General features: G+C 73.8%; 44 protein-coding genes and 1 pseudogene (2 of these 45 only partly in view). 30 read left to right on the forward strand and 15 right to left on the reverse strand.

Annotation, left to right across the window (positions count from 1 at the left end):
* Positions 1–113, reverse strand: the 5' end (the start) of a protein-coding gene (locus tag ABT026_RS07740) for a winged helix DNA-binding domain-containing protein (protein ID WP_351113189.1). 994 nt of this gene lie to the left of the window's left edge; 113 of the gene's 1107 nt are visible here — the first part of the coding sequence; its start codon is at positions 111–113; the stop codon falls past the left edge of the window.
* Between the two features lie 298 nt (positions 114–411).
* Here ABT026_RS07740 and ABT026_RS07745 point away from each other — a divergent pair, with 298 nt between their 5' ends.
* From ABT026_RS07745 to ABT026_RS07795, 11 genes and pseudogenes are all read left to right on the forward strand, one after another.
* Positions 412–1512: a CaiB/BaiF CoA transferase family protein gene (locus tag ABT026_RS07745; RefSeq protein ID WP_351113191.1), complete on the forward strand. Its 1101-nt coding sequence runs from the start codon at positions 412–414 to the stop codon at positions 1510–1512.
* A 51-nt stretch (positions 1513–1563) separates the two neighbouring features.
* Positions 1564–3336: an MFS transporter gene (locus tag ABT026_RS07750; RefSeq protein WP_351113192.1), complete on the forward strand. Its 1773-nt coding sequence runs from the start codon at positions 1564–1566 to the stop codon at positions 3334–3336.
* 190 nt (positions 3337–3526) lie between these two features.
* Positions 3527–5212, forward strand: a complete 1686-nt coding sequence (cimA, locus tag ABT026_RS07755) for a citramalate synthase (RefSeq protein WP_351113193.1) — start codon at positions 3527–3529, stop codon at positions 5210–5212.
* A 36-nt stretch (positions 5213–5248) separates the two neighbouring features.
* Positions 5249–6295: a ketoacyl-ACP synthase III family protein gene (locus ABT026_RS07760; protein WP_351113194.1), complete on the forward strand. Its 1047-nt coding sequence runs from the start codon at positions 5249–5251 to the stop codon at positions 6293–6295.
* Positions 6296–6424: 129 nt separating this feature from the next.
* A complete protein-coding gene (locus ABT026_RS07765; protein WP_351113196.1) occupies positions 6425–7411 on the forward strand; it encodes an aromatase/cyclase in 987 nt (328 codons plus the stop codon).
* Positions 7398–8033, forward strand: coding sequence for an antibiotic biosynthesis monooxygenase family protein (locus ABT026_RS07770; RefSeq protein ID WP_351113197.1), 636 nt, complete (start codon positions 7398–7400; stop codon positions 8031–8033). The genes ABT026_RS07765 and ABT026_RS07770 overlap by 14 nt, the downstream gene beginning before the upstream one ends.
* A gap of 116 nt (positions 8034–8149) precedes the next feature.
* A complete protein-coding gene (locus tag ABT026_RS07775) occupies positions 8150–8341 on the forward strand; it encodes an acyl-CoA carboxylase subunit epsilon (RefSeq protein ID WP_351113198.1) in 192 nt (63 codons plus the stop codon).
* Positions 8342–8487: 146 nt separating this feature from the next.
* A complete protein-coding gene (locus ABT026_RS07780; protein WP_351113199.1) occupies positions 8488–10245 on the forward strand; it encodes a fatty acyl-AMP ligase in 1758 nt (585 codons plus the stop codon).
* Complete coding sequence (locus ABT026_RS07785; RefSeq protein WP_351113200.1) at positions 10242–11969, forward strand: acyl-CoA dehydrogenase family protein; 1728 nt, start codon at positions 10242–10244, stop codon at positions 11967–11969. Before ABT026_RS07780 ends, ABT026_RS07785 begins: the two co-directional genes overlap by 4 nt.
* Before the next feature lie 37 nt (positions 11970–12006).
* Complete coding sequence (locus tag ABT026_RS07790) at positions 12007–13263, forward strand: acyltransferase domain-containing protein (RefSeq protein WP_351113201.1); 1257 nt, start codon at positions 12007–12009, stop codon at positions 13261–13263.
* A 365-nt stretch (positions 13264–13628) separates the two neighbouring features.
* Positions 13629–13925 (forward strand): annotated as a pseudogene (locus tag ABT026_RS07795) (4'-phosphopantetheinyl transferase family protein); the annotation flags it as partial.
* A 168-nt stretch (positions 13926–14093) separates the two neighbouring features.
* Here ABT026_RS07795 and ABT026_RS07800 read toward each other — a convergent pair.
* The 4 genes from ABT026_RS07800 to ABT026_RS07815 all read right to left on the reverse strand — a co-directional run bounded on the left by ABT026_RS07800 (position 14094) and on the right by ABT026_RS07815 (position 18672).
* Positions 14094–14708, reverse strand: coding sequence for a response regulator transcription factor (locus ABT026_RS07800; protein ID WP_351113202.1), 615 nt, complete (start codon positions 14706–14708; stop codon positions 14094–14096).
* Positions 14709–14731: 23 nt separating this feature from the next.
* Positions 14732–15943, reverse strand: coding sequence for a sensor histidine kinase (locus ABT026_RS07805; protein ID WP_351113203.1), 1212 nt, complete (start codon positions 15941–15943; stop codon positions 14732–14734).
* Positions 15944–16033: 90 nt separating this feature from the next.
* Positions 16034–18316: a TOMM precursor leader peptide-binding protein gene (locus ABT026_RS07810; RefSeq protein ID WP_351113205.1), complete on the reverse strand. Its 2283-nt coding sequence runs from the start codon at positions 18314–18316 to the stop codon at positions 16034–16036.
* Positions 18313–18672: a hypothetical protein gene (locus ABT026_RS07815; RefSeq protein ID WP_351113206.1), complete on the reverse strand. Its 360-nt coding sequence runs from the start codon at positions 18670–18672 to the stop codon at positions 18313–18315. The genes ABT026_RS07810 and ABT026_RS07815 overlap by 4 nt, the downstream gene beginning before the upstream one ends.
* Before the next feature lie 248 nt (positions 18673–18920).
* On the opposite strand from ABT026_RS07815, the gene ABT026_RS07820 reads away from it, so the two are divergent.
* The 6 genes from ABT026_RS07820 to ABT026_RS07845 all read left to right on the forward strand — a co-directional run bounded on the left by ABT026_RS07820 (position 18921) and on the right by ABT026_RS07845 (position 26605).
* The gene (locus tag ABT026_RS07820; protein WP_351113207.1) at positions 18921–19715 is read left to right on the forward strand and encodes an AfsR/SARP family transcriptional regulator; all 795 of its coding nucleotides are present in this window, start codon (positions 18921–18923) and stop codon (positions 19713–19715) included.
* Positions 19716–19858: 143 nt separating this feature from the next.
* The gene (locus ABT026_RS07825; RefSeq protein WP_351113208.1) at positions 19859–21448 is read left to right on the forward strand and encodes an acyl-CoA carboxylase subunit beta; all 1590 of its coding nucleotides are present in this window, start codon (positions 19859–19861) and stop codon (positions 21446–21448) included.
* A 218-nt stretch (positions 21449–21666) separates the two neighbouring features.
* Positions 21667–22989: a beta-ketoacyl-[acyl-carrier-protein] synthase family protein gene (locus ABT026_RS07830; RefSeq protein ID WP_108952140.1), complete on the forward strand. Its 1323-nt coding sequence runs from the start codon at positions 21667–21669 to the stop codon at positions 22987–22989.
* Complete coding sequence (locus tag ABT026_RS07835) at positions 22986–24200, forward strand: ketosynthase chain-length factor (protein ID WP_351113209.1); 1215 nt, start codon at positions 22986–22988, stop codon at positions 24198–24200. The genes ABT026_RS07830 and ABT026_RS07835 overlap by 4 nt, the downstream gene beginning before the upstream one ends.
* A 181-nt stretch (positions 24201–24381) precedes the next feature.
* A complete protein-coding gene (locus tag ABT026_RS07840; protein WP_108952142.1) occupies positions 24382–24651 on the forward strand; it encodes an acyl carrier protein in 270 nt (89 codons plus the stop codon).
* A 172-nt stretch (positions 24652–24823) separates the two neighbouring features.
* Positions 24824–26605: an acyltransferase domain-containing protein gene (locus ABT026_RS07845; protein WP_351113210.1), complete on the forward strand. Its 1782-nt coding sequence runs from the start codon at positions 24824–24826 to the stop codon at positions 26603–26605.
* Between the two features lie 53 nt (positions 26606–26658).
* Here the strand turns inward: ABT026_RS07845 and ABT026_RS07850 are convergent, their stop codons facing one another.
* The gene (locus ABT026_RS07850) at positions 26659–27291 is read right to left on the reverse strand and encodes a hypothetical protein (protein ID WP_351113211.1); all 633 of its coding nucleotides are present in this window, start codon (positions 27289–27291) and stop codon (positions 26659–26661) included.
* Positions 27292–27552: 261 nt separating this feature from the next.
* On the opposite strand from ABT026_RS07850, the gene ligA reads away from it, so the two are divergent.
* A complete protein-coding gene (gene ligA, locus ABT026_RS07855) occupies positions 27553–29631 on the forward strand; it encodes an NAD-dependent DNA ligase LigA (protein WP_351113213.1) in 2079 nt (692 codons plus the stop codon).
* A gap of 1180 nt (positions 29632–30811) precedes the next feature.
* Positions 30812–32032: an SfnB family sulfur acquisition oxidoreductase gene (locus ABT026_RS07860; protein ID WP_351113214.1), complete on the forward strand. Its 1221-nt coding sequence runs from the start codon at positions 30812–30814 to the stop codon at positions 32030–32032.
* A gap of 115 nt (positions 32033–32147) precedes the next feature.
* On the opposite strand, the gene ABT026_RS07865 is transcribed toward ABT026_RS07860, so the two are convergent.
* Positions 32148–32687, reverse strand: a complete 540-nt coding sequence (locus ABT026_RS07865; protein ID WP_351113215.1) for a flavoprotein — start codon at positions 32685–32687, stop codon at positions 32148–32150.
* Between the two features lie 126 nt (positions 32688–32813).
* Here ABT026_RS07865 and ABT026_RS07870 point away from each other — a divergent pair, with 126 nt between their 5' ends.
* Complete coding sequence (locus ABT026_RS07870) at positions 32814–33986, forward strand: helix-turn-helix domain-containing protein (RefSeq protein ID WP_351113335.1); 1173 nt, start codon at positions 32814–32816, stop codon at positions 33984–33986.
* A gap of 544 nt (positions 33987–34530) precedes the next feature.
* Here the strand turns inward: ABT026_RS07870 and ABT026_RS07875 are convergent.
* On the reverse strand, positions 34531–35139 hold the full coding sequence (locus ABT026_RS07875) for a TetR/AcrR family transcriptional regulator (protein WP_351113216.1): 609 nt from the start codon (positions 35137–35139) through the stop codon (positions 34531–34533).
* 95 nt (positions 35140–35234) lie between these two features.
* Between ABT026_RS07875 and ABT026_RS07880 the strand changes: the two genes are divergently transcribed.
* The 4 genes from ABT026_RS07880 (at position 35235) to ABT026_RS07895 (ending at position 39323) form a co-directional block, all read left to right on the forward strand.
* Positions 35235–35975: an SDR family oxidoreductase gene (locus ABT026_RS07880; protein ID WP_351113217.1), complete on the forward strand. Its 741-nt coding sequence runs from the start codon at positions 35235–35237 to the stop codon at positions 35973–35975.
* A gap of 79 nt (positions 35976–36054) precedes the next feature.
* Positions 36055–37827, forward strand: a complete 1773-nt coding sequence (gene polX, locus ABT026_RS07885; RefSeq protein WP_351113218.1) for a DNA polymerase/3'-5' exonuclease PolX — start codon at positions 36055–36057, stop codon at positions 37825–37827.
* A gap of 63 nt (positions 37828–37890) precedes the next feature.
* Positions 37891–38418 carry a GNAT family N-acetyltransferase gene (locus ABT026_RS07890; RefSeq protein ID WP_351113336.1) on the forward strand — a complete coding sequence of 176 codons (528 nt, stop codon included), beginning with the start codon at positions 37891–37893 and terminating at the stop codon, positions 38416–38418.
* A 101-nt stretch (positions 38419–38519) separates the two neighbouring features.
* Positions 38520–39323 carry an SAM-dependent methyltransferase gene (locus ABT026_RS07895; RefSeq protein WP_351113219.1) on the forward strand — a complete coding sequence of 268 codons (804 nt, stop codon included), beginning with the start codon at positions 38520–38522 and terminating at the stop codon, positions 39321–39323.
* 58 nt (positions 39324–39381) lie between these two features.
* On the opposite strand, the gene ABT026_RS07900 is transcribed toward ABT026_RS07895, so the two are convergent.
* The 4 genes from ABT026_RS07900 to ABT026_RS07915 form a co-directional block, all read right to left on the reverse strand.
* Positions 39382–39858, reverse strand: coding sequence for a (2Fe-2S)-binding protein (locus ABT026_RS07900; RefSeq protein WP_351113221.1), 477 nt, complete (start codon positions 39856–39858; stop codon positions 39382–39384).
* A gap of 16 nt (positions 39859–39874) precedes the next feature.
* The gene (locus ABT026_RS07905; RefSeq protein ID WP_351113222.1) at positions 39875–42229 is read right to left on the reverse strand and encodes a molybdopterin cofactor-binding domain-containing protein; all 2355 of its coding nucleotides are present in this window, start codon (positions 42227–42229) and stop codon (positions 39875–39877) included.
* Positions 42230–42371: 142 nt separating this feature from the next.
* Positions 42372–43601, reverse strand: a complete 1230-nt coding sequence (locus ABT026_RS07910) for an oxygenase MpaB family protein (RefSeq protein WP_351113223.1) — start codon at positions 43599–43601, stop codon at positions 42372–42374.
* Positions 43602–43623: 22 nt separating this feature from the next.
* The gene (locus ABT026_RS07915) at positions 43624–44859 is read right to left on the reverse strand and encodes an oxygenase MpaB family protein (protein ID WP_351113224.1); all 1236 of its coding nucleotides are present in this window, start codon (positions 44857–44859) and stop codon (positions 43624–43626) included.
* 198 nt (positions 44860–45057) lie between these two features.
* On the opposite strand from ABT026_RS07915, the gene ABT026_RS07920 reads away from it, so the two are divergent.
* Entirely contained in the window at positions 45058–45717 is a 660-nt protein-coding gene (locus ABT026_RS07920; protein WP_351113225.1) for a TetR/AcrR family transcriptional regulator, read from the forward strand.
* Here the strand turns inward: ABT026_RS07920 and ABT026_RS07925 are convergent.
* The gene (locus ABT026_RS07925) at positions 45708–47873 is read right to left on the reverse strand and encodes a 3-hydroxyacyl-CoA dehydrogenase NAD-binding domain-containing protein (RefSeq protein ID WP_351113226.1); all 2166 of its coding nucleotides are present in this window, start codon (positions 47871–47873) and stop codon (positions 45708–45710) included. The genes ABT026_RS07920 and ABT026_RS07925 overlap by 10 nt on opposite strands.
* 97 nt (positions 47874–47970) lie before the next feature.
* Positions 47971–49179: an acetyl-CoA C-acetyltransferase gene (locus tag ABT026_RS07930; RefSeq protein ID WP_351113228.1), complete on the reverse strand. Its 1209-nt coding sequence runs from the start codon at positions 49177–49179 to the stop codon at positions 47971–47973.
* A gap of 284 nt (positions 49180–49463) precedes the next feature.
* On the opposite strand from ABT026_RS07930, the gene ABT026_RS07935 reads away from it, so the two are divergent.
* The 5 genes from ABT026_RS07935 to ABT026_RS07955 all read left to right on the forward strand — a co-directional run bounded on the left by ABT026_RS07935 (position 49464) and on the right by ABT026_RS07955 (position 56712).
* A complete protein-coding gene (locus ABT026_RS07935) occupies positions 49464–51281 on the forward strand; it encodes an AMP-dependent synthetase/ligase (protein ID WP_351113229.1) in 1818 nt (605 codons plus the stop codon).
* 81 nt (positions 51282–51362) lie between these two features.
* Entirely contained in the window at positions 51363–51953 is a 591-nt protein-coding gene (locus ABT026_RS07940; RefSeq protein WP_351113230.1) for a TetR/AcrR family transcriptional regulator, read from the forward strand.
* A gap of 31 nt (positions 51954–51984) precedes the next feature.
* Entirely contained in the window at positions 51985–53127 is a 1143-nt protein-coding gene (locus tag ABT026_RS07945) for an acyl-CoA dehydrogenase family protein (RefSeq protein ID WP_351113231.1), read from the forward strand.
* A gap of 15 nt (positions 53128–53142) precedes the next feature.
* Positions 53143–54120, forward strand: a complete 978-nt coding sequence (locus ABT026_RS07950; protein ID WP_351113232.1) for an NAD(P)H-dependent flavin oxidoreductase — start codon at positions 53143–53145, stop codon at positions 54118–54120.
* 258 nt (positions 54121–54378) lie between these two features.
* Complete coding sequence (locus ABT026_RS07955) at positions 54379–56712, forward strand: rhamnogalacturonan lyase family protein (RefSeq protein WP_351113233.1); 2334 nt, start codon at positions 54379–54381, stop codon at positions 56710–56712.
* 77 nt (positions 56713–56789) lie between these two features.
* On the opposite strand, the gene ABT026_RS07960 is transcribed toward ABT026_RS07955, so the two are convergent.
* Positions 56790–57671, reverse strand: partial view of an MFS transporter gene (locus ABT026_RS07960; RefSeq protein WP_351113234.1) — the 3' portion only. Its footprint extends 378 nt past the window's final position; the window shows 882 of its 1260 coding nt (coding positions 379–1260); its start codon lies off the right edge, out of view; the stop codon is at positions 56790–56792.

A 57671-nucleotide genomic window follows, 5' to 3' on the forward strand; every position in this document is an offset into this window, starting at 1 on the left:
TGCGCGACCGCCCCCGCGGCCGGCAGCGTCGCCCGCTCCAGCAGCAACTGCCGCGCCAGCAGCGCCCGGTTGAGGGCACGCCGGTCCAGCACCTTCATATCTGCCGTCGTCACGACAAGTTGTTCCTTCCTCGGGCCCACTCATCTCGACGAGAGTGTGCGGGAAGACGATGCGTCCCTCGGCGAGCCACGGACCGAACCGCGGGCTCCACTCCTCGATCCGGTCGGGGGTGTGCAGCGTGGCGAAGCCGCGCGGCGTCAGGTCCTTGGTTGGTCCTCGCGGGAACCGGACGGACCGACGGTTCCCGCGACACGGTGCCTGCGGCGGCTCGGGCGCAGGTGGAGCCGGGACGCGGCGGCGGCTCCAGAGGGCCCCGAGGAGGGCTCAGGCGGCCGGCCGCAGCCTTGCCGGATGGGTAGCGCAACGACGCAGGACGCGACCTGCGCGAGGGGCCCGCTGAGCGGGCTGCGGGTGGTAGAACTGTCGGCCATCGGGCCGGTCCCGTTCGCCTGCATGGTCCTCGCCGACCTGGGCGCCGAGGTGGTCCGCATCGAACGGGCCGACGGCGTGCGGTCGTTCGAACGGTGGCACCGGGAACTCGACCGGGGCCGGCAGCGGCGCGTCGCGCTCGACCTCAAGGACGCGGACGACGTGGCGCGGCTGCTGCGCCTGGTGGACGACGCCGACGTGTTCGTCGAGGGCTTCCGCCCCGGCGTCGCGGAGCGGCTCGGCATCGGCCCCGAGGTGTGCCTCGGGCGCAACCCGGCACTGGTCTACGCCCGCATGACGGGCTGGGGCCAGGACGGGCCGCTGGCCCGCACCCCCGGACACGACATCAACTACCTGGCGCTGACCGGGGCGTTGCACGCGATCGGGGAGGAGGGCGGCCCGCCCGTCGTCCCGCTCAACCTGCTGGGCGACTTCGGCGGCGGCTCGATGTTCCTGGTCGCCGGCGTGCTCGCCGCCCTGTACGGCAGGGCGGCCACCGGCGCCGGGCAGGTCGTCGACGCGGCGATCGTGGACGGGGTCGGCGCGATGCTCGGCATGCTCACCGCGATGCGGTCCGCCGGGCAGTGGCGCGACGAGCGGGGCGCGAACCTGCTGGACGGCGGCGCCCCCTTCTACACCTGCTACCCCTGCGCGGACGGCGGCCACGTCGCCGTCGGCGCCCTGGAGGAGCGCTTCTACGCGGCGCTCCTGGACGGCCTCGGCCTCGAAGCACGGGCCCTGCCCGACCGCGACGACCCCGCCAACTGGCCCGCCCTGCGCGAAGAGTTCGCCCGCCGGTTCGCCTGCCACGACCGCGACCACTGGGCGCGGCTGTTCGAGCCGACCGAGGCGTGCGTGACCCCGGTGCTGACCGCGGCCGAGGCCGCCTCACACCCCCACCACCGGGCCCGCGACAGCGGCCCGGCCGCCCCGGCGCCGCGCTTCAGCGGCGCTCGAGCGGAACTCCACCGGCAACCGGCATCCTGCACCTCCGGTGCTGTGAGGCCGTCCGGCCGTCCGTGACGTTTCTCCGAGGGCCCCACCCGGTCCCCCCAATGATCTGACAGGTACACCATGGCCATTTCCTCCGAGCAGGCCCCGCCCACGGAGAAGGAGGTACCAGCGGGCGAGAGCACCGCGCCCGTCCCCGACGGCGCGGCGACGCCCGACCCGAAGCGGTGGACGGCCCTCCTGGTGCTGCTCGTCGCGGCATTCATGGACATGCTCGACGGCACCATCGCCAACGTGGCCGCCCCGTCCATCCAGCAGGGCATCGGCGGCGGCTACTCCGTCATCCAGTGGGTGCTGGTCGGCTACCAGCTCAGCTTCGCCCTGATGCTGATCCTCGGCGGACGCCTCGGCGACATCCACGGCCGCCGGAAGATGTTCCTGTTCGGCGTGGCGGGCTTCACCCTCGCCTCGCTGGGCGCCGGCCTTGCCCAGGAGCCGTGGCAGCTGGTCGTCTCCCGCATGGTCCAGGGCGCCTTCGCGGGCGTCATGGTGCCGCAGATCCTCGCCATCCTGCACGTCACCTTCTCGGGCAAGGAGCGGGCCGGCGCGTTCGCCATGTACGGAGGCGTGGCCGGTCTGGCCGCCGCCGTCGGCATGGCCGCGGGCGGACCGCTCGCCGACTGGGACCTCTTCGGCCTCGGCTGGCGGCTGATCTTCCTGATCAACATCCCGGTCGGCGTCCTCGGCATGATCTACGCCCCGCGCGTGCTGCGCGAGTCGCGTGCCCCGCACGCCCTCAAGCTCGACGTCCGCGGCGTCGTCCTGGCCACCGTCGGCCTCCTGCTGCTGCTCTTCCCCCTGCTGCAGGGCCGTGAGCTGGGCTGGCCGCTGTGGGGCTTCGTGTCGATGGCGGCCTCGGTGCCGGTCCTCGCCGCGTTCGTCATGTGGCAGCGGCGCCGCACGGTGCTGGACGGCTCGCCGCTGATGGAGCTCGCGCTGTTCCGCATCCGCAGCTTCTCCTCCGGCCTCGGCGTCAACCTCGCCTTCTACGTCGGCATCGGCATGTTCAACATCGGCTGGACCGTCTACATGCAGGTCGGCCTCGGCTGGTCCCCGATGCGGGCCGGCATGACCAGCCTGTCCTTCTGCATCGGCGCGTTCCTGACCTCCTCGGCGGCCATGGTCGTCCTGGTGCCCAAGTTCGGCCGCAAGGTGCTTCAGGCCGGCGCGGTCGTCACGGTGACCGGCGCGCTGTACTTCCTGTGGGCGTCGAGCCACTACGGCAGCTCCATCAGCTCCTGGGCCCTGGTGGCGCCGATGCTGCTGGTGGGCCTCGGCTTCGGCCTGATCGCCGCCCCGCTGCCGCAGATCGTCATCTCCGAGGTGCCGCAGAAGGACGCCGGCTCCGCCTCCGGCATCGTGCACACCAACGCCCAGCTCGGCTTCGCGGTCGGCGGCGCGCTGGTCGGCGTGGTCTTCTTCGCGGGCCTCGGCGGCAACACCGGCTCCACGATCGACGACCAGGCCGCGAACCTGCGACGCGACCTGGTCGCCACCGCCCACCTCACCCCCGGCGAGGCCGACACCACCGTGGCCGCCCACCGCGCGTGCGCGGTCGACCGGGTCGAGGAGAAGGACCCGTCGGTGGCGCCCGCGAGCTGCGCCGCGGCCCCGCTGCGGGACGAGCGGTCGGCCCCGGTGGTCGCCGAGTACGCCAAGGACGCGCAGGGCGAGTCCTTCGCCCTCAGCCTGGGGACCACCCTGTGGGTGTTCGCCGGCGTGGTCGCCCTCGCCTTCGCGCTGATGTTCGCGATCCCGCGGCAGATGCGCCTGGAGGCGCCCGAGGAGGAGGAGAACGAGGGGGGCAAGGAGCCGGAGACCGCCACGGCCTCCTGAGCCACGCCGCACGCCTCGCACCACCTCCCGCGCGGCGGGACCGGACGGGACACGCGTCCCCCGGTCCCGCCGCGTCGTCCTGCGCCCGGTCCATCCACGCTCCAGCGGTCCTCCGGCCCGTCGCCGGACGGTGGGGGACAGCATCCGAGAGCGGCCGGAGAAGCCGGCACGCGAGAACTAGGGAGGGGCGATGGCCGAGCGGGGCTTCCAGCTCTACGACACGACCCTGCGCGACGGCGCCCAGCAGGAAGGCATGGCGCTGACGGTCGAGGACAAGCTCGCCGTCGCCCGCCTGCTCGACGGACTCGGCATCGGGTTCATCGAGGGAGGCTGGCCCGGCGCGGTCCCCAGGGACACCGAGTTCTTCCGCCGGGCCCGCACCGAACTGCGCCTCGAACACGCCGAACTGGCCGCCTTCGGAGCCACCCGCAGGCCCGGCGTCCGGGCCGCCGACGACCCGCAGGTGCAGGCGCTGCTGGACTCCGGGGCGCCCGTGGTGACCCTGGTCGCCAAGAGCCACACCGGACACGTCCTGAACGCGCTGCGCACCACCCTGGCGGAGAACCTCGCCATGGTCGACGACACCGTGCGTCACCTGGTGCGCGCCGGCCGCCGCGTCTTCGTCGACGCCGAGCACTACTTCGACGGGCACCAGCTGGACCGCGACTACGCCCTCAGCGTGGTGCGCACCGCCGCGGAGGCGGGCGCGGAGACCGTCGTGCTGTGCGACACCAACGGCGGCTCGCTGCCCGACGAGGTGGCCGCCGTGGTCACCGACACGCTGGCGGCCACCGGCGCCCGGATCGGCATCCACTGCCACGACGACACCGGCTGCGCCGTCGCCAACACCATGGCGGCCGTCGACGCCGGCGCCGACCACGCCCAGGGCACCGCCCACGGCTACGGTGAACGCTGCGGCAACGCCGACCTGTTCACCGTAGTCGCCAACCTGGTGCTCAAGCGGGGACGGGAGATCGTGCCGCTGGAGCGGCTGGCCGCGCTCGCCGAGACCGGCCGCGCGGTGGCCGAGCTGACCCAGCTGCCCGGCGCGGTCGCCGCCCCCTACATCGGCGCCTCCGCCTTCACCCACAAGGCGGGGCTGCACGCCTCCGCGCTGCGCGTGGACCCCGACCTCTACCAGCACACCCGCCCGGCCCTGGTCGGCAACGCCATGCGCACCCTGGTCTCCGACATGGGCGGACGCTCCTCCATCGAGCTCAAGGCCCGCGAACTCGGCTACGACGTGGCCGCGGGCTCCCAGGAGGTGGCCCGCGCCGCGCGGCGCGTGAAGGAACTCGAGAACGTCGGCTACAGCTTCGAGTCGGCCGACGCCTCCTTCGAACTCCTGTTGCGCGAGGAGCTGTCGGGCTCCCCGCGGCCGCGCCCGTTCGCGGTGGAGTCGTGGTCGGTGGGCGTCCTGGGCGTCGGCGACGACGAGGTCCGCACCGAGGCCAGCGTGTCCCTGACGGTCGACGGCCGGTCCGTGACCGCCACCGGCCAGGGCAACGGCCCGGTCAACGCCCTGGACACCGCGCTGCACGCCGCGCTCGACCCGTGCTTCCCCGCCCTCGCCCGGCTGCGGCTCGTCGACTACCGGGTGCGGGTCCTGGGCGGTGAGAGGGGCAGCGGCGCGGCCGCCCGCGTCCTCATCTCCTACGAGGACGGCGGCCGCCGCTGGAACACCGTCGGCGTGGACGCCAACACGACCGCGGCGAGCTGGCACGCCCTGCTCGACGCCGTCCACTACGTCCTGCTCGACACCGCACCCGCCCAGGCGGCCCTGACGGCCGGGCGCCGCACCGCCGTCGCGTCCGCCGCGCCCGGCACGGCCGGCGCCCCCGTCGCGGCGGACGGGTCCGAGCCGCTCCGCCCCTGACCGACGAGCCCCCCGACAAGCAGAGCTGGAGAGACAGTGCGTCCCGAAGACGTCTACATACGGGGGACCTCCACCCGGCTCCCCTCCCGCCTCACGCTCGCCGACGCCGTCGCCTCCGGCGCGTGCCCGCCGGGGACGGCCGCCGCCACCGGCATGGAGTCGGTGGCGTACTCGCCCGGGGAGTCGGCCGCCGAGATGGCCGCCGCCGCGGCCCGCACCGCGCTCGGCCGGGCCGACAGCGGCGGCGACGACGTGGACCTGCTGCTGCACGCCGACACCTACCACCAGGGCCAGGACCTGTGGCCGGTCGCCTCGTACATCCAGCGCGAGGCGCTGCGCAACAGCTGCCCGGCCGTCGAGATCCGCCAGATGTCCAACGGCGGACTGGCCGCCCTGGACCTTGCCACCGCCTACCTCACGGCCGGCCACGGCCGCGGTGACGCCCTGCTGACCACCGCCGACCGCTTCTGCGCGCCCGGCATCGACCGCTGGACCACCGACCCGGGCACCCCCTACGCCGACGGCGCCACCGCGCTGGTGCTCTCCCGGCGCGGCGGCTACGCCCGCCTGGTCTCCCTCGCGCTGCACGCCGACCCCGAACTGGAGCCGCTGCACCGCGGCGACGACCCGTTCACCACGGCGCCCTTCGGCCACCGCATGCCCGTCGACTTCGAGGCGGCCAAGAAGGCCTTCGTCGGCCGCACCGGCCTGTCCTACGCCATCACCCGCGCCCACAACGGCCAGCAGACCGTCATCAAGCAGGCCCTCGCGGACGCGGGCTCCGACCTGGCCGAGGCCGACTGGGTGGTGCTGCCGCACTTCGGCCGCCGCCGGCTGACCGCCATCTACTACAAGCCGTTCGGCATCGACCCCGCCCGCACCACCTGGGACTTCAGCCGCACCGTCGGCCACCTCGGGGCGGGCGACCAGTTCGCCGGCCTGGACCACCTCGTCTCCACCGGCCGCGCGGCGCCCGGCGACCGGGTGGTCCTGGTGAGCGTCGGCGCCGGCTACAGCTGGGGCTGCGCCGTCGTCGACGTCCTCGAGCGGCCCTCCTGGGCCGGGGAGGGTCCCGCCGCCTGACCTGCCGACCGACCTCCGCGACCGCCCCGGCCCCACCGGCGGTCCACCGCGGCTCCAGTTCCGCTCCAGCCGTTCATGCCAGCCTCGAGTTCCGCCCTTCCGGCGGACCGTTTTGAAGGGAGTTTCGCCGTGGCACCGACCGCTGCGTCCGAGACCGAAGCTCTGCACGTCACCGAGCACTCCATCACCGTGGCCGCGCCGGCCGACACCGTCTACGCGCTGGTGGCCGACGTCGCCGGGTGGCCGCAGGTCTTCGGGCCCACGGTGCACGTCGAGGTGCTGGAGGAGGCCCCCGCCGAGGGCGGCGAGCAGCTCCTGCGCATCTGGGCGGTGGCCGGCGACCGGGTCCGCACCTGGACCTCGCGCCGCGAACTGGACCCGGCCGCCCGCACCATCACCTTCCGCCAGGTCGTCACCGCCGCGCCCGTCGCCTCCATGGGCGGCGAGTGGCGCCTGCGGGAACTGGAGGACGGCACCACCCACGTCACGCTGCTGCACGACTACCGCGCCGTGGACGGCGACCCGGCCGCCGAGGAACTCATCGAGCGCGCCGTGGACGGCAACAGCCGCGCCGAACTCCTCGCCCTGAAGAACACCGCCGAACTCGGCGACGCACGCGAGGAACTGCACTTCACCTTCAGCGACTCCGAGACCGTCTTCGGCGCGGCCGGCGACGTCTTCGCCTTCCTGGACCGCGCCGACCTGTGGCCCGAGCGCCTCCCGCACGTGGCCCGCCTCGACCTCACCGAGGACGGCACCGGCATCCAGCACATGGACATGGACACCGCGAGCCCGGACGGATCCACCCACAACACCACGTCGGTGCGCGTGGTCTTCGAGGACCGCAACGTGATCGTCTACAAGCAGCTCAAGGTGCCGGTCGCGATGAGCGGCCACACCGGGCGCTGGGTGATCGAGACCCTCGGCGACGGCAACGTGCGGGCCACCTCCTGGCACACCGTCACCCTCGACCCGGAGGGCGTGCGCACCGCGCTCGGCCCCGAGGCCACCCTCGCCGAGGCCCGCGCGCTGGTACGCAAGGCGCTGGGCACCAACAGCTCGACCACCCTGAAGCACGCCAAGCGGTTCGCGGAGGAAGCGCGTGCCCGGGCGTAGGCAGGAGACCCCGCTCACCGTGATCAACCGGTTCACGGTCCGGGGCGACACCGGACGCTTCGAGCGGGCGTTCCGCGAGCACTCCCAGTACCTGCGGGGCCGGCCCGACTTCGCCTTCCTGGTCACCGTCCGGCTCGTCGAGCGTCCCGACGTGTACGTGCACCTGGGGCACTGGCGGACCACCCGCGGCTTCCTGGACACCGTGCACGAGGACGACTTCCACGGCTACGTCAGGAAGCTCGGTCCCATGGTCGACGCCGAGGCGGACCAGGCCGTCAGCGAGGGCCGGGTGCTGCGCGGGGAGGCCCTGGTGGGTGCGGAGAACGTCGTCCTGACCCGGGCCAGGACCTTCGGCGGCAGCGACTCCTCCGCCTTCCGGCGCCTGTTCGCCGAGACCACGGAGTACTTCGCCGGGCTCGACGGCTTCGGCGGCAGCGACCTGCTGCGCTCCACGCTGCACCCGGGCACCTGGACGGGCGTGCACTGGTGGCGCGACACCGGGGACTGCGAGCGGGCGCTGGCCGGCCGCGGCCACGTCTCGCTGCTCGCCCGGATGCGCAACACCGCCGACGTCGAGGTGGAACGCACCCGGCACGTCGCCTACGAACGCGTCATGTCCTGAGGAGCGCACCTCGCCGGAGCCGAGGACCCGACCGTGCCGGACACGGCCCGGGGGCCTCGGCTCCGGCGCGTCCGGGACGCGAGCCCGCTTCGAGCGGCCGGGCGCAGGCTGTCGGCATGGCGAATCCGATGCGTATCGAGGTGGTCCGGGGCCGGCCCGACGCGGCCGAGCTGGCGGCGGTCACGGCCGTGCTGCTCGCCCTGTCGCGCCGCGCCGGCGAACCCGGCGCGCCGGCCCGGCCGGCGTACGCCGGCTGGACCGTGCGGAGCGACGGCCACCGGCCGGTGCCCGCGGGGAGCACGCCGTGACCGGGAGCCCGCGGCGAGGCCGCACATCCACGCGCGGCGGAGCCCTCCTCGACGAGAGCGCCGAGGGACAGGCACTCCGCCCGCCGACAGCAGAGCCGGCCGCCGCCCGTCCCGGAGGACGGGCGCACGGCGGGGAAGGGGGAGACGTGACCGTTCACCGGACGTTGACGGAGCACATCCGCGCCCAGGCGGTCAGGACGCCGGACCGGGAGGCGCTGATCCTCCTCACCGAGCATCGCGGCGGCCTGCGGCCCAGGACGATCACCTACGCCGCCCTCGACCGCTCGGTGCGCGGCCTGGCCGCCGTACTGGCCCGGCACGTCCGCCCGGGCGAGAGGGTGCTGGTCGCCCACCGCTCGCGCGAGCTGTTCGTCACCGCGTTCCTCGCCTGCCTCCACGCGGGCGCGATCGCCGTCCCCGTGGCCCCGCCCGACGGGCGCGGCCACCACGACCAGCGGGTCGCCGGGATCGTCCGGGAGACGGCCGCGGTCTGCGTGCTCACCTCCACCGACGAGGCCGGCGAGGTGTCGCGGCTGCTCGCCCGCACCGATCACGGCGACGTCGTCTGCCTGCCCACCGACGGTCCGGCCGCGGACGCCCCGACCACCGACGGCCCCGGCTCCGACGAGCCGTCCGCGCCGGACGCCGACGCGGTCGCCTACCTCCAGTACACCTCCGGCTCGACCCGCGACCCGCGCGGCGTGGTCGTCACCCACCGCAGCCTGCTCGCCAACCAGCGGGCCATCCGGCAGGCGCTGGGCACCCGCGAGGGCGTCCGGGTCGGCGGCTGGCTGCCGCTGTACCACGACATGGGCCTGGTGGGGCAGCTGCTGCACCCGCTGTGGCTCGGCGGCACCGCCGTCCTGCTGACCCCGGCCGCCTTCGTCCGGCGCCCCGCCAACTGGCTGGAGACCATCTCCCGTCACCGGATCGCCGTGAGCGCCGCCCCGGACTTCGCGTACGAGATGTGCGTGCGCCGCGTCAACGACTCCCAGCTCGCCGGCCTCGACCTGTCCTGCTGGCGGACCGCCGTCGACGGCGGCGAACCCGTCGACACCACCACCCTGGCCGCGTTCGCCGAGCGGTTCGCCCCGGCCGGGCTCGACCCGCGGGCACTGACGCCCTGCTACGGCCTGGCCGAGGCCACCCTGATGGTCTCCGGCTCCCGCGAGGACGGCGCCGCCGCACCGCTCCCCGTCGACGCCGCGGCCCTGGAGAGCGGCCGGCTCGAAGAGCCCGCCGGCCAGGTGCGCCTCCTCGCGCACTGCGGGCCGCCCGCCTCCGCCGACGTGCGGATCGTCGACCCCGACAGCCACGCCGAGGTCCCCGACGGCCACGTCGGCGAGATCTGGGTCAGAGGCGCCGGCGTCGGCCCCGGCTACTGGGGCCGCCCCGCCGAGACGACCGCCGCGTTCGGCTGCCGGATCGCCGGACAGGGCGGCGGGTACCTGCGCACCGGAGACCTCGGCGCCTTCCACGACGGCCTGCTGTACGTCACCGGCCGCCTCAAGGACATGATCGTGGTCGCCGGGCGCAACCTCTACCCGCAGGACCTGGAACGCACCGTCCAGCAGGTCAGCGGGGTGTTCGGCGCGGCCACCGCCTTCGCCGTGCCCGGCGCCCGCGAGAGGATCGTCGTCATCCAGGAGCTGCGCGCCGGCAGCCGCTACGACGTCGACCTGGCCGCTCTGGCGGCCGCCGTGCAGCAGCGCATCACCGAGGAGTACGACGTGCGGGCCGCCGCCGTCCTGCTGGTGCGGCCGGGCACGGTCCGCCGGACCACGAGCGGCAAGGTGGAGCGGGCCGCGATGCGCCGCCTGTTCCTGCGCGGCGAACTCGCCCCGCTGCACCAGTGCGTGGAGCCCGAGGTCGAGCGGCTGCTGGTGGCCGGGGGCGGGCGGTGACCGGCGCACCCGAACGCGCGGCGGCCCTGGAGTTGGCGTTCGGCGACCTCGACGACCCGGACAACCCGCTGGGCGCCGCGGCCCTGCTGGCCGCCGACGCGGCCGGCGAGATGCTGCCCGAGGCCGAGCGGGTGCTCGACGACTTCGGGCTCAACGCCGAGTTCGTCCCCGCCGACGTCGGCGGCCGGCTCGAGCGGATGGACCACCTGGGCAGACTGCTGCGCCCGGTGTTCCGCCGCGACGCCTCCCTGGGCTTCGGCTACGGCCTCAACTGCTTCTTCGCCGCCGCCCCGGTGTGGACCGCCGGCGACGAGGAGCAGCGCCGGCACGCCGCCCGGCTCCTGCTGACCGGCCGGCGCATCGCCGTCGCCCGGCACGAGGTCGCCCACGGCAACGACTTCGTCCGCGACGAGTTCACCGCCCGGACCGTCCCCGGCGGCCTGGTGCTGGACGGCAGCAAGTCGGCGATCGCCAACGCCTCCCGCGCCACCGGCCTGGTCGTCTTCGCCCGCACGGGCACGGCCGCCCGCGGCCGCAGCCACAGCGTCCTGCTGCTCGACCGCGACGAGCTGCCCGCCGACCGGGTCACCGACCTGGCCCGCCGCACCACCACCGGCATGCGCAGCGCCGAGTTCGGCGGACTGGCGATCACCGACTGCCCGGTGCCCGCCGACGCGGTGCTCGGGGAGATCGGCGACGGCTACGAACTGTCGCTGCGTTCCTCCCTGCTGATCCGCGGCCTCATCCCGTCGATCGTCCTCGCGGGCGCCGACACCGCGCTGCGCACCGTGGTCCGCTTCGCCGTCCGCCCCCGCGCCGACGGCCGCTCCTCCCTGGACGTGCGGCACGTGCGGGACGTCCTCACCGGCGGCTTCCTCGACCTGCTGGTCATCGACTGCCTCGCCCTGGTCGCCACCCGGGCGCTGCACCTGCTGCCCGGGCAGATGAGCGCGTACGCGGCGGCCGCCGCCTACCTGGCCCCCAAGCTGGTCGCGGAGAGCATGGACGAGATGTCCTCCGTGCTGGGCGAGGAGACCTTCGCGCAGGACGGCGCGTACGGGATGTTCCAGAAGCAGCGCCGCGACCTGCCGGTCACCTCCCTCGGGCACGCCGGCAGCGCCGGCCGGCAGGTCAGCATCCTGCCGCAGCTGCCCTACTTCGCCCGGCACGCCTGGTTCGCCGACCCCGAACCGCCGCCCTCCCTGTTCCGGCACGACGAGGCGATCCCCCCACTCGACCTCTCGCAGCTGGTGCTCCTCGGCGACGGCGACCCGCTCGCCGCGACGCTGGTCGCCTGTACCGACCTCCTGGAGGCGGCCCGGCCGCCGTGCGACGACGGCGGCCCCGTCCTGCGGTTCCTGGTGCGGGTCCTCACGGGCGAACTCGCCGAGCTGAAGAAGGCGTTCGAGGACGTCGCCGAGGGGGACCGCGAGGCGCTGTCCAGCCCCCGCAGCTTCGGACTCGCGGACCGCTACACCCTCGTCCTCGCCGCGGCGGCCTGCCTCGGGGTGTGGCGGGAGGAGCGCAGGGCCCCCACCGGCCCCGCGAGCGCCTTCCTCGCCACGCCCGCCTGGATCACCGCGGCGCTCTACCGCCTCGTCGAACGCCTCGGGCTGCCGCTGCCCGACCGTCCGGAAGGGCAGGAACGGCTGGTGCTCGACGAGGTCGTCGCGCGGCTGCACAACCGCCGCAGCTACGACCTCTACGCCTCCCGGCTCGCCTGACCCCCGTCCCCCCGCCGAGTACGTCAGGGAGCACCCCATGAAGGACCAACCACACGGAGAACAGGACGACTTCGCCGTCGCGCACCGGGAATGGCTGAGCGAACGCGTCGCCCACTACATCGGACACCCCGTCGACGACAGCGTGCCGCTGGTCGAGGAGGGCTTCGACTCGGTGGCGGCGCTCAGCCTGTACGGCGACATCGAGGAGGAGTTCGGAGAGCTCATCGAACCCGACGACGTCCAGGCGTACCCCACCGTGCGCCGGCTCGCCGAGCTGCTCGCCATGCGCGGCGCGGGCCGGGACGGCCGCCGGGTGCGGACCGCGTTCGTCTTCACCGGGCAGGGGTCCCAGCACCCCGGCATGACCACCGGCCTCTACCGCCACTCCACCGGCTACCGGACCTTCCTGGACGAGGCGGACGCCGCCGTCCGCCCCTGGACGGGACGGTCCGTGGTCGAGCTGATCCTCTCCGGCGACCAGGCCGTCCACCGCACCGCGCTGACCCAGCCCGCCCTGTTCGCCGTCGGCTACGCCCTGGCGCGCACCCTGGAGGAGGCCGGGGTGCGCCCGGTCGCCGTCCTGGGCCACGGCATCGGCGAGTTCGCGGCCGCCGCCGTCGCCGGCGCGCTGACCCTCCCGGACGCCGCCCGCCTGGCCTGCGCGCGCGGCGCCCTCATGCAGGAACTGCCGCCCGGCGGCGGCATGATGGCCGTCTGCGTCACCCCGCACGAGGCGGCCGAACTCGTCGCCGAGGAGCCCGCCGCCGGCATCGGCGCCGTCAACGCGGCCAAGTCCGTGGTGCTGTCCGGCGACCGGGCCGCCCTGGCCCGCATCGAGGGCCGGCTGGCGGAGCGCTCCGTCCGCTGCCGTCACCTGGCCGTCTCGCACGCCTTCCACTCGCCGCTGATGGCCCCGGTGGTCGCCCCGTTCGAGGCCGAACTGCGCCGGATCCGCGCGGCGGCCGCCCGGATGCCGTTCTACTCGACGGTCCACGGACGGCTGACCACCGAGCCGCTCTACACCTCCTACTGGAGCGAGCAGATCACCGCGCCCGTCCGCTTCGCCGACGCGGCCCGCGGCATGCTCGCCCAGCAGACGCCGACCCACGTCGTCGAGATCGGCCCGCGCGCGGTGCTCACCCCCTACCTGCGGCGGATGGGCGGAGGCCCGCGCGGACCCGTCTGCCTGCCGGTGTGCCAGGGACCGGAGAGCGACGCCGTCGACCTGGCAGGGGTGATCTCCGCCCTCGACGCCGGTCCGCTGGCCGCGGCCCTGCCGGGAGGCACCCGGTGAGGGGGCGGACCGGACGCCCGCTGGAGGCCGCGGACCCGGACGGCCCCTGGGACGAGGCGCGCGCCGAACTGCTGCGCACCGGCACCGTCGTGCTGTACGCCCGGATGGGCCCGTGGCTGCCCGACGACGGCTCGGAGGCCGACCTGCGGCGCCGGCTGGGACGCGACTGGCGGCGCTACGAGAGCATGGGCCGGGCCCGCTCGCGGGAGCGGTTCGCGGCCTCGCGGCTCATGCTGCGCTGCTCGGCGGCCGCGGTCCTCGGCACCGCGCCCGAACTGGTCGACCTCGCCTACCAGCCGGGCGGCCGCCCCTACGTGCGCGGCTGCGACCAGATCGACGTCAGCCTCAGCCACACCGAGGACGTCATGGTCGTCGGCATCACCCGCCGGGGCCGGATCGGGGTGGACGTCGAGCGCGCCGACCGGCGTCTGGCCCACACCGGCTCCGAACGGCAGGCGTGCACCCCCTACGAGAAGGCACGGCTGGACGCGGGCGGCGAAGAGACGCGCAACGCCACCATGGTGCGGCTGTGGACCTTGAAGGAGGCCTACAGCAAGGCGCTCGGTCAGGGACTGCGCTTCCGGTTCACCGAGTTCGGCTTCGCCCTGGACGACGCCGCGCCGCGCCTGGTGCGGCCCGACGGCACGCCGGTGCCCGGCGGCGAGTGGCAGTTCGGCACCTACCCGGCGGGCGCCGGATTCGTGCTGAGCGTCGCCGTCTGGGACGCCGGGTTCGGCGACCTGGCGGACCTGTCGGTGGGCACCATGCTGGACGACGGCATGCTCGACGCGCTGCTCGGCGCCGGCGGCCCGGCGCGCGGCCCGGCCCGGTCAGGGCAGCCAGCCGGCCTCCTCGGCGATGCGGATGGCGTCGATGCGGTTGCGGGCCCCCAGCTTGCCGACGATGGCCGTCAGGTAGTTGCGGACGGTGCCCTTCGACAGGTACAGGCAGCCGGCGATCTCGGCGGCGTCGGCGCCCCGGGCGGCGAGGCGTAGGACCTCCAGCTCGCGCGGCGACAGCGGGTTCTCCGGCGAGTCCCACGCGGTCAGCGCGAGCTGCGGGTCCACCACCCGGCGGCCGGACGCCACCGACCGCACGGCCAGCGCCAGCTGGTCGGGCGGCGAGTCCTTGAGCAGGAAGCCGGAGACCTGCGCCGACAGGGCACGGCGGAGCGTGCCCGGGCGCCCGAGCGTGGTAAGGATCAGCGTGCGGCAGCTCGGCAGCCGCTCGTGCAGCTCGGCGGCCGCGGTCAGTCCGTCGATGCCCGGCAGGTCGACGTCTATCACCGCCACGTCCGGCCTGCAGGCCAGCGCGGCCTCGACGATGGTGTCCCCACGGTCGACGGTGGACACCACGTGCAGGTCCGGCTCCAGCTGGAGCAGCGCGACGAGCGCGCCCCGGACCATGTGAACATCCTCGGCCAGGAGGATTCTCACCGACAACATCCTTACCCCCGGTCAGCTGGACGTCATGCCACAGCGGTTCTTTCCATACGGGCCGGCTCGAACATCAGCGGCTCCGTCTCCTCGATGCTCTGGGGCCGCAGCGGCGCCCACACCTCCAGCTGGAATCCGCCGTCGTCCTGGAGGCCCGCGGAGAGTCCGCCGCCGATGGCGGCCAGCCGGCACCGCAGATTGTCCAGTCCGCTGCCGCCCGAGTGGTCGGAGAAGATCCGGCCGTGCTCGTGCGGCTGGTCGTTGGTCAGACGCAGGTGGACCGTTTCGTCGTCAGTCTCCGCCTCGATGGAACACACCCGCACCCGGCTGTGCCGGAGGATGTTGGTCACGCCCTCGCGCAGCGCGGTCGCCAGGACGGTGTCGACGACCGGGTGCAGCCGACCGCACTCCACGTCCACCCGCGCCCGCACGTCGGCGGCGGCCAGCACCGTCCCGGCGGACTCGGCCTCCTCGGCGAGCGACATGTCGCGGTAGCCGCTGGAGACCAGCCGCACGTCGGCCAGCGCCTGCCGCGCCACCTGCAGCACGGAGGTGATCTCCTTGCGCGCCGTCTCGGGCCGCGTCGTGATGAGCCGCTGGATGAGCTCCCCCTTCAGCGTGATGGCCGAGAGGCTGTAGCCCAGCAGGTCGTGCAGGTCGCGGGCGAACCGCAGCCGCTCCTGCGCGACGGCCATGCGGGCCAGCTCCTCGCGCGTGTCGTGCACCTCGCGGACCAGGTCCGTCAGGCGGGTCAGGCCGTAGATGACCAGACCGGTCAGCGTGCCGGCAAGGGTGTAGTAGACCACCAGGTCCACCGGCGCCCCCGCCAGCAGGTTGTACACCGGGATGAACGCGATCAGCGCCCCGTAGCTCGGCCAGGCGTAGCGGGCCGGCAGCGTCAACAGCAGCGAGGCCGCCAGCGGCCCTTCCATGCTGCCCCAGCTGACGCCGAACCAGGCCAGCGGCGCGAAGGTGAGCACCGCCTGGAGGGCGAGCATCAGCGCCTTGCGGGCCGGGGGCCACTGCCGGGCCCCCGGCGAGGACACCGCCAACTGCACGCCGAACAGCGCGAGCACCAGCCCGACGCAGACGATCAGTTCGCCCACCGGGGGGCTGGTGCGCAGGACGTTCAGCACCGTCATGGTGCCGTAGAGGACCAGCGCCACCACGATGATCGCCTGCGCGAGCCGTGGAGCCGGTGCCTGCGTCCGGGGTGAGACCCGAAGGACGTTCCTCGTCGGCATCGCCGCCTCCTAGCGAGGGATCCGTGATGGCGGACGCATGGTAAGCCGTGACGCCGGACACAGGCCAACGGTTCGCGGTCACCGGAGAACTCAGACAAACAGGGGGATCGGGTTGATTTCCTCGTATGGCGTGGGACATGACAGCCTGCCCAGCTCGACCGGGATGTCGAACAGGCGGCCAGGGGCGAAACGCGCCCAGAAGTGACGCATCCCCGGGATGACGACCTTTACCACGGGAAGTCCCACGTCGGGACGGGTCTGGTCGAGCACCAGCATCTCCATGCCCCGGTCGCGGACGAGCTTCTCGGCGAACTCGACGTCCTCGCGCAGGTCCTCACGGTGCGAGAAGGCGTAGGACGCGGGGGTGCGCGGGGCTTCGACCGGATCTTGGCGAAGGTATGGCTGATTCTCAACCGTCGCCCCGTGCCACCAGCGGGTCAGGTCCACGTCGTCGGACACGAGATCGGCCGATTCCGCTTGTGAAGGCAGCAATTGGGCGGCCTCGGTGACCGCCCGGCGCAGCGCGAGCCGCGGATCGAAGTGGGCGCCGAAGCCGAAGGAGATGCCCTGGACCGGTCCCGAGGAGCGGCGGGTCACCGCCGCCATGACCGGTATGCCGAGGTCGGCGGTGAGGTCGAGCACCCACAGCTCGCGGCCGAGCCGCTCGTAGGCGAGGCGGGTGCGGGCGAGCCACGGCTCGTCGAAGGCGTCGAGGTCCACGGCCGGCTGACGGGTGCGGTTGTACCACCACAGGGCCACCGCGTCGCGTTCCACGAGCTCCAGGAACCCCTGGACGACGGCGTCCTCCGGGCTGCTGCCCGCCGCGTTGCCGTTGGAGTCCGCCCACGGCGCCGCGGCGACGCCGCCGGGCGGCGGGCCGAAGTAGAGCATCGAGGTGGGCAGCAGCCGGTGGGTGTTCGCGGTCAGCGACCACACCGGCGTCCAGTCGACCGGCGCGTGCGGGTCGAACGGCGGGGGGACCTGCTGGAACTGCGCGTGCACCGGGTTCCAGAGGTGCCGCTCCTCGAACTGGCGGTCGGCGTACAGCTGGCAGGAGTTGGGGTGCAGGGCCGCCTCGCCGAGCCCGGCGAGGGAGTCGCGCACCACGGGCTCGTCGCCCTGCCGCGCTCCGCAGTAACGTTCCAGCGCCTCGCACAGCGCGCCGACCTCGGCCTCCTCGGGCGTGGTCCCCTTGCCGCCACTGCGTCCGCGCAGTCCGCCCCGCAGACCGGCCAGCGAACGGCTGTCGCCCAGGGCCAGGTTGCGGCCGGCCAGGTAGCGGTTCAGGCCCTCCGGCGAACCGGGGGCGGGTCTCAGCTCCGAGACGATCCCGGTGACCGGGTCGGCCAGGTGCCGGTAGCGCGCCAGCACCGCCGCCGCGCTCAGCGAGCGGTGGTTGCCGCCCACCACGCCCGCCTTGGGGCTGGAGGCCGGCACGAAGGGCCGCCGCACCTGCCGGGCGACCAGCCGCGGGTCCCCGCAGACGGGGCACTGCGGACGGCGCGACACCGGGTGCCGCTCGGTGGCCAGGGTGCGGGTGTCCAGGGTGCACACCGCGCGCTGCCCCTCGTACCGCATCCCCGCCACCCACTTCGCCGCCTCCAGCACCGCGGTGTGCAGGCCCAGCGCCCGCACGGTGGCGAAGGAGACCTCAGGGACCGGAACCGTCCCGTCCAGCCCCAGGGCGTGCAGCACCGGCGCGGACGAGGTGCGGTGCTGGCGCAGCCGGTGCGCCAGACACGCCCAGCATGCGGCCCCGTCCTCGCCGAACACCGGGCCCACCCAGGTCTCCGCGCCGGACGGCTTGGCCGGCAGCCAGACCCGGCCGGCCGCCCGGTGCCAGGCGTCCACCTCGGCGAGACGGGGGTCCAGGTAGTCGTCGCACAGGACGAGGGTGAGGGCGGCCTCCTCGCCGGGCTCACCGGCGCCGACCACCCGCAGTCCGGCCGCCCGGCACTCGGCCTCCGCGGCGGCGGGGTCCCGGCGGCCGCCCAGGTCCACGACCCGCACCGCGTTGAGGCGGAACGAGGCCGACGCGCTCCGGGGGTTCAGTCCCGCGAACTCCCAGTACGCCTCGGCCGCCGCGTCCGAGGCGGGGTCGTGGTAGCCGACCAGGTCGGCCCGCGCCAGTTCGGCGATGACGCGCGCCGCGGTGGCCGGCGGCACCGTGGCCGCCGCCTCCCGCAGCACGTCCGACAGGGTGCGGGTGCCGTCCAGCAGCGCCGCGAGTTCCTGGACCTCACGGCCCTGCAGCGCCGTCGTCCCCCGCTCCGAGAGGAGGTAGACGGCGTCGCCGTCGATGGCCTCCACCCGCAGATGTCTTTTGAACCCCACCGGCAGCTCCGTGCCGGTTCCCCCGTCGGCGATGGTCATGCAAGCGCCGCCCCGGCCTCACCGGGAAGCGGCGCCATGATGGTGGCGCAGCCGTAGCAGCCGCCGGCCGCGCCGGAGCCCGGCCGGTCCAGGTGGTCGATGACCAGGGTCCGGCCGATGCCGCCGTCGGCGAGGGAGGCGCCGAACGCCTCCGCGAAGTCGTCCCCGTACACCGGCTCCGACGCGGCGAACCCGAACTCGGCGAGGACCGCGACCGGGTCGCTCGTGTAACGCTGCGCCAGCTCGGGCTCGAGGCCGGCGCGGGCGGTCAGCAGGGCGAAGCGGTGATCGCCGGTCAGCGGGAGCGTGCCGGCCCCGGAGACGGCCGGCGCGGAGAGGTGCGTGACGGTGTTCATGGTGATCCCCCTGTGTTGGGTTCGGACTCACGAAGCTGCGTTCACTTCCCGATGGCCAGGATTCTGGTGGGCGCCGTGCCGGACGGCACAGTGCCGACGTCACTTGCGGGGCATGACATTTTCACGCCCGCCCACGTGACGCGCTCACTGGGACTCGAACGCCGCAGGTGCGAGGCTCGCCGCAGACTCCGCAGCCCGCGCAGGGCCCACCCAGGGACTTGCCGTACGCACCGAAGGAGGGCGTGAACATGGAGATCCAGGTCCTGGGACCACTGGCGGCCCGTGAGAACGGGGTGTCCGTCGTCCCCACCGCGGCCAAGCCCCGGCAGATCCTGTCGCTGCTCGCCCTGCAGGCCGACCGGGTGGTGACGGTGGCGACCCTCATGGAGGAGATATGGGGGGAGGACATCCCGCGCAGCGCGGCCACCACCCTGCAGACGTACATCCTCCAGCTGCGCCGCAAGATCGCCGCCGCGCTCGACGGCGACCCGACCCGCCGGCCCAAGGACGTCCTGGTCACCCAGCACGGGGGATACCTCCTGCAGGTCCAGCCCGGCCAGGTCGACGCCCACGAGTTCGCCCGCGTCGCCGCCGCCGGACGCGCCGCCCACGAGGCGGGCGACCACCGCACCGCCTCCGAACTGCTCGGCAGGGCGCTGAGGATGTGGCAGGGCTCCGCCCTCGTCGACGTCCGCGTCGGCACCGTCCTCGAGCTGGAGGTGCTGCGCCTGGAGGAGGACCGGATGGCCGCGCTGGAGCGGCGGATCGACGCCGACCTGCGGATGGGCCGGCACGCCGAGATCGTGCCCGAACTGCGTGTGCTGGTCGCCCGGCACCCCATGCACGAGAACTTCTGCGCCCAGCTGATGACCGCGCTGCACCGGGCCGGCGGGGCCTGGCGCGCCCTGGAGGCCTACCAGCGGCTGCGCGGCACCCTCGTCGACGAGCTCGGCCTCGAGCCCTCGGCCCGACTGAAGCGGCTGCACCAGGCGGTTCTCTCCGCCGACCCGGCCCTCGACCTCCCGGTGTCCGCCAAGCGCTGACCCCGCGGGGGCCGGGCGCCCGGCGCCCCGCCCACCCGGGGCGCGAGGGACGCCGGGGGCGCACGGGGCGCCGGCGGGACGCGGGGGAGACGTTCGGAGGGCTCCTCCAGCACGTCTCAAGGCCGCGTTCCTACGTTCGGCCGATGACGATCCTCGAAGAAATCACCCTCGGCCGTGCCGCCCCCGACCTGCGCCGCGCCACCGCGGAACTGCGGCGCCTCAAGGAGGAGGTGAGCCGCGGCCCCGATCCGGCGGCCACCGAGCGGCAGCACGCCAAGAACAAGCTCACCGCCCACGAGAGGCTCGAACTCCTCTTCGACGAGGGCACGTTCACCGAGATCGAGCCGCTGCGCCGGCACCGCGCCCACGGCTTCGGCCTGGAGGAGCGCAAGCCGCACGGCGACGGCGTCGTGATCGGCTGGGGCCTGGTCCACGGCCGCACCGTCTTCGCCTACGCGCACGACTTCCGGGTCTTCGCCGGGGCCCTCGGCGAGGCGCACGCCGCCAAGGTGCACAAGGTGATGGACCTCGCCGCCGACGCCGGAGCGCCGCTGGTCAGCCTCAACGACGGCGCGGGCGCGCGCATCCAGGAGGGCGTCACCGCCCTCGCCGGCTACGGCGGCATCTTCCGCCGCAACGTCGCCTCCTCCGGCGTCGTCCCGCAGATCAGCGTGATGCTCGGCCCCTGCGCCGGAGGCGCCGCCTACTCGCCCGCCCTCACCGACTACGTGTTCATGGTCCGCGAGACGGCGCAGATGTTCATCACCGGCCCCGACGTCGTCCAGGCCGTCACCGGCGAGCGCATCACCCACAACGGGCTCGGCGGCGCCGACGTGCACGCCGGCACCTCCGGCGTGTGCCACTTCGCCTACGACAACGAGGCCGACTGCCTGGAGGACGTGCGGTTCCTGCTCGCGCTGCTGCCCTCCAACAACCGCGAACTGCCGCCCGCCGTGCCCTGCGAGGACCCCGCGGACCGGCGCACCGACGCCCTCACCGACCTGGTGCCGGCCGACCCGGGCCGCAGCTACGACATCCGCGCGGTCATCGAGGAGATCGTCGACGACGGCGAGACCTTCGAGGTGCACGAGGCCTGGGCGCCCAACGTGGTGTGCGCGCTCGCCCGGCTCGACGGCCACCCGGTCGGCATCGTCGCCAACCAGCCCTCGGCGCTGGCCGGCGTGCTGGACATCCACGCCAGCGAGAAGGCCGCCCGGTTCGTGTCGACCTGCGACTCCTTCAACATCCCGCTGGTCACCCTCGTCGACGTGCCCGGCTTCCTGCCCGGCGTCGACCAGGAACACAACGGCATCATCCGGCACGGCGCCAAGCTGCTGTACGCCTACTGCAACGCGACCGTGCCGCGGATCTCCCTCGTCCTGCGCAAGGCGTACGGCGGCGCGTACATCGTCATGGACTCGCGTTCCATCGGCGCCGACCTGTCCTTCGCCTGGCCCACCAACGAGATCGCGGTGATGGGCGCCGAGGGCGCGGCCAACGTCATCTTCCGGCGCGAGATCGCCGCGGCCGACGACCCGGAGGCGGTGCGCGCCCGCCGCGTCGAGGAGTACCGCACCGAGCTGATGCACCCCTACTTCGCCGCCGAGCGCGGCCTGGTGGACGACGTCATCGACCCCGGCGAGACCCGTGCCGTGCTGATCCGCTCACTGGCCATGCTGCGCGCCAAGCGGGCCGAGACGCCCTCGCGCAAGCACGGGAACGTCCCCACCTGAGCGGGCCGCGGACCCATCCACGCGAACACGAGTCCGGTTCTAGGGGCCGGACGTTCCATGGCTCCACCGGACACCGGCGGCCCGTCACGAACGGGCCGCCGCCGGCAGGCCGGCCGAGGGGGTTCACACCCCCGGACCCCCTCCGGCCCGCCGAACAGCACCACGACAACCCCGACAGCCCGACAGCACGGACGAAGGGATCGACAGTGACCCCCACAGTGCCAGCCGGCCGGAGCGCGGCCGCGCACCCGGCTTCGTCGAAGGCCAGGCAGACCACGCGCAGAGTCGTCATCACCGGCCTGGGCGTCGTCGCGCCGGGCGGGGTCGGTGTCAAGGCGTACTGGGACCTGCTCACCGCGGGCCGCACGGCCACCCGCAGGATCTCCTTCTACGACCCCTCACCGTTCCGCTCCCAGGTCGCCGCCGAGGCGGACTTCGACCCGCTCCTGGCGGGCCTGTCCCAGCAGGAGACCCGCAGACTCGACCGGGCCGCGCAGTTCGCGGTCGTCTCCACCCGCGAGGCGCTCGCCGACAGCGGACTGGAGATCGCCTCCCTCGACCCGGGCCGCGTCGGCACCGCGGTGGGCAGCGCGGTCGGCTGCACCACCAGCCTGGAGCGCGAGTACGCCGTCGTCAGCGACAGCGGCCGCAAGTGGAACGTCGACCACGAGTACGCGGTGCCCGAGCTGTACCGGCACTTCGTGCCCAGCTCCATCGCCGCCGAGGTCGGCAGGGCCGCCGGGGCGGAGGGACCGGCCGCGGTCGTCTCCACCGGCTGCACCTCCGGACTCGACTCGCTCGGCCACGCGGTGGAACTCATCCGCGAGGGATCGGCCGACGTGATGATCGCCGGCGCGACCGAGGCCCCGATCTCCCCGATCACCTCGGCCTGCTTCGACGCCATCCTGGCCACCACCCCGCGCAACGACACCCCGGAGAGCGCCTGCCGGCCCTTCGACCGCACCCGCAGCGGCCTCGTCCTGGGCGAGGGCGCCGCCATCCTGGTCCTGGAGGAGCTGGAGAGCGCCAAGCGGCGCGGCGCGCACATCTACGCCGAGATCGCCGGCTTCGCCTCCCGCTGCAACGCCTACCACATGACCGGACTCAAGCCCGAGGGCATCGAGATGGCCGAGGCCATCGACGCCGCCCTCGCCGAGTCCCGCCTCGCGCCGGACACCGTCGACTACGTCAACGCGCACGGCTCGGGCACCAAGATGAACGACCGGCACGAGACCGGCGCCTTCAAGCGCAGCCTCGGGGAGCACGCGTACCGCACCCCGGTCAGCTCCATCAAATCGATGATCGGCCACTCGCTCGGCGCCATCGGCTCCCTGGAGATCGCCGCCTGCGCCCTGGCGATGGAGCACGGCGTCCTGCCGCCCACCGCCAACCTGCACGAGCCCGACCCGGACCTCGACCTCGACTACATCCCGCTCACCGCCCGCGAGAAGAGGGCCGACGTGGTGCTCAGCGTGGGCAGCGGCTTCGGCGGGTTCCAGAGCGCCATGGTGCTGGCCCGTCCGGACAGGAGGACCGCATGACCACCGCAGTGGTGACCGGCCTGGGGATCACCGCCCCCAACGGCCTGGGTACCGAGGACTACTGGAAGGCCACCCTGGCCGGCGAGTCGGGCCTCGGGCCCGTCACCCGCTTCGACGCCGCCCAGTACCCCTCGACCGTCGCGGGGGAGGTTCCCGGCTTCGTCGCCGAGGAGCACATCCCCAGCCGGCTGATGCCGCAGACCGACCACATGACCCGGCTCGCGCTCGCCGCGGCCGACTGGGCCCTCACCGACGCGGGCCTGGACGTCGGGGAGTTCCCCGAGTACGGCATCGGCGTGGTCACCTCCGCGTCCGGCGGCGCCGTCGAGTTCGGCCAGCGCGAGCTCCAGAACCTGTGGAGCAAGGGCAAGGAGTACGTCAGCGCCTACCAGTCCTTCGCCTGGTTCTACGCGGTCAACACCGGCCAGATCTCCATCCGGCACAAGCTCCGCGGCCCCAGCGGCGTCCTCCTCACCGAGCAGGCCGGCGGCATCGACGCCATCGGCCACGCCCGTCGCCACATCCGCAAGGGCTTCTCCGCCGTCGTCGCCGGCGGGGTCGACGCCGCCCTGTGCCCCTGGGGCTGGGTGCCGCAGATCGCCTCCGGCCTGATGAGCACGGTCGGCGACCCGGCCCGCGCCTTCCTCCCGTTCTCCGCCGACGCCGCCGGATACGTGCCCGGCGAGGGCGGCGCGATCCTGGTCGTCGAGGACGCCGGCTCGGCAGGCGCCCGCGACGCGGGGAACGTCTACGGCGAGGTCGCCGGCTACGCCGCAACCCTCGACCCGGCGCCCGGCACCGGACGCCCGCCCGGCCTGCGCCGGGCCGCCGAGAACGCCCTCGCCGACGCGGGCATCACCGCCGCCGACGTCGACGTCGTCTTCGCGGACGCCTCCGGCGTCCCGGAGCTCGACCGGGCCGAGGCCCAGGCGCTGACCGAACTGTTCGGCCCGCGCGGCGTCCCGGTCACCGCCCCCAAGACCATGACGGGCCGACTGCTCGCCGGGGGCGCCGCCCTCGACGCGGCGACCGCCCTCCTCGCCCTGCGCGACGGCGTCGTCCCGCCCACCGTCAACGTGGCGGGACCGGCTCCCGAGCACACCATCGACCTGGTCACCGAGGCGCGTGAGGCCGACCTGCGCACCGCGCTCGTCCTCGCCCGGGGCCACGGCGGCTTCAACGCCGCGCTCGTCCTGCGCCGCGCCGGCTGACCCGGAGCGTCCAGGACCCCGCCCGCGGCAGACCGCCGCGGTCCGGAACCGGCGCCCCGGGCGCCGGGGGCACGCACGGCCCGCCTGTGGCCGCGCGTGCCCGGGGCGGCTCCGTGCTCCTCGCGCCCGCCCTTTTCGTCCCGCACCACCACCGCGCCCAACCGAGAGGACGGCACCAGCCATGACCACCACCACCGCCACCGTGACCCTGGCCGACCTGACCCGCATGCTCCGCGAGAGCGCCGGCGAGGAGGAGGGCGTCGACCTCGACGGCGACGTCATCGACACGCCCTTCATGGACCTCGGCTACGACTCCCTGGCCCTGCTCCAGGTCATCGGCGAGATCCAGCGCGACTACGGGATCAGCATCCCCGACGACGCGGTGGTCGACGCGGAGACCCCGCGCGCGCTCCTCGCCCTCATCAACGCCGGCTCGGCCACCGCCGCCTGAGCCGGACACCGCGCGGCCGCCCCGCCCCCGTACTCCCCCGGCGGGGGCGGGGCGGCCGCTTTTCCGCACGACGTTGCGTCGCACGAGTTCTCCGCACGACTTCGCGCACGAGCTTTCCGCACCGCGACCACGGGCACACGCGGCCGGATCCGCGCTCCACTAGGAGGCACCCATGTCACTCACGTCCCAGAGCGCCGTCGTGCGCCGACTGATCGTCAGGCCCGGCCCGGCCCCGCGGGGGACAGCCCCCGTGACGGCGTCCGCCACCGCCGTCTCCGCCGTGCTGCGCGCCTTCGGCCGTTCCCCCGAGGACCTGCCGGCCCGCACCGTGGTCGTCGTCGGCGCCGCCACGGTCGACCCCGCGCTGGGCGCCGAGCACGAGGGCTTCGCCGTGCGGACCACCACCGCGCCCGGCGCCGCCCTGCGCCGCGCGCACCACGAACTCCACGAGGGCTCCGCCGACCTCGTCCTGGTCGCCGGCTTCGGTGAACCCGACGCCCAGACCATCACCGTGTACGCCGTCAAGCGCGCCGCCGAGGCGGTGGCCGACGCGGACTCCGTGCTTGGCGTCCTGGACGTGCGCGCCCCGCGCGGCGCCGACACGGCCCCGCCGCTGCGCCCGCTGCCGCCCGAGCCGCGCGGCTCCGACCCCGACCGCCACCGGCTGGTCCTGTGGTCCGGCCGCACCGCCGACGAGGAGGCCCGAGTACGCGGCGAACTGCTGACCGCGCTCGAGCACATGGACCGCCGGGCCTTCCCCGCCCTCCCCGCGGCGCTGCCCTGCGGCGCCCCGGCCGGAGCGGTGCGCGGCGCCGCCGTCGCGGTGTCCGCGCTCGCCGCCCCCACCGTCCGGCGGGCCCGCGCCGCCGACGCCGCCCGGCCCCGCCCCGTCGCCCTGCTCTTCCCCGGCCAGGGCTCCCAGCACGCCGGCATGGCCGCCGGCCTCTACCGCCGCGAGCCCGTCTTCACCGCGGCCGTCGACGCCGCCCTGTCCCACATGGGGGAGGAGGGCGCCCGGATCCGCGCCGACTGGCTCGACCCGAGGAACGCGGCGATCGACATCGACGACGTGCGCCGCGCCCAGCCGCTGCTGTTCGCGGTCGACTACGCGCTCGGCCGCATGATCCTCGGCTGGGGCGTGAAGCCCGTCGCCTTCCTCGGCCACAGCGCCGGCGAGCTGGTGGCCGCGACCTTCGCCGGGGTGGTCGGTCTGCCCGACGCGGTCGCGATGGTCATGGCGCGGGTCAGGGAGGCCGTGAAGATCCCGGCGGGCGGCATGCTCGCCGTCGCCGCGAGCGAGGAGCGGCTGCGGCCCTACCTGGTCGACGGGGTGGCGATCGCCGCGGTCAACGCCAACCAGCAGGTCATGCTGGCCGGCGCGAGCGAGCCGCTGGCCGGCGTCGCGGCCCGCCTGAAGGCCGACGGCCTCACCGCCGTGACCGTCCCCGCCACCAGCCCCTTCCACTCCCCGGCGATGGCGCCCGCCTCCGACGCCGTCGAGGCCGACTACCGCTCGCTGCCACTGCGCGAGCCGCGGGCGGCGCTGTACTCCGGCTACACCGGCGGCCCGATGAGCCCCGACGACGCCCGCGACCCGCGGTTCTGGGCCCGCCAGATCACCGACACCGTCCACTTCCGCGACGCGCTGGACGACCTGCTCGCCGCCGACGACGTCCTGCTGGTCGAGGCCGGCCCCCGCCAGACCCTCACCGCCTTCGCCCGCCGCCACCGCTCGGTGCGGCTCGGCGCCGGGGCGGTCACCCCGCTGCTGCCGTCCCGCGCCGGCACGGCGGAGGCCGACCGCCAGTCGGTGCTGGGGGCGGCGGCCCGGATCTGGACCGAGGGACACGACCTCGACCTCGACGCCGTGTCCCGCCTGTGGACCTGGAACGAGGGGACCCCGCCGGCCGCCCCCGCCCCTTCACCGGCCCGTGCGGAGGCCCTGAGCGCGTGAGGGTCATGAGGGCGTGAGGGCGTGAGCGTTCGGTCCCGGGCGCTCACGGCAGGTCACCCGGGCGGCCGGGAGCCGTCCGGGTCCGGCCGCGTGCCGAAAGGCGCCGCGTACAGGAGGATCTGCCAGGCGAGCACGAGCGTGCTCAGCGCCTCGACGGCTGAGACGGCCAGCAGCGCGGCCTCCCGGTCACCGTCCACCCAGAACAGCACGAGGCCGCCCAGCGGGACGAGGCAGAAGGCGCTCAGGTCGACCACGCACTGGATCAGCTTCCGGGACCCCCGGCGGGCGTCCGTGCGGTGGGCGCTCTCCCAGCCGAAGAGCTCCGTCCCGGCCGCCGCCGTCACGTGCGGGCCGCCCGCCGCCGGCGGCGCTCCGAGGGCCGCCGCCAGGCGCGGGCCCAGGTCGGTGCGGATGTACCGGCCGATCGCGGAGATCTTCTCGTCGTTGACGAGGTAGGTCCACCCGAGGATCACGCACACCGGCGGCAGCGAGAGCAGCAGGACCACCGACTTCGCCTGTGCCGCGGCGGCGATGACGGCGGTGACCGCGGCCAGCGTCACGTACAGCAGGTTGTCCCGGAACCCGATCCTCGCCTTCTGCTCCTCCTTGATCACCTGGTACTCCGTGACCAGAAGGTGTGCCGGCCCCAGCCCGCCACCTGCCTGATCCTCTCGCCCCGATTCCATCGCGCCCCCCAGCCAACGGCAACAACTACGGTTTTTCACCGCCCAGTTCGCCCCACACTAGGCGAACGCCGGACGCCCTGAGGCTCGGCGCGATCGGGGCGCTCGTCGACCACGCCACCCAGGAGCCGGGGGAGGAGCGCACCCCCGTCCTGCTCATGGCGGACGACGTCGTGGCCGTGCCGTCCGTCGCTCCCGTCCGTCGCTCCCGGAAGCTGAACGGCGCGTTCCGGATTGTCGGACCCCTACGGAAGAGTGATCCCCATGACGACTTCTCCCGCCGTCGAGGCGCTGACCACCCCTGCCCAGTACGAGGCCGCGATCGCCCGCGTCCGCGCCGCCGCGCAGGCGTACTACGGCGGCGACGGCGACATCGCCGCCGAGAGTGTCATGGACGACGCGACGTACGACCGCGAGCTGCTGGCCGTCGCCGCCTACGAGGAGGCCCACCCCGGTCAGGCGGCCGCCGACTCGCCCACCCACCAGGTCGCGGCGGGGGCCGCCCCGGTCGGCGACGTCGCGCACACGGTGCCGATGCTCTCCCTGGACAACGCCTTCTCCGCCGAGCAGCTGACCGCCTGGGGCGAGAGCCTCCAGCGCAGACTGGGTCGCCCGGTCGAGGGCGGCTACACCGTGGAGCCCAAGCTCGACGGCGCGGCGATCGCCGCCCGCTACCGCGACGGGCGGCTGGTCCAGGTCGTCACCCGCGGCGACGGACGCTTCGGCGAGGACGTCAGCCACGTCATCGGCACCGTCGACGGGCTCCCGGAGCGGCTGGAGACCCCGGCCACCGTCGAGGTGCGCGGCGAAGTCCTCTTCACCCAGGCCCAGTTCGAGGAAGCCAATCGCATCCGCACGGAGCACGGCGCGAAGGTGTTCTCCAACCCGCGCAACGGCGCGGCCGGCACCCTGCGCGCCAAGGACCGGCCCTACCGGCTGTCCCTGACCTTCTGGGCGTACGGCGCCGTCGACCTGGACGGCGGAGCGTTCCTGCCCGCGGCGGCCCCGCACAGCGAGGTGCTGGCGCTGCTGTCGGCGGCGGGCGTGCGGACCACCCGCGACAACCCGGCCGCGCTGCGGTGCGTGCGCACGATCGAGGAGGCGCAGGCGCGCGTCGAGGAGATCCAGGCGATGCGGCCGACCCTGCCGTTCGGCATCGACGGCGTCGTGGTCAAGGCCGACGACGTCGCCGAGCAGCGCGCGGCGGGCTTCGGCTCCCGCTTCCCCTACTGGGCGATCGCCTACAAGCTCCCGGCGGTCGAGCGGACCACCCGGCTGCTGGACGTCGAGTGGAACGTGGGCCGCACCGGGGTGCTCGCCCCGCGGGCGCGGCTGGAGCCGGTGGAGCTCGACGGCACCACCGTCGAGTACGCCACGCTGCACAACCCGGCCGACATACGGCGGCGCGACCTGCACATCGGGGACACCGTCACCGTGTACAAGGCCGGCGACATCATTCCGCGCGTCCAGGCCGCCGTCGTCGGGCTGCGCCCGGCGGACGCCGTGGAGGTGCCGCTGCCCGAGGCGTGCCCGCACTGCGGCGGCGACATCGACCGGAGCCAGGAGCGGTGGCGGTGCGTGAAGGGCGCCGCCTGCCGCCTGCCCGCGCTGATCGCCTACGCGGCGCAGCGCGACTGCCTGGACATCGACGGCCTGGGCACCACGTACGTGAACGCGCTGGTCGCCTCCGGCGCGGTCGCCGACATCGCCGACCTGTACACGTTGGACCTGGAGACGCTTTCGGTCGCGGCCGGCAGCGAGAAGCGGGGCGCGAACCTGGTCGCGCAGCTCGAGGCCGCCCGGCTGAAGCCGCTCAGCCGCCAGGTGTGCGCGCTCGGCATCCGTAACACCGGGCGCCGCCTCTCGCAGCGGATCGCCGCCCACTTCCGCACCATGGACGCGATCCGCGCGGCGGACGCGGAGGCGATGCGTGAGGTCGAGGGCATCGGCCCGGAGAAGGCGCCGGGCATCGTCGCCGCCTTCGCCGAACTCGCGCCGGTGATCGACAAGATGATCGCCGCGGGAGCCACCATGACCGAACCGGTCGGCGAGGGCGCGGGCGAGGGCCCGCTCGTCGGCGAGGACGGCCGCCCGATGAAGGTGGTCGTCACCGGGAAGATGACCGGCCCGCTCGCGGAGCTCGGCCGCACCGCGATGAAGGACCTGATCGAGCGCGCGGGCGGAAAGTCCGGCGACGGCGTCACCGCGCAGACGGCGTACCTGGTGGCGGCGCCCACGGCGGGAGGCAAGCCGAGCAGCAAGGCCGTCAAGGCGGAGCAGCTGGGGGTGCGGGTCCTCACCCCCGAGGAGTTCGCCGAGCTCCTGGGCGACCTGCTGAGCTGAACCTCCGCCCGGGCAGGGGCCGGGGCTCCGGCTCCGGTTCGGCCCCGATCGGCCGGCCCTGGCCCTCGGCTCGGCCTCGGTCGGGCCGGCTCGGACCCCGCTTCCGGTTCGAGGCCCGGCTCGGGCCCCGGCTCCGGCTCGGGCCCCGGCTCCGGCTCCGGCTCGGGCCCCGGCTCCGGCTCGGGCTCCGGCTCGGGCTCGGGCTCGGGCCCCGGCCCCGGCTCCGGTTCAGCCCCGGTCGGGGGCCGGCCCGTTCCGGCTGAGGCCCGGCCCGATCGGCCCCAGCCCTCCGCTCCCACGACCCGCACCGCGTCCCGGCGTCCCCGCCGGCGCGGCGCGGGCCGTCGCGCGTCCACACCCGACCCGCTCCCAGCGCCGTCCCGCGCCGGTGACCGCCTGTTCCGGTCGGGCCCCGCCCCCGTGCCCGTCTCGCTCTGACGGGCCCGCGCGGTGACCGACGGGGTTGCCGGCCGGCCCTGCCTCCGCCCGCCGGACGGGTCGCCCCGCACCACCGCTCCCGCCCTCACTCCCGCTCTCGCTTCCGTCCCCGGACCGTTCCACCCCACCGCGGGGGAGTGCCGCCCACCCTCCGCAGCCCGATGGCGGCGTCAATTCCGCATGCTGGAGCAGTCGTTGACGGTGTGCGGGCTTCGTGCTTGCATCGGTGCATGCTGCGCCGGACGCTCACCTCCCGCCGCTGTGTCGACCTGGTCAGGGTCGCCGCGGCACTCTGTCGCACGTCCTGACGCAGCCGGCGCCCCGGCCTTTCCGCGCACCTGCGCACCCGGCCTCCACCGCGCCGCCAGGTCGCCCGGCCCGCGCGCTCCCCACCCTGTTCCTCGTCCTCCCCGGTAGGGCTCCCGTGTCCCGGTCGTAGCCGAGGACGTTCGGCCGGCATCCCCCCGTCGCCCGGCAGGAACGGGTGAACCGGATGGGGCCCTTCGTCGCACGGCCCGCCGACCGACGCGGGCAACTGCGGCCGTAGCGGCCGTCACCGCCCCCGCCGCCCGGCGGAGGGGACCTGGGACAGGAGCCGCGCACCGGCCGTGAGCGGTCTGCCGGGGATCGCCCCACACGTCCGTGCTCGACCCGGCACCCCCGCACCGCACCCCCCGCACCGCACCCCCCGCACCGCACCCCCACCCACGCCACCCGGCGTTCCCGACGGAAAGCAGAGACCATGACAGCCACCGTCCCGTACCTGTCCCCGCCCGCCCACGTGATCGCCGACGACGCGGAGGCCCTCGCCGTCGCGGCGGAGCTGGCCGAGCGGTTCCGGCCCGAGGCCGCCTACCGGGACGCCGAACGGCGACTGCCGGAGCAGGAGTTGGGCGAGCTCTCGGCGTCCGGCCTGCTGGGGGTGACCGTGCCGGCCGAGTACGGCGGCGCGGACGTGCGCCAGGAGACCCTCACCGAGGTCTTCCGCCTGCTCGCCTCCGCGGACGCCAGCCTGGCGCAGATCCCGCAGAGCCACTTCGTGTACGTCAACGTGCTGCGCCGGCACGGCACCGACGAGCAGCGGAAGTTCTTCTTCGGCGAGATCCTGGCCGGAGCCCGCCTGGGCAACGCCCAGTCCGAGGCGGGCACCCGGCACGTCCAGGACATCCGCACCCGGCTCGAACCCCTGGGTGACGGCTCCTTCCTCCTCACCGGGACCAAGGACTACTGCACGGGCGCCCTGTTCGCCGACTGGATCCCCGTGCTGGCCCGGGCCGAGGACGGCGAACCGCACGTCGCCTACGTGCCGCGGGACGCCGAAGGGGTGACCGTCGTCGACGACTGGGACGGCATGGGCCAGCGCACCACGGCCAGCGGCACCGTCCGGCTCGCGGCGGTGCGGGTGCCCGCCGACCGGATCCTGCCCCACCACCTCACCTTCCGCGGCCCGCAACTGCACGGTGCCGTAGCCCAGTTGCTGCACGCGGCGATCGACGCCGGGATCGCGGACGGCGCCCTCGGCGAGGCGGTGGCGTTCGTGCGGACCAAGTCCCGCCCGTGGTTCGAGGGCGTGGAGGCCGGCTACCCCGAGGCCTTCGACGACCCGCTGCTGATCCAGCGCTTCGGCGAGCTCGCCGTCCAGGTGAGAGCGGCCGAGGCGCTGCTGAGCTCGGCGTCCCGCGCCGTCGACGCGGCCCGCGCGGACCTGACCGACGACACCGCGGCCGAGGCGTCCATCGCCGTGGCCGCCGCGAAGGTGACCGCCGGGAAGGCGGCCGTGGAGGTGGCCGACGCCCTCTTCGAGGTCTCCGGCACCCGCTCCGCCCTCGCCTCCCACCGCCTCGACCGCTACTGGCGCGACGCCCGCACCCACACCCTGCACGACCCCGCCCGCTGGAAGATCCAGCACATCGGCCGCCACACCCTCCACGGCACCCGCCCACCCCGCCACGGCCTGCTCTGACCGGGCGCCAACCGTCCCCCGGGGGCCGTCCGGCCGCTCCTGCATGTGCGTCGCGGGCTCCGGCGGCACACTCTCACCCCTGCTCGACCTCGCTCGAGCAGGGGCCCCTCATCAACTAGGGCGAGTCGGGGCAGGACACCCGCTCGGCTGCCGAGAGCGCGACGTGCCACGGGTACGGGCGGCGTTCGCCCGGGGGGTTCGGCCGGAAGCCGCCGTCGCCGTACAGCACCGTCACACCCATGCCTCGCAGCTCGGCGACGCTGCGGTCCAGGGCCCGGTGCCGGGCGTACGCCGCGTTCACGCACGGCATGGTGACGAGCGGGACTCCCTTGCCGATGCCTTCGGCGCAGAACCCCACCACGAAGGCGGCCGTGAGGCCCAGCGCCCAGCTGTTCAAGCTGTTGAAGGTGGCCGGTGCGAACAGGACGACGTCCGCCCGCGGCCACACGTCGGGAGCCCCCGGCGCCTTGTACTCGGAACGCACCGGATGCCCCGTCAGTAGCTCCAGCTCGCCGATCTGCGGCTCCAGCCAGCGCGCGGCCGCAGGCGTCAGGCCAAGGCACACGTCGAACCCTCGTCGCTGCGCCTCCTGGATGACCGGGACGATGTCCAGGACAGGCGGGGCAGCGGACCCGAACAGGTAGAGAGTCTTCACGCCGTCATCCCACCGCGCCCGGCGCCGGACACGCAACCGCTAACGAACAGCCGAAGATCAGGGGAGTTCACGCTCCGGCGCGGCGCAGGTAAGTTCCGGATGACGAGACAGGAACTGGAGACCTGTATGCCCTCTCTGGACGACGACCACACGGGTGCCCGCATCCGGCGGTACCGGAAGCTGGCCCGACTCACCCAGCGGGAGCTGGCCGCCCGCATCCCCTACTCCTACAGCCTGATCAACCAGGTCGAGTGCGGTGCCCGCCCGGCGTCGGCCGACCTGGTGACCGCCGTGGCCGCGGCCCTGCGCGTCGACGTCTCCACGCTCACAGGGGCCGCCGCGGCCGAACTTCTGCTGTCCCGCCGGGCAGCGCTCCTGCGTCCGGTCCGCGAGGCGCTTGCACTGTTCGACATCGCCCCGGATCCGGTCCAGCCGGTCCGGCCTGTCCTCGCCCTGTCGGCCGACGCCGACCACGTGTGCTGGCAGGTGCGCGCCACCCGCCTCCGGGCTGCCGCTCAGGTCCTGCCCGAGCTGATCGCGGACCTGACCCATCTCGTCCTCACCGCCCCCACGACCGAGGCGTGGCGGGCCCTGGCCTCCACCTACCGGACCGCGCACGACATCGCACTGAAGTGGCGATACAGGGACCTGGCCGCCCTCGCACTGGACCGGATGGGCTGGGCCGCAGATCGGGCCAACGACCCCTGCCTGGCCGCAATCCGGAACTACAAGCGGGCTCTCGGCTGGCAGGGCTCCCCACTCGGCCTCCGGCTCGTCGAGGCGGGGCACCAGATCCTGAAGGGCCACTCCTCACGGGAGGCCCTGGCCGTGGCGGGACAGGTACATCTCGGCGGGTCCGCGGTCGCCGCCCGAGCAGGTGACGCGGCCGGGGTCGAACGACACATCGGAGCAGCCCACGAGCTCGCCGCCCGGGTAGGGGGCGAGGCCCGCGAGATCCACTGGCTGTCCTTCGGGCACCTCAACGTGCAGCTGCACGCACTTGGCGCCGCCATCACCATGTGCCAGTGGGACGATGCGCTGCAGCAGGCCCGCACCGTGAAGCTGCCCCCGTCCACCCTCACCTCGCGCCGCGCCCGCTACCTCGTCGACCGTGCCCTGGTCGAGATGGAGACCGGCCTGGGCGAGACCTCGCTCCGCCACCTCGCCGAAGCCAGGCACGTAGCCCCCGAACAGACCCGCTACCACCCGCGAACCCGGGAGACGGTAAGGGGTCTGCTGCACACCACGCGACGGCCGACCGAAGAACTGAGCCGTATGGCCGCGTGGGTGGTGGTGTGACGCTCACAGGTCTGTGAGCGTTCCGACGGTGCTGCCGCGCCATGCTGCTGATCCCGATCAGCAGCGACGGAGGGCCCGTCATGACGCATTCTGCGCAGCCCCGCGCATCCCACGCCCATGTTCCCTGGACGGTGGAGGAGGAGGGCACCTACCTGGCGCTCGCGGAGCACTGCCAGGGCACGGAGACGGAGCCGCCGTGCGACGTGTGCCGGGCGCCGGAGCCGGGCGAGTGTGAGGTGGGCGCCCGTCTGCGGCGGGCCGTCAGCCGCGCCACCTTCCGCCGCACGCCGCACGCCGCAGGGAGCCTGATGCTCTGCGCGCGGTGCGACGAGCCGATCCGTCCTGGCGAGCCGTACATCACGGGAACAGTCGATCAGGCAACGGGGCCCGGGGGTACGGTCCATCTGCACACGCGGCTGTGCAGGCGGACGCCCGCTCCGGGCGGGCCGGGCGGAGCGACGGGAACGCTCGGCAGGTACGTGCGACGGTACGGCTGGACTTGAGGGCGCGGGGACCTCGCCGCAGCCCTCCATGTCCGCCCGACCTACCGCGGCGCCGCCCCGTGGAGGGCGTGGTCGACCAGGCGGGGGACGACCGACGCGTCGAACGGGGCCTTGAGGACCAGCATCCGGTGGTAGAGGGCGCCCCACAGCTGGTCGACCACGATGTCGAGGTCGGCGTCCTCGCGGAGCACCCCCTGCCGCTGGGCGGTGCGCAGCCGGGCGCGGGCCAGCTCGCGGCGGGGGCGCCCGTACTCCTCGGCGAAGGCGTGGCCCAGGCCGGGGTCGAGCTGGGCGGCGCCGACCAGCTCGGAGACGGGCCGCTCCGCGCCCTCCTCCTTCAGCCAGCGGACGAAGGCGCCGAGCTGGGTGATGAGGTCGGCGCGCAGGTCGCCGGTGTCGGGGAAGTCGAGCACCGGACGGCTGCGGGCGAAGTACGCCTCCGCGGCGAGCGCGCCGGGGGAGGGCCACCACTTGTGGAGGGTCGTCCGGCTGGCCCCCGCCTCCCGGGCCACCCGGTCGAAGGTGAGCGCCTGAAGGCCCTCGTCCAGCAGGATCCGGCCCGCCGCGGCGAGCACGGCCGCCCGCACCTCGGCCGCCGGCCGCCGGCCGCGGCCAGGCCGCCCGCCCGTGTCGGTCTCGTTCTCGGGCATCGTCACGTCACCCCGCTCGTCTTGTGGACAGTCTGTTCATTTCGCCGTAGCCTTTCATATGAACAGTACGTCCATATTCTATGAGGAGTGCAGCCATGACCGACAGCACCGCAGGACGGGTGGCCCTGGTGACCGGCGGCTCCGGCGGCATCGGGCGGGCCGTCGTGGAGCGGCTGGCCGCCGACGGGTACGCCGTGGCCGTGCACTACGCGGGCAACGCGGCGCGGGCCGAGGAGGCCCGTGACCAGGTCACCGCCTCCGGGGGCCGGGCGATCGCGGTGGGCGGGGACGTCGCCGACGAGGAGGCGATGGCCCGGGCGTTCGACGCCACCGAGGAGGCGTTCGGGGGGATCGACGTCGTCGTGAACACCGCCGGGATCATGCTCCTGTCGCCCGTCGCGACGCTGGACCTCGCCGACCTGGACCGGATGCACCGGACCAACATCCGCGGCGCCTTCGTGGTGTCCCAGCTGGCGGCGCTCCGGCTCCGGCCGGGCGGGGCGATCGTCAACTTCTCCACGTCGGTGACCCGCACCCAGTTCCCCGCCTACGCGGCGTACGTCGCCTCCAAGGCGGCCGTGGAGGGGATGACCCTGATCCTGGCGCGGGAACTGCGGGGCAAGGACATCACCGTCAACGCCGTCGCCCCCGGCCCCACCGCGACGCCGCTCTTCGTGGACGGCAAGAGCGAGGAGCAGATCAACGCGATCGCCGCCATGAACCCGGCGGAGCGGCTCGGCACCCCCGAGGACATCGCCGGGACCGTCGCCTTCCTCGCCGGCCCCGGCCGCTGGGTCAACGGCCAGGTGCTCTTCGCCAACGGCGGCCTGGCCTGAGCGCCCCCCGCGCCCGCGCGGCGATGCCCGGTCCGCCCCCGCCGTGCATGAAGGCGCCGATCCTGCACACTCGTCCCCCATGGCCAGGTCCAACGACGAGGTCGCCGAGCTCCTGCGGGAGTACGCGGACCTGATCGCGATCACCGGGGGCGACGTCTTCAAGGCGCGGGTGTACGAGAAGGCGGCGCGCGCGATCGGCGGGCACCACGCCGACGTCCGCACGCTCGACGCCAAGGGGCTGCGGGAGATCCCGGGGGTCGGCCGGTCGATCGCCGACAAGGTCACCGAGTACCTCTCCACCGGCGACTTCGCCGCGCTGGAGAAGCTGCGGGCGAAGATCCCGGAGGGCGTGCGGCGCCTGACGGCCATCCCGGGGCTCGGCCCCAGGAAGGCCCACACCCTGCATCAGGAACTGGGGGTCTCCTCCGTCGACGAACTCGTCGAGGCGATCCACGCCGAGCGGCTGCGCGACCTCAAGGGCTTCGGCCCCAGGACCGAGGAGAACATCCTCCACGGCGTGGAGCTCATGAGGTCCGCCGGCGACCGGGTGCTGATCGACGCGGCCCTCGACCTCGCCGAGGAGGTGGTCGCCACGCTGTCACGGATCGACGGCTGCCTGCGGTGCGAGTACGCCGGGTCGCTGCGCCGGGGCCGGGAGACCATCGGGGACGTCGACGTGCTGGTCGCGGCCGAGGACTCCGAGTCGTTCATGGAGGCCTTCGCCGCCCTGCCGTACGTCTCCGAGGTGACCGCCCGCGGCCGCTCCAAGACCTCGGTCCGCACGGACCGGGGCCTCGCCGTCGACCTGCGCGTCGTGCCGCCCGACTCCTGGGGCGCGGCGATGCTGTACTTCACCGGCTCCAAGGCGCACAACATCCGCGTCCGGGAGATCGCCGTGCGCGAGAAGCTCAAGCTGTCCGAGTACGGGCTGTTCGACGCGGAGAGCAGGGAGAAGATCGTCTCCGAGACCGAGGAGGAGGTCTACGCCCGCCTGGACCTGCCCTGGATCCCGCCCGAGCTGCGGGAGGACCGCGGCGAGATCGAGGCCGCCCGGGAGGAGAGGGCCGGGCGGGGTGACGGGCTGCCCGAGCTGATCGAGGAGTCCGACCTCCGCGGCGACCTGCACACCCACACCGACCTCACCGACGGCCTCGCCCCGCTGGAGCAGATGGTCGCCGAGGCCGCGAAGCTCGGGCACGCCTACTACGCGGTCACCGACCACGCGCCCGACCTGTCCATGCAGCAGATGACCGAGGAGCGGATCCTCGCCCAGCGCGAGCAGGTCCGCGCCCTCGACGGGGCCTACGGCAAACGCGGCCGCACCGACCGCGGCGGCGGCATGCGGCTGCTGCACGGGGTGGAGCTGAACATCGACCCGGACGGCGAGGTGGACTGGCCGGCGGACTTCCTGGCCGGGTTCGACGTGTGCGTGGCCTCCATCCACTCGCACTTCCGCCAGAGCCGCGAGGAACTCACCCGGCGACTGGTCCGCGCCTGTGAGAACCCGCACGTCAACATCATCGGTCACCCCACGACCCGCATCCTCGGCAAGCGGCCCGGGATCGAGTTCGACCTCGACGAGGTGTTCGCCGCGTGCGCCCGCACCGGCACCGCCATGGAGATCAACGCGCACCCCAACCGCCTCGACCTGCGCGACGAGGACATCCTGCGGGCCCGGCGGCACGGCGTGCGGTTCGCCGTCGACAGCGACGCGCACTCCGTCCCCGACCTGCGCCACCTGCGCTTCGGCGTGGCCACCGCGCGACGGGGCTGGCTCACCGCGGACGAGGTGATCACCACCTGGCCGCTCACCCGCCTGCGCCGCTTCCTGCGCAAGGGCCGCCGCGGCTGACCGGAAAGCCTCCCGGGAATGGATGCCTCCGGCCGCGGTGTGCCAGGGTGACGCGCCACGACGATCACACGGGGGGCCCGGATGCAGCCGGACACAGGGGAGTTGACGGTGTCGGAGGCGACGCCGGACGACCTCGAGGGCGTACTGAAGCTCCAGTACCTCGCCTACCAGGGCGAGGCGGCGCGGTACGACGACCACACCCTCCCGCCGCTCACCCAGGACCTGGCGGGCGTGCGCGCGGACCACGAGGCCGGCGTGCTGCTCGTGGTGCGGCTCGGCAGCGAGGTGGTCGGCTCGGTCCGCGGCCGCAGGCAGGGCGACGCCTTCCACATCGGCCGGCTCGTGGTCCACCCACGCCTCCAGCGGCGCGGCCTCGGCCGCCGGCTGCTGGCGGCGGCCGAGGAACGGGCGGGCGACGCGGCATGGCTGGAGCTGTTCACGGGCGACCGCAGCACCGAGCAGATCGCCCTGTACACCGCCGCCGGGTACCGCCCCTACCGCACCGAACGGGTCGCCCCGCACCTGGGCATGGTCCACCTGCGCAAGGAGGCCCCGGTGGCCGCACCGTCCGCCGGACAGGGAGCCCTCTGACGAGCCGTCCACGAGCCGTCCGGCAACGAGGCTCAGGCGAACGCCTGTTGGATTCCCGCAAGCTATGGCGAAGATCGCCCGGCTCGTGTGAGGCTGCGCGCATGGGTCTCTTCGAACAGGAAAAGCCGGACCGGCTGCGCTCCGACCGCCCCCACTCCGCGCGGGTGTGGAACTACCTCCTCGGCGGCAAGGACAACTACCCTCCCGACCGCGAGGTCGGTGAGGCGATCCTCACCACCTTCCCCGACTTCGCGGCGGTCGCCCGGCAGCAGCGCGTCTTCCTCGGCAGGGCCGTGCGGTTCCTGGCCGGGGAGGCGGGCGTGCGGCAGTTCCTCGACATTGGGACCGGTCTGCCCACCGCGGACAACACCCACGAGGTGGCCCAGCGGATCGCCCCGGAGAGCCGGATCGTCTACGTGGACCACGACCCGCTGGTCCTGGTGCACGCGCAGGCGCTGCTCACCAGCGGTCCGGAAGGCGCCTGCGACTACGTCGAGGCCGACGTGAAGGACCCGCACCGGATCCTCGAGGAGGCGGCGCGCACCCTCGACTTCAGCCGGCCGGTCGGCCTGACGCTGCTGGGGATCATGGGCCAGCTGCCCGACGAGGACGACCCCTGGGGCGTGGTGCGCACGCTGGTGGAGGCCCTGCCGTCCGGCAGCTACCTGGCCCTCTCGGACGGCACGGACACCAGCGAGGCGCTGAACACGGCGGTGGCCGCGTACAACGCGCAGTCCGCGCACAACTACCACCTGCGCCCCGCCGAGGACATCGCCCGCTTCTTCGACGGCCTGGAGCTGGTGGAGCCGGGCGTGGTCCGGTCCGCCGACTGGCGGCCGCACCTGTCCGGTCCGATGCCGGAGGCCCCGGCCCACGCGGTGTGCGGCGTCGCCCGCAAGCCCTGACGCCCGCAAGCCCTGACGGCCGCAAGCCCTGACGACCCGCCGCCCGCGGGGCCTCCCGTCACATCCCGGCCGCCGCCGCCTTGATGGCGGCCCGGATGCGCGGGTAGGTCCCGCAGCGGCAGATGTTGCGGATGGTGTCGAGGTCGGCCTCGGTGATGCCGCGGCCCTCCTCGGCGACGCGGCGGACCAGGGCGACGGCGGCCATGATCTGGCCCGGCTGGCAGTAGCCGCACTGGGCGACGTCCTGGTCCAGCCACGCCTGCTGCATGGGGTGCAGCTCCGCGTCCACCGTGTCCGCCAGGCCCTCGATGGTGGTGACCTCGTCGCCGGCGGACAGGTCCTTCACCGGGACCGAACAGGGGTTCATGGCGCGGCCGTTGAGGTGGCTGGTGCAGGCCTTGCAGACGTTGATGCCGCACCCGTACTTGGGTCCGGTCACGCCCAGCAGGTCGCGCAGGACCCACAGCAGCCGCTCGTCGTCGTCGGCCTCCACGGTGACCTGCTCGCCGTTGAGCCGGAAAGTGTGCACGGGCACGGATCGCTCCCAGAAGTCAGCGGACGTGGTCGAGGCCGTCGGTGGGCGAGGCCGGGACGGGCGGGACGGTCGGCTTGGGCTCGAAGGAGAGCGTGCCGTGGTTGACCGGGAAACTGGTCGGCATGGTGCCGGTGGCGCGCCCGTAGGCGCAGGCGACCGCGGCCATCGACGCGGCCACGCCCAGCTCCCCGGCGCCGCCCGGCTTGCCGGTGGTGTCCGGCATGACGATCACCTCCACCTCCGGCGGGGCGTTCCACTGCCGGGTGTAGAAGTAGTTGTCCCAGCTCGCCTCCAGGAAGTACCCGTCGCGCAGGTGCAGGCTCGAGGTCAGCGTCAGGGCGATGCCGTCCATCAGGCAGCCCAGCATCTGCGCCTCCAGGCCGCGCGGGTTGACGGTCAGCCCCACGTCCACGGCGACGACCGCCCGGGTGACGCGCGGCCCCGCCACCCCGTCGCGGACCGGGCGGTTCACCGTCTGGGGGCGGCAGTCGATCTCCACCAGGACCGCGTTGGCGGAGTGGTACTCGGTGTGCAGCGCGATGCCCTGGGCCGTGCCGGCCGGCATGGAGCGCCCCCACTTCCCGGCCTCGGCGACCGCCCCCAGCACCGCCCGCGCGCGGTCGTCCTGGAGGACGTCGCGCCGGAACTCGTAGGGGTCCCGGCCCAGCTTCGCGGCGAGCTTGTCCACCATCAGCTCCCGCGCGCAGGTGACGTCGGGGGAGTAGACGTTGCGCATGCTGCCGGTGTTGAAGCCCTTGTCGACCTCGTTCAGCAGGCGGCTGTTGGCGCCGAAGCGGTACGGCATCGACTGCGAGAGCTGGAAGAAGGTCTGGGCGAAGGTGGCGTCGCCGAAGGGCAGTTGGGCGGCCACCGAGGTGAGGAGTTCGCCGAGCCCGTGGCCGAGGTCGGTGGCCACGCCGGTGTGCCGCTGCCGGTAACCGAGCACGGTGGAGCCGAGGTGGTCGATGCGCACCCGTGAACGGGCCATCGGGTGCGTGCGGCCCTGCCGCGAGTCGTCGGCGCGGTGCCACATCAGCCGGACCGGCTTGCCGATCCTCTTCGAGACCTCGGCGGCCTCCAGCGCGGCGTCGAAGAAGAGCTTGCGGCCGAACGAGCCGCCGCCCTCGGTGACATGGACGCGCACCGAGCCCACCGGCAGACCCAGCTTGACGGCAAGGGTCTCCTGGGCGACGACCGGCGACTTCAGCGACGCCCAGATCTCCGCGCGGTCGGACCGCACGTCGGCGATCGCACAGTTGGTCTCCAGCGCGCTGTTGCTGCGGAAGTGGAAGGTGAACTCGCCCTCCACGCTCGGCGTCAACGGCGGCAGCCCGAGCGAGGGTTCGGCGGCGCGGAGCGCGCGCAGCACGGTCGCGTCGGACTTCCCCTCCGCGGTGCCCGGCCGCCACGACACCCGCAGGGCGCGCACGGCGTCGATGCACCGCCCGAAGGTCCGCGCCCGCACGGCGACGCCCGTGGAGACCGTCACCACGTCGGTGACGCCGGGCATCGCGCGGACCTCCGCGAGGTTGGCGACCTCGCCGGGTCTGCCGTTGATCGTCGGGGGGCGGCACACCATGGTCGGCAGGGCGTCGGGGACGTCGAGGTCCATGGTGAACCTCTTGCGGCCGGTGACCGCGGCGAGCGCGTCGACACGGTTGTGTGGGCGGCCGACGACGGTGAACTCGTCGGCCGCCTTGAGTTCCACGGACACCCGCTCGGTGCGCAGGGCCGCGGCCGGCGCGGACAGGTCCCCGATGCCGACGCGGCGCCCGCCGGGTCCGGTGACGACGCCGGCCTTCAGCGTCAGGTCGCCCACCGGCGCGCCGAGCCGCGCGGCGGCGGCCAGCAGCAGCCGCTGCCGGGCGACGGCGGCGGCCACCCGGATCGGCGTGTACGTCGAGATGGTGGTGTTGGAGGCGCCGGTGAGCTGGTTGAAGAGCAGCTCGGGGCGCGCGTCGGCCAGGGTGACCCGGACCCGGTCCACCGGCACGTCCAGCTCCTCGGCGATCAGCATCGCCGTCGAGGTGGTGATGCCCTGGCCGACCTCGGCGCGCGGCAGGGCGAAGGACACCGTGCCGTCCTGGTGCACCTCGACGGTGATCAGGGCCGAGGTGGGCAGTGCCGCCAGGGTCATCACGTCGTTGAGGTCGACCAGTTCGGTGATCTCGGGGGAGGGGATCTCCACGGCCGCGCCCTCGGAGGGCGGCGTGGCCGCACCGGCGGGCGCGGCCGCCACGATCTCGGCGGCGGTCACCAGGGTGGGCGCGGCCAGCACGTAGCCGAGGAAGCGGCGCCGGCCCAGGGCCCGCCCGCCGCCCGGCGGACCCGGCCGCGCGGCGGACCCGGTCTCCCGCTCGTCACTGCGCATGTTCGTGGACGTCCCGTCGTGGAAGGGGGTTCGGCGCGCACCTTTCCGTGGGCGCGCCCTGACGGCAAGGGCGAAGGCGAGGGGGTCCCGTGAAGGAACCGGGCCCCCTCGCTCCCGTGGGCGGATCAGCGTGCGGGGCGGGTCACAGGGGGCGGTTGGCGTCGGGGATCTCCAGGTGGATGGGGCGCCCCTCGGCCATGAAGAGCAGGACGAACTTGCGCAGCGCCTCCTCCAGCACCCAGGCGATGGAGGGCACGCCCGGGAACGGGATGAGGGCCTCGCGGAAGGCCACCACCAGCGGCCAGGCGCCGCTGACGATCGGCTGGAGGAGCGGCTCGCGGTCCAGGCCGATGAGGTCGCCGACCCGGTCGCCGACGATGTACCGGGAGAACGCGTTGATCAGCGGCTCGGTGAGGCCGGCGTCCACCTCGGCGATGATGCCGAGCAGCGCGTCGGTGAGCGCCGCGCCCTCGGGCGTGTGGGCCACGATCGGGTCGAGGACCTGTGCGGACTGGGCGTTGGCGTCGGCCCAGGTGGCGGGGATGTACTCGTCCTTGATGCCGAGCATGTGGGCGGTCACCTGCCACACGTGCAGGAAGCCCTCCGACTCGGCGGCCGAGATCGGCACCCTCCACTGTTTCAGCCTGCTCATGACATACGTAGGGAGGCTGTGCCAGGTGACCATCATGTCGGCCTGGCTGATGGGGATGGTCTGGCCGCCGCTGGTCCGCGCCCAGCCCGGGGACTGCGGCAGCAGGTGCCGCACCGCCGCGTGCACCAGGCGGGTGCGCACGGCGGTCGCGATCATGCCGCCCTGCGGCTTGTAGGCGTACACGTCGCCGACGTCGTAGCCGAGCTGGGCGGTCTTGGCCACCCGGTCCTTCATGTCGGCGCCGCCCTTGGAGTAGTACACGGCGCGCGCCTCGCGGGGGATGGCGGTGGACAACAGGCCGCTGCCCAGGCCGTACAGGGCGCCGGTGTAGAGCCCCTTCTTCTTCGTGAAGTCGACGGCCGCCTGGAGCTTGGTCGTGTTCGCCCAGGGAGGCAGCTTGCGGGCCTCCTCCATCCAGGCCCGCAGCTCCCCGGGGAGACCGGCCGGCAGCGGCTGGTCGTTGCGCACCCAGTCGCGCAGCAGGTCGTTGACGAGGGGTACCTGCCCGCGGTCGATCAGGTTCGCGACGACCGCGTCGACCTCCTCGTCCCACACCCACTCGGGGTCGACGCCCGCTCCCGTGCCGGCCACGGACCCGGCCGGCGACCAGGTCCACAGGGACCTGGCCCGGGCCGGCGAGGCCAGGCTCAGCGCCCCGAAGGCGCCCAGCGCGCCGCCCGCGCCCGCGAGCAGTAATCTCCGCCTGTCGATGTCTGCCATGGTGTGAACTCCTCCTGGAATGTCACGCGTCGGTGGGACGGTTGGTGTCAGGGATCTCGATGTGCGCGCCCTGCCCCTTGGTGAGGTAGAAGAGGATGTACTGGCGGACGGCCTCGTCGATCGTCCAGGCGAGCGGCGGCACCAGAGGGAGCGGGATCAGCTTCTCCCGGAAGGCCACCAGGGCCGGCCAGGCGGTGCGGATCGCCGCCTCCCAGAACGGCTCGCGCCCGATGCCGTCCATGTCGGCGATCTCGTCGCCGACCAGGTACCGGGCCAGCGCGTCGCACAGCGGCCGGTCGATGCCGCCGGGGCTGGTCTGCTCGGCGAGCTGGCCCAGCAGGATGTCGGTCAGCTCCACGCCCTCGCGCGTGGAGGTCAGGACCGGCTCGAGCACCTGCCGGTACTGGGCGTTCGCGTCGTCCCAGGTGGCCGGGATGTACTCGTCCCTGATGCCGAGCATGTGCGCGCTCACCTGCCACAGGTGCAGGTACGCCTCCTTGTCGGCGGCGGGCATCGGCACCTTCCACTGCGACATGGTGCGCATCGCGTAGGTGGGCAGGCTGTGCCAGGTGACCATCATGTCGGCCTGACTGATGGGGATGGTCTGGCCGCCGCTGGTCCGCGCCCAGTCCGGGGACCGCGGCAGCAGGTGCCGCACGGCCGCGTGCACCATCCGCGTCTTGACCGACTCCACGATCACCTTGCCGTCGGGGCGGTAGGCGTTCAGGTCGCCGACGGCGAAGCCCAGCAGGCTGGTCTTGGCGACCCGGTCCTCCATGTCGGCGCCGCCCTTGGACCAGTACACGGCGCGCGCCTCGCGGGGGATGGCGGTGCTGAGCATCCCGCCGCCCACCCCGTTGAGCAGGTTGAGGTAGATGCCCCGGCGCTTGTTGAAGTCCGCCGCGAGCTCCAGCTTCGAGCGGTCCGCCCAGGTGGGCAGCCGGCGGGCCTCCTCCGCCCAGTCCCGTACGTCGGCGGGCAGGCCGGTGGGCACCGGCTGGTCGTTGCGGGTCCATCCGCGCAGCGCCTCGTTGACCCGGGCGACGTCGCCCCGGTCGAGCACGGAGGCCATCAGATGGTCGACCTCCTCGTCCCACACCCACTCGGGGTCGACGCCCGCACCGGCGCCCGCCACCGATCCGGCCGGCGACCAGGTCCACAGGGACCTGGCCCGGGCCGGGGACGCCAGGCCCAGCGCCCCGAACACCCCCAGCGTGCCGCCGGTGAGCAGCATCCTGCGCCTGCTGAGTTGGTCCATGACGTCCGACTCCTCCTCGGGTCCCGTGCCGCGCCCGTCCCGTTTGGTATCGTGAAACACGAACCGTTTCTTTGTATCTCCAGAGGAGCACAAGCGGGTCATGAACGCCAGAGGTTCGGCGGCATCAGGGAGGAACCCGTGGCAGTGGCACAACCGGAAGGGGCGGGAGCCCGCGCGCAGCCTGTACGGTCGGTGCTCATGACCTCCTCGGACGTCCCGTCGCTGATCGAGATAGCGTTCACCGAGGCCGTCGAGGGCGCGGATCCGGACGACGACATCGCCGCGCGCCTGCTCGACGCCGCCTACGAGCAGTTCTGCCGGATCGGCATCAAGCGGTCCACCATGGCGGACGTGGCCAAGCTGGCCGGCGTCTCCCGCATCACCGTCTACCGCCGCTTCGCCACCAAGGACGTGCTGGTCGAGCAGGTCGTCCGGCGGGAGTTCCGGCGCTACTTCGACCGGTTCGTGCACGACGTCCAGGGCGCCGCGACGGTCGCCGACCGGGTCGAGCTGGGCTTCGTCAGCTCGCTGCGCGCCATCCGCCGCAACGCCCTCATCGGCGGCCTGATGGCCGTCGAGCCGGACGCGGTGGTGCCGTCCATGACCAGCGACGGCGGCCGCACCCTGGCCGCCGTCCGCCAGTTCCTGGCCGGCGGGCTGCGCCGGGAGCAGCAGGCCGGCAACGTCTCCGAGGACGTCGACGTCGACCTGGTGGCCGAGATGATGGTGCGGATCTCCGCGTCCTTCCTGGTCATCCCGAGCCATGTCGTCGACATCGAGGACGACGAACAGATGCGCGCGGTGGCCCGGCGGTTCCTGGTGCCGATGCTCGAGCCACCGCGCCCGGCTCACTCGTAGAGCTCCCCGCTCTCCGCCCGCGCCACCAGGGAGGCGGGCGGCTCGAACCGCTCCCCGTACCGGTCGGCCAACTCCCTGGCCCGGGCGACGAAGCCGGGCAGGCCGCCCGGATAGCCGTTGGCGTACTGCAGCACCCCGCCGGTCCAGGCGGGGAAGCCGATGCCCAGGATCGAGCCGACGTTGGCGTCCGCCACCGAGCGCAGGACGCCCTCGTCGAGGCAGCGCACGGCGTCCAGGCTCTCGGCGAACAGCATCCGCTCCTTCATGTCCTCGAACGGGATCTCCCGCCCCGGCCTGGTGAAGTGCTCGTACAGGCCCGGCCACAGACCTGTGCGGCGTCCGTCCTCGTAGGCGTGGAAGCCGGCGCCCGAGGAGCGCCCGCCGCGCCCGAACTCGTCGATCATCCGGTCCACCACCGCCTCCGAGCCGTGCGGACGCCACTGCCCGCCCTCGGCGAGCACCGCCGCCCTGGTCTCCTCCCGAATCCGGCGGGGCAGCGTCAGCGTCAGCTCGTCCATCAGCCGCAACGGCGGCGCCGGGTAACCGGCCTGGGAGCCGGCCTGCTCCACCGAGGCGGGGTGCAGGCCCTCGCCGACCATCGCCACCGCCTCGTCCAGGAACCGGGCGATGACACGGCTGGTGAAGAAGCCCCGGCTGTCGTTGACCACGATGGGTGTCTTGCCGATCTGCGCCGCGAGGTCGAGTGCCCTGGCCACCGTCCGCCCGTCGGTCTTCGCGCCGGTGACGATCTCCAGCAGCGGCATCCGGTCGACCGGCGAGAAGAAGTGCAGGCCGATGAAGTCCTCCGGCCGGCCCACCCCCTCGGCGAGCTGGGTGATGGGCAGCGTGGAGGTGTTGGAGCCCAGCAGCGCGTCCGGTGCGACCACGTGCTCGATCTCGGCGAACACCCGGTGCTTGAGGGCGGGGTCCTCGAAGACCGCCTCGATCACCAGGTCGCAGCCGGCCAGGTCCGCGGCCTCCGCGGTCGGGGTGATCCGGGCGAGGACGGCGTCCGCCTCCGCCCGGCTCGTCCGGCCGCGCGCGACGGCCTGGGCGAGCAGCTTCTCGGAGTACCGCCGGCCCCGCTCGGCGGCCTCGGGCGAAACGTCCTTCAGGACCACCTCCAGGCCGCCTCGGGCGCAGGAGTACGCGATGCCCGCGCCCATCATGCCCGCGCCCAGCACCGCCACCCGGCGCGCGGTGTGCGGCGGGTGCCCGGCCGGGCGGCTGCCGCCGGACGCGATGCGCCGGGTGTCGTAGAAGAACGCCCGCATCATGTTCTTCGCGACCTGGCCGGTCATCAGCTCGACCAGGTAGGCGGTCTCGATCCGCTCGCCGGCCGCGAAGTCGGTCTGCGCGCTCTCGACCGCCGCGGCCAGGATGTTGCGGGGCGCCGGCATCGGCGCCCCCTTGAGCTGCTTGCGCAGGTTCGCCGCGAAGGCCGGCAGGGCCGCCGCGAGCTCCGGGTGCGAGGGGTCCCCGCCGGGGATCCGGAAGCCGGGACGGTCCCAGGGCTGGGCGGCGTCCGGGTGCTCCAGCACCCACTGCCGGGCCTTCGCCAGCAACTCCTGTGACGTCGCGGCGAGTTCGTGGACCAGGCCCTTGGCCAGCGCCTCGGCCGGCCGGTAGCGCTGCCCCTGCAGCAGGACCTCCGTGAGCGCCGTCCGCACACCCAGCAGCCGCACGGTCCGGCTGACCCCGCCGCAGCCGGGCAGCAGCCCGAGCATCACCTCCGGCAGCCCGATGCGGCTGTCCGGGACGTCCAGCGCGACGCGGTGGTGGCAGGCGAGCGCGACCTCCAGCCCGCCGCCCAGCGCCGTGCCGTTGACGGCCGCGGCGACCGGCCGGCCCAGCGTCTCCAGGCGGCGCAGCTGCGACTTCAGCAGGGCACAGTTCTCGGCCAGTTCGGCGGCGTTCTCCGGGCGGGCCCGGCTCATGAAGTCGACGTCGCCGCCCGCGAAGAAGCTCTTCTTCGCGGAGGTGAGGACGACACCGGTGACGCCGTCGCGTTCGGCCTCGAGCCGGTCGAGGACGGCGCCCATCGAGTCGGTCCAGGTGCGGTTCATCGTGTTGACCGGCCGGCCGGGGTCGTCCATCGTCAGCACGACGACGCCGTCGGCGTCCTGCTCCCAGCCGATCATGTTCGTGTGCGGCATCGGTACGGCGTTCCTCTCCAGGTGGGCACGGACCGCAGCGGGTCCGGCGGGTCCGGCGTGTCCAGCGGCTCCGACAGGTCCTGCGGGTCCGGCGGGGTCACAGGCGTTCGACGACGGTGGCGATGCCCATGCCGCCGCCGACGCAGAGGCTGACCACCGCGCGCCGCGCCGAGCGGCGTTCCAGCTCGTCCACGACGGTGCCGACGAGCATCGCCCCGGTGGCCCCGAGCGGGTGCCCCATGGCGATCGCGCCGCCGTTGACGTTGACCTTCTCCCAGGGCAGGGCGAGGTCCTTGACGTAGCGGAGCGCCACCGAGGCGAACGCCTCGTTGATCTCGAACAGGTCGATGTCGTCCACCGTCAGCCCGGCGAGCTCCAGCGCCTTGCGGGTCGCCGGGGCCGGGCCGACGAGCATGATCGTCGGGTCGGCGCCGCTGACCGCGGTGGCGACCACCCGGGCACGCGGGGTCAGACCGAGCTCCGCCCCGGCCCGCTCCGAGCCGACCAGGACCAGCGCCGAACCGTCCACGATGCCCGAGGAGTTGCCCGGGGTGTGGACGTGCTCGATCCGCTCGACCCAGTGGTACTTCTGCAGCGCCACCGCGTCGAAGCCGCCCAGGTCGCCGACGGCGGCGAACGAGGGCTTCAGCGCGGCCAGCGTCTCCACCGTCGTCCCCGGACGCGGGTGCTCGTCCTCGGCGAGCACCGTGATCCCGTTGCGGTCGCGCACCGGCACCACGGACCTGGCGAAGTGCCCGCCGGACCAGGCCTTCGCGGCCAGGTCCTGGGAGCGCACCGCGTAGCGGTCGACGTCCTCGCGGGTGAACCCCTCGATCGTCGCGATCAGGTCCGCGCCGACGCCCTGCGGCACGAAGTACGTGTCGTAGGCCGTCTCCGGGTCCGCGGCCATCGCCCCGCCGTCGCTGCCCATCGGCACCCGCGACATGGACTCCACGCCGCCGGCCAGCACCAGCTGCTCCCAGCCCGAACGGACCTTCTGGGCGGCCACGTTGACGGCCTCCAGGCCGGAGGCGCAGAAGCGGTTGAGCTGCACCCCGGCCACGTGGTCCGGCAGCCCGGCCACCAGGGCCGCGGTCTTGGCGACGTCCATGCCCTGGTCGCCCACCGGCGAGACGACGCCGAGCACGATGTCGTCGATCCGGGCGGGGTCGAGCCGCGGGTGGCGGCGGCGGAGCTCGTCGATCAGCCCGGTCACCAGCGACACCGGTTTGACGTGGTGCAGTGCGCCGCCGCGGCCCTTGCCGCGTGGGGTGCGGATCGCGTCGTAGATGAATGCCTCGGTCACTGTCCTCGCACTTCCTCTGGTCGGTGCGACGTGCTCCCGGAGCCGGCCGCAGAAGCGGTGCGACGGCCCGCGGGAGCATCCGGCGAACAACAGGTAAGGGCAGTTGTTGGCGCTGTGTCAATAGCTCGGGTTTCCACACAGGCCCTTTGGCGCACGGTGGTTGTGGGTCCGGCCAGGAGGTCGCGCTGTCCGTTGCGCGATCTATTGACACTCGGCCAGTACCCGGTCCACTGTGGGCCCCGCTCGAGGAGTCCGCTCACGGTTCGCGATGGAGGGAGCCCGCCGTGGCCACAGCAGAGCAACTGCAGGAGACCGTCGAAGGGTCGACGATTCCCAGGCTGCTACGGCGCAACGCCGAGCAGTTCCCCGCACTTCCCGCACTCACCACCGGCGTCGGCCCCGACGAGGGCACGCTGACCTGGTTCCAGCTGCGCGCCGAGGTCGCCGCCCTGACCCGCGGGCTCGCCGCGCTCGGCCTGCGCGAGGGCGAGCGCATGCTGATCGCGATGTCCAAGCGCGCCGAGCACTGGGTCGCCGACCTGGCCGCCGTCCACCTCGGGGCGCTGTCCTGCTCGACCTACGACACCCTGAGCACCGAGCAGATCCGCTTCGTCGCCCGGCACAGCGCGGCCACCGTCCTCGTCCTGGAGGGCGAGGAGCAGATGCGCCGCTGGGGCCCCGTCCTCGACGACCTCCCCGGCCTGCGGGCCGTCGTCGTCCTCGACTGGTCCGTCGCCCCCGAGGGCGACGAGCGGTTCGTCAGCTACCAGGCCGTGCGCGGCGGCGTGAAGCCCGACGAGGCGGCCTTCGAGGCGCTCACCGACGCCGTCACCACCGACCAGCCGCTGACCGTCGTCTACACCTCGGGCACCACCGGCGACCCCAAGGGCGTGGTGCTCACCCACCGCAACGTCATCTACGAGTCGCTCATGCAGGACGAACTGGTCGCCGTGCCCGAGCATCCGCGGACGCTGGCCTACCTGCCGATGGCGCACATCGCCGAACGGGTGCTCGGCATCTACATGCCGATCTGTAACGCCGGCCACGTCACGATCTGCCCGGACCCGGCCCAGCTGCTGCCCGGACTGCTCCAGGTGCGCCCGCACGGCTTCTTCGGCGTCCCCCGGGTCTGGGAGAAACTCGCCGCCGGGCTGCGCGCGAAGCTCTCCACGCTCACCGGGGAACGCGCCGCCGCGGTGGCGCAGGCGCAGAAGCTCGCCCTGGAGGCGTTCCGGCTGCGCTCCGAGGGCCAGGAGGTGCCCGAGGACGTCGCCGACTCGCTGCGGCAGGCCGACGAACAGGTGCTGCTGCCCATCCGCGCCGCCGTCGGCTTCGACGAGTGCCGCCGCGCCTTCAGCGGCGCCGCCCCCATCCCCACCGCCGTCCTGGAGTTCCTCGCGAGCGTCGGACTCGCGGTGTACGAGGTGTGGGGCCTGAGCGAGACCACCGGCGCGGCGACCGTGAGCATCCCCGGCGCGTTCGCCCTCGGCGCGGTCGGCAGGCCCGGCCCCGGCATCGAGGTGAAGGCCGCCGAGGACGGCGAACTCCTCGTCCGCGGCCCGGTCGTGGTCCCCGGCTACCTGCGGGCCGAGGGCGGCATCGAGCCGGCCACCGACGCCGACGGCTGGCTGGCCACCGGCGACGTCGGCACGATCGACGACCGGGGCATCGTCACCGTCACCGACCGCAAGAAGGAGATCATCATCACCGACGGGGGCAAGAACATCGCCCCCACCAAGGTGGAGTCCCTGCTGCGCGCCCACCCGCTGGTCGCCCAGGCCGTCGCGATCGGCGACCGGCGCCCGTACATCACGGCCCTGCTGGTGCTCGACGAGGAGATGGCGCCCCTGTGGGCGAAGGCCAACGGCATCGACGCCGGCGGCCTGGAGGAACTGGCCCGCCACCCCGAGGTGCTGGCCGCCCTCGACGCCGCGGTCGCCGAGGCCAACGCGCGGCTGGCCCGGCCCGAGCAGGTGAAGCGGCACCGGGTGCTGCCCGGCCCGTGGACCGCGGAGTCCGGCGAGCTGACCCCGAAGCTGAGCCTGCGCCGCAGGGACGTCGACCGGCTGCACGCCACGACGATCGAGTCGATGTACACATAGGTCGGCCGTCGACACGACGACGGCGGACCGACGAGAGGGATGGACGCCATGGGCGGTCAGCGCCAGGTACAACGACGCAGGATGGATCCGGACGCCCGCAGGGCGGAGATCCTCGCCGTCGCCCGCAGGCTCTTCGGGGCCAGCAGCTACGCCACGGTGTCCACCTCGGACATCGCGGCCGAGGCCGGGGTGGCACGGGCGCTGATCAACCACTACTTCGGCGGGAAGCGGCAGCTGTACCTGGAGGTGGTGCGCCAGATGATGGTGATCCCCGCCTCCGTCTCCGAGCGGCTGCCGCCCACCACCGCCGAGGAGCGGGTCTCCATCTGCGTGGACCGGTGGCTCGAGGTCGTCGAGCGCAACCGGGACATGTGGCTCTCCGCGATCGGCCTGGAGGCCCTCGGCAACGACCCCGAGATCGACCAGATCATGCTCGAGGCCGACGAGATCGCCACCGACCGGGTCCTCGAGGCCGCCATGATGACCGACGTCGTCGAGGGACGGCAGAAGCTCCGGGCGATGATCCGCGCCCACGGCGGCATGCTCAAGGCCGCCTCCCGCGAGTGGCTGGTGCGCTCCACGCTCAGCCGCAGCGACCTGCACGTGATGCTGACCCGCACCGTGCTGCATCTCGTGAACACGGTCTTCCCGGCCGTGCGGGACGACGAGTGACCGAACCGCCTCTCAAGGAGGAAGCACCCCCATGCCCCGAGTCCTGACTGACGAGCGCCGCGACCTGGTCAAGGCGATAGGCGACTTCTGCCGCCGCGAGTGCGGCACCAAGGAGCAGCGCGACAAGCTCACCGCGAACGGCCAGGAACCGCACAACCAGCGGCTGTACGAGAAGATGGCCGGCCTCGGCTGGCTCGGCATCGCCCTCCCCGAGGAGTACGGCGGCGCCGGCCAGGGCATGGTCGACCTCTGTCTCTTCCTGGAGGAGACCGCCTACGGGCGCGCCCCCATCAGCGGCTTCGGCACCACCGTCATCACCGCGGCCGCCTACGAGAAGTTCGGAACCGAGGAGCAGAAGCGCGTCATCCTCGAAGGGGTGGTGCGCGGCCGGGTCGAGGCCGTCTCGATGTCCGAGCCCGGCGCCGGCTCCGACGTGGGCGCGCTCACCTGCCGCGCCGAGCGCGTCGACGGCGGCTACCTGGTCAACGGCCAGAAGACCTGGTGCTCCAACGCCCACTTCGCCGACCACATCCTGCTCATCGCCCGCACCTCGCAGGAGGACTCCAAGCACCAGGGCCTCACCCAGTTCATGGTGCCCACCGACGCCGAGGGCCTGCGGATCAGCGGCATCGAGACGATGGGCGGCAAGGAGGTCAACGACCTCTGGTTCACCGACTGCTTCCTCCCCGACTCCGCCGTCGTCGGCACGGTCGGCCAGGCCTGGGGCCAGCTGATGGCCGGCCTCAACCTGGAACGGATGATCCTCGCCGCGATGATGCTGGGCGTCGCCCGCCGCGCCTTCGACGACACCCTCGACTACGTGCGTCAGCGCGAGCAGTTCGGGCGGCCGATCGGCTCCTTCCAGGCCCTCAAGCACCGCATCGCCGACATGGCCACCGAACTCGAGTGCGCCCGGCTGCTGCTGGACGACACCGCCGCCGCGATCGACGCCGCACCGGGCCGCGTCTTCGCCCGCGAGGCGTCCATGGCCAAGCTCAAGTGCACCGAACTCGCCAAGCACATCGCCCTGGAGGGCATGCAGATGCTCGGCGGCTACGGCTACGCCACCGAGTACGGCATGGAAGGACTGCTGCGCCAGACCGTCGTCTCCACGGTGTACGGCGGCACCAGCGAGATCCAGCGGGACATCATCGGCAAGACCTACGGACTGTAGGCGGCGGGGGCGGCGATGCTGAGGACACGCTTCACCGAGATGTTCGGGGTGCGGCACCCCATCGTGCAGGGCGGGATGCAGTGGGTGGGCAGGGCGGAGCTGGTCTCCGCCGTCGCGGAGGCGGGCGCCCTCGGCTTCCTCACCGCGCTCACCCAGCCCACGCCCGAGGCGCTGGTGCGGGAGATCGCGCGCTGCCGCGAGATGACCGACCAGCCCTTCGGGGTCAACCTGACGATCCTGCCGGCGATCAGCCCGCCTCCGTACGACGAGTACCGCCGGGCGATCGTCGAGTCCGGGGTGCGGATCGTCGAGACGGCCGGCGCGAGCCCCGAGGAGCACCTCCCGGACCTGCACGCGCACGGCGTCAAGGTCCTGCACAAGTGCACCAGCGTCCGGCACGCGGTGAAGGCCGAGCGCGTCGGCGTGGACGCGGTGAGCATCGACGGCTTCGAGTGTGCCGGCCACCCCGGCGAGGACGACGTCCCGGGCCTGGTCCTGATCCCGGCCGCCGCCCGCCGGCTGAGCGTCCCGGTGATCGCCTCCGGCGGCTTCACCGACGGGGCCGGACTGGTCGCGGCGCTCGCGCTGGGCGCGGAGGGCGTCACCATGGGCACCCGCTTCCTGTGCACCGAGGAGGCTCCGGTGCACCGGCGGGTCAAGGAGCGGATCGTCGAGGCCGGCGAACTCGACACCGAGCTGATCTTCCGTCCGCTGGGCAACACCGCCCGGGTGGCGAGCAACACGGTCAGCCGCAAGGTGGTCGACGTGCTCGCCGAGGGCGGCCGGTTCCCGGACGTCCGGGACCTGGTGGCCGGTGCGCGGGGACGCAGGGTGTTCGAGGAGGGCGACCTGGAAGCGGGCATCTGGAGCGCCGGTCTCGCCCAGGCCCTGATCGACGACATCCCCACGGTCCGCCGGCTCGTCCAGCGCATCGTGGCGGAGGCGGAGGACCTGATCACCGGCCGCCTCGCCGAGGCGCGACGGGCCTACTGACCGCACCGGCCCGTGCGGGGAGCGGAGGGGAGGCCCGGTGCCGCGGGCCCTCCTCCGCCGTACGGCAGCCGCCCCACCCGTCCGGTCCGAAACTTTCGCGCCAACCAGGTCCCGGCCGTTGACGGCGGCGGCGGTGTCTGGGTTGATGGTCCCCGACTTCCTGGGAGCGCTCCCATGTCTGTTCCGGGGCGCGGGGGCGGCTCCCGTCTTCCCCCCATGTCTTCCGGAGGACCAGTGAGAACGAAGACTCCCAGAGGTGTGTCCTTACGCCCGGCCGCGGTCCTGACCGCCGGCGCCCTCGTCGCGGGCGCCGCGATCTGGGCCACGCAGCTGTCGGCCGGCGCCGCCGAGGCGGCGGGCGGCTGCCGGGTGAACTACTCCGTCACCAACGCCTGGCAGGGCGGGTTCGGCGCCAACGTCGAGATCACCAACCTCGGCGACCCGGTCACCGCGTGGTCGCTGCGGTGGACGATGGCCGGCGGCGAGGCGGTGACCCAGGCCTGGGGCGCCGACGTGACCCTCGGCAGCTCCGAGGTGACGGCGAAGAACCTGAGCTACAACGGGTCGGTCGCCTCCGGCGCCACCGTGAGCTTCGGCTTCAACGGCTCGCTGTCCGGCTCGGCGACGCCGGTGGTGCCGACCTCGTTCACCCTCAACGGCACGGTCTGCGACGGCTCCACGACGAGCGGCGGCACCAGCTCGGGGACCACGTCCGGCTCGACGTCGGGCTCCACCACCGGTTCCACCACCGGCTCCACCACGTCCGGCACCACCTCGGGGTCGACCTCCGGGTCCACGAGCGGGAGCACCACCGGCGGTTCGACGGGCGGACCCACGGCGCCCGCCGGCCAGGGCCGGCAGGTCGAGAAGCTCGACCGGGGCGTCGTCTCGGTGCGCAGCGGCACCGGCAACCTGGTGTCCTGGCGCTGGCTGGCCACCGACCCCGGGAACGTGGCGTTCAACGTGTACCGCGACGGGACGAAGGTGAACTCCTCCCCGCTGACCGGCGCCACGAACCTCCTCGACGGCGGTGCGTCCGCGAGCGCCTCGTACACCGTGCGGGCCGTGGTGGACGGCGCCGAGCAGGCCGCCTCCCCGGCCTCCCTCGCCCTCGCGAGCGGCTACCGCGACGTGCCGATCTCACCCCCGCCGGGCGGCTCGAACGCGAGCGGCTCCTACACCTACGAGGCCAACGACACCAGCGCCGGCGACCTCGACGGCGACGGCCGCTACGAGTTCGTCGTCAAGTGGACCCCGACCGACGCCAAGGACAACTCCCAGTCCGGGTACACCGGCAACACGATCGTCGACGCGTACAAGCTCGACGGCACCCGCATGTGGCGCATCGACCTCGGCCGCAACATCCGCTCCGGCGCCCACTACACGCAGTTCCAGGTCTACGACGGCGACGGCAGAGCCGAGGTGGCGATGAAGACCGCCGACGGCACCGTCGACGGAGCCGGCAAGGTGATCGGCAGCGCGAGCGCGGACCACCGCAACTCCTCCGGCTACGTCCTGGCAGGCCCGGAGTACCTGACGATCTTCGACGGGCAGAGCGGCGCGGCCCTGCAGACGGTGAACTACGAGCCGCCGCGCGGCACGGTCTCCTCGTGGGGCGACAACTACGGCAACCGCGTGGACCGTTTCCTCGCCGGCACCGCCTACCTCGACGGGCAGCGGCCCTCCCTCGTCATGGCCCGCGGCTACTACACCCGCACCGTCGTCACCGCCTGGGACTGGCGCGACGGCAAGCTCACCCGGCGCTGGACCTTCGACAGCAACGCGAGCGGCAACAGTTCCTACGCCGGTCAGGGCAACCACCAGCTCTCGGTCGCCGACGTGGACGCCGACGGCAAGGACGAGATCGTCTACGGCGCCATGACCCTGGACGACACCGGCCGCGGCCTGTGGAACACCGGACAGGGTCACGGCGACGCGCTGCACGTCGGCGACCTCGACCCGTCCCACGCGGGTCTCGAGGTGTTCAAGGTCGACGAGGACGGCAGCAAGTACGCCGACTGGGTCGCCGACGCCCGCACCGGCCAGATCCTGTGGAGCCACGCCTCCTGCGGCTGCGACAACGGCCGCGGCGTCTCGGCCGACATCCACGCCGGCAGCCCCGGCGCGGAGTCCTGGTCCTCGGCGGTCTCCGGCCTGTCCGACGCCAAGGGGCGCAATATCGGCCGCAAGCCGTCCTCCAGCAACTTCGTGATCTGGTGGGACGGCGACCCGGTGCGCGAACTCCTCGACGGCACCCACATCGACAAGTACGGCACCAGCTCCGACACCCGCCTGCTGACCGCCTCCGGCGTCCACTCCAACAACGGCACCAAGGCCAACCCGGCGCTCACCGCCGACCTGTTCGGCGACTGGCGCGAGGAGGCGGTCTGGCCCACCACCGACAACCGTGCCCTGCGCGTCTACTCGTCACCGAACGAGACCAGCCGGCGCATCACCACCCTGATGCACGACACCCAGTACCGGGTGGCGGTGGCCTGGCAGAACACCGCCTACAACCAGCCCCCGCACCCGAGCTTCTTCCTCGGCGACGGCATGCCCACCGCGCCGCGGCCCTCGGTGTACACGCCGTGACGGCCTGAGCGCCCGATCTCGTGCGTCCCGCCGGGCGACCGGCGGGACGCACGACGGCTGTGCCGTCCCGTTCCCGCTCAGGCGCCCCGCGCCACCGGGCCGGGCTCCCCGGCCCGGTCCGGCGACGGGGCCGACACCGCCGGTCGCCGCAGCCCGGGGAGGGCGGCCAGGGCCGCGGTCAGCGCGGGCAGGGCGGCCAGGGCGAAGCACACCCGCAGCGGGAAGCCGCCCAGCAGCAGGCCGACCCCGGCCGCCCCGCACGAGGACCCCGCGTTGCAGGCGCTGTTCACCCAGGCGCCGGCCCGGACCCGGCCCGCCGGGTCCGCGCTCTCGTCGGCGGCCAGGTAGGCGGTCGCCAGGGCCGGCGACACGCACAGCCCGACCAGCGCGACCCCCGCCGTCAGGGCGAGCAGCCCGGGAGCCAGCCCGGCGAGGGCCAGCGACACGGCGAGGGCGAGGGCGAACAGCGGCAGGCGCGCCCGGCCCGGCAGCCGCCAGGTACGGGCGCCGTACACGATGCCGCCGACCGTGCTGCCGACGGCGGTGGCCGCCTCCAGCCACGACACGGCGGCGAGACGGCCGTGGTGCTCGGCGGACGCGACGACCAGCAGGTTGAGCGCGCCCAGGGTGAAGCCGACGGCGGCGGCCACCACCACCGGATCCCTGGGCACGGAGGCCCGGACCTGCCCGGCGGCCGCGGCCGCCCGGCCCGTGGGCCCGTCGTCCGGCCGGTCCACCGCGGGCCCGAGCACCATCGCAGCCGTTCCGCCGAGCACGAGCACCGCGGACGCGGCCACACCGGCCGCCGCGTTGCCCAGGACGATGAACAGGCCCGCCACCAACGGGCCCAGCACGTACAGCAGTTCCTCACACACCGTGTCCAGGGAGAAGGCCCGCTGCCGCAGCTCCGGCCGCTTCGCGAACGTCTCGCTCCACAGGGCCCGCATGACGGGCCCGAG

The organism is Streptomyces sp. NPDC002734 (assembly GCF_040295685.1).
GTDB lineage: Bacteria > Actinomycetota > Actinomycetes > Streptomycetales > Streptomycetaceae > Streptomyces.

Coding starts and splice junctions, on each gene's coding strand:
- ABT026_RS07745 (WP_351113191.1), top strand. CDS start 412: ATGGGTAGCGCAACGACGCAGGACGCGACCTGCGCGAGGGGCCCGCTG.
- ABT026_RS07750 (WP_351113192.1), top strand. CDS start 1,564: ATGGCCATTTCCTCCGAGCAGGCCCCGCCCACGGAGAAGGAGGTACCA.
- cimA (WP_351113193.1), top strand. CDS start 3,527: ATGGCCGAGCGGGGCTTCCAGCTCTACGACACGACCCTGCGCGACGGC.
- ABT026_RS07775 (WP_351113198.1), top strand. CDS start 8,150: ATGGCGAATCCGATGCGTATCGAGGTGGTCCGGGGCCGGCCCGACGCG.
- ABT026_RS07790 (WP_351113201.1), top strand. CDS start 12,007: ATGAAGGACCAACCACACGGAGAACAGGACGACTTCGCCGTCGCGCAC.
- ABT026_RS07800 (WP_351113202.1), bottom strand. CDS start 14,708: ATGTTGTCGGTGAGAATCCTCCTGGCCGAGGATGTTCACATGGTCCGG.
- ABT026_RS07805 (WP_351113203.1), bottom strand. CDS start 15,943: ATGCCGACGAGGAACGTCCTTCGGGTCTCACCCCGGACGCAGGCACCG.
- ABT026_RS07810 (WP_351113205.1), bottom strand. CDS start 18,316: ATGACCATCGCCGACGGGGGAACCGGCACGGAGCTGCCGGTGGGGTTC.
- ABT026_RS07815 (WP_351113206.1), bottom strand. CDS start 18,672: ATGAACACCGTCACGCACCTCTCCGCGCCGGCCGTCTCCGGGGCCGGC.
- ABT026_RS07820 (WP_351113207.1), top strand. CDS start 18,921: ATGGAGATCCAGGTCCTGGGACCACTGGCGGCCCGTGAGAACGGGGTG.
- ABT026_RS07825 (WP_351113208.1), top strand. CDS start 19,859: ATGACGATCCTCGAAGAAATCACCCTCGGCCGTGCCGCCCCCGACCTG.
- ABT026_RS07835 (WP_351113209.1), top strand. CDS start 22,986: ATGACCACCGCAGTGGTGACCGGCCTGGGGATCACCGCCCCCAACGGC.
- ABT026_RS07840 (WP_108952142.1), top strand. CDS start 24,382: ATGACCACCACCACCGCCACCGTGACCCTGGCCGACCTGACCCGCATG.
- ABT026_RS07845 (WP_351113210.1), top strand. CDS start 24,824: ATGTCACTCACGTCCCAGAGCGCCGTCGTGCGCCGACTGATCGTCAGG.
- ABT026_RS07850 (WP_351113211.1), bottom strand. CDS start 27,291: ATGGAATCGGGGCGAGAGGATCAGGCAGGTGGCGGGCTGGGGCCGGCA.
- ligA (WP_351113213.1), top strand. CDS start 27,553: ATGACGACTTCTCCCGCCGTCGAGGCGCTGACCACCCCTGCCCAGTAC.
- ABT026_RS07860 (WP_351113214.1), top strand. CDS start 30,812: ATGACAGCCACCGTCCCGTACCTGTCCCCGCCCGCCCACGTGATCGCC.
- ABT026_RS07870 (WP_351113335.1), top strand. CDS start 32,814: ATGCCCTCTCTGGACGACGACCACACGGGTGCCCGCATCCGGCGGTAC.
- ABT026_RS07875 (WP_351113216.1), bottom strand. CDS start 35,139: ATGCCCGAGAACGAGACCGACACGGGCGGGCGGCCTGGCCGCGGCCGG.
- ABT026_RS07880 (WP_351113217.1), top strand. CDS start 35,235: ATGACCGACAGCACCGCAGGACGGGTGGCCCTGGTGACCGGCGGCTCC.
- polX (WP_351113218.1), top strand. CDS start 36,055: ATGGCCAGGTCCAACGACGAGGTCGCCGAGCTCCTGCGGGAGTACGCG.
- ABT026_RS07895 (WP_351113219.1), top strand. CDS start 38,520: ATGGGTCTCTTCGAACAGGAAAAGCCGGACCGGCTGCGCTCCGACCGC.
- ABT026_RS07905 (WP_351113222.1), bottom strand. CDS start 42,229: ATGCGCAGTGACGAGCGGGAGACCGGGTCCGCCGCGCGGCCGGGTCCG.
- ABT026_RS07910 (WP_351113223.1), bottom strand. CDS start 43,601: ATGGCAGACATCGACAGGCGGAGATTACTGCTCGCGGGCGCGGGCGGC.
- ABT026_RS07915 (WP_351113224.1), bottom strand. CDS start 44,859: ATGGACCAACTCAGCAGGCGCAGGATGCTGCTCACCGGCGGCACGCTG.
- ABT026_RS07920 (WP_351113225.1), top strand. CDS start 45,058: ATGACCTCCTCGGACGTCCCGTCGCTGATCGAGATAGCGTTCACCGAG.
- ABT026_RS07925 (WP_351113226.1), bottom strand. CDS start 47,873: ATGCCGCACACGAACATGATCGGCTGGGAGCAGGACGCCGACGGCGTC.
- ABT026_RS07940 (WP_351113230.1), top strand. CDS start 51,363: ATGGATCCGGACGCCCGCAGGGCGGAGATCCTCGCCGTCGCCCGCAGG.
- ABT026_RS07945 (WP_351113231.1), top strand. CDS start 51,985: ATGCCCCGAGTCCTGACTGACGAGCGCCGCGACCTGGTCAAGGCGATA.
- ABT026_RS07950 (WP_351113232.1), top strand. CDS start 53,143: ATGCTGAGGACACGCTTCACCGAGATGTTCGGGGTGCGGCACCCCATC.